Annotated in this window: 56 protein-coding genes (1 of these 56 cut by a window edge); 18 read left to right on the top strand and 38 right to left on the bottom strand. The window is 62.5% G+C overall.

The genetic code is table 11. From position 1 onward, the window contains the following. Positions 1-73 precede the first annotated feature (73 nt). The 5 genes from IP85_RS06465 to IP85_RS06445 all read right to left on the bottom strand — a co-directional run bounded on the left by IP85_RS06465 (position 74) and on the right by IP85_RS06445 (position 3,555). Complete coding sequence (locus tag IP85_RS06465; protein WP_054148849.1) at positions 74-1,213, bottom strand: PAS domain-containing sensor histidine kinase; 1,140 nt, start codon at positions 1,211-1,213, stop codon at positions 74-76. Positions 1,214-1,322: 109 nt separating this feature from the next. Beyond that, positions 1,323-1,517: a hypothetical protein gene (locus IP85_RS06460; RefSeq protein WP_054148848.1), complete on the bottom strand. Its 195-nt coding sequence runs from the start codon at positions 1,515-1,517 to the stop codon at positions 1,323-1,325. A 36-nt stretch (positions 1,518-1,553) separates the two neighbouring features. After that, positions 1,554-2,417, bottom strand: coding sequence for a S49 family peptidase (locus tag IP85_RS06455; protein WP_054148847.1), 864 nt, complete (start codon positions 2,415-2,417; stop codon positions 1,554-1,556). 93 nt (positions 2,418-2,510) lie between these two features. Beyond that, positions 2,511-3,317: a methyltransferase gene (locus IP85_RS06450; protein WP_054148846.1), complete on the bottom strand. Its 807-nt coding sequence runs from the start codon at positions 3,315-3,317 to the stop codon at positions 2,511-2,513. A 7-nt stretch (positions 3,318-3,324) separates the two neighbouring features. Then, positions 3,325-3,555, bottom strand: coding sequence for a DUF2007 domain-containing protein (locus IP85_RS06445; protein ID WP_054148845.1), 231 nt, complete (start codon positions 3,553-3,555; stop codon positions 3,325-3,327). 125 nt (positions 3,556-3,680) lie between these two features. Here IP85_RS06445 and IP85_RS06440 point away from each other — a divergent pair, with 125 nt between their 5' ends. The 4 genes from IP85_RS06440 (at position 3,681) to moaB (ending at position 8,079) form a co-directional block, all read left to right on the top strand. Next, entirely contained in the window at positions 3,681-4,697 is a 1,017-nt protein-coding gene (locus IP85_RS06440) for a polyprenyl synthetase family protein (RefSeq protein ID WP_054148844.1), read from the top strand. A gap of 120 nt (positions 4,698-4,817) precedes the next feature. Next, complete coding sequence (locus IP85_RS06435) at positions 4,818-6,629, top strand: tetratricopeptide repeat protein (protein ID WP_054148843.1); 1,812 nt, start codon at positions 4,818-4,820, stop codon at positions 6,627-6,629. 5 nt (positions 6,630-6,634) lie between these two features. Next, positions 6,635-7,534 carry a 4-(cytidine 5'-diphospho)-2-C-methyl-D-erythritol kinase gene (locus IP85_RS06430; protein ID WP_054148842.1) on the top strand — a complete coding sequence of 300 codons (900 nt, stop codon included), beginning with the start codon at positions 6,635-6,637 and terminating at the stop codon, positions 7,532-7,534. Next, positions 7,531-8,079 (top strand): molybdenum cofactor biosynthesis protein B, encoded by a 549-nt coding sequence (moaB, locus tag IP85_RS06425; RefSeq protein ID WP_054148841.1) that lies wholly within the window; start codon positions 7,531-7,533, stop codon positions 8,077-8,079. The genes IP85_RS06430 and moaB overlap by 4 nt, the downstream gene beginning before the upstream one ends. On the opposite strand, the gene IP85_RS06420 is transcribed toward moaB, so the two are convergent. Beyond that, positions 8,080-8,601, bottom strand: coding sequence for a glycosyl transferase (locus IP85_RS06420; RefSeq protein ID WP_054148840.1), 522 nt, complete (start codon positions 8,599-8,601; stop codon positions 8,080-8,082). A 131-nt stretch (positions 8,602-8,732) separates the two neighbouring features. Between IP85_RS06420 and IP85_RS06415 the strand changes: the two genes are divergently transcribed. Further along, the gene (locus IP85_RS06415; RefSeq protein WP_054148839.1) at positions 8,733-9,890 is read left to right on the top strand and encodes a PA0069 family radical SAM protein; all 1,158 of its coding nucleotides are present in this window, start codon (positions 8,733-8,735) and stop codon (positions 9,888-9,890) included. 141 nt (positions 9,891-10,031) lie between these two features. After that, positions 10,032-10,709, top strand: coding sequence for a ribonuclease HII (locus IP85_RS06410; RefSeq protein ID WP_054148838.1), 678 nt, complete (start codon positions 10,032-10,034; stop codon positions 10,707-10,709). 174 nt (positions 10,710-10,883) lie between these two features. On the opposite strand, the gene IP85_RS06405 is transcribed toward IP85_RS06410, so the two are convergent. The 5 genes from IP85_RS06405 to IP85_RS06385 all read right to left on the bottom strand — a co-directional run bounded on the left by IP85_RS06405 (position 10,884) and on the right by IP85_RS06385 (position 13,510). Next, positions 10,884-11,363 carry a F0F1 ATP synthase subunit B gene (locus tag IP85_RS06405; protein ID WP_054148837.1) on the bottom strand — a complete coding sequence of 160 codons (480 nt, stop codon included), beginning with the start codon at positions 11,361-11,363 and terminating at the stop codon, positions 10,884-10,886. Between the two features lie 5 nt (positions 11,364-11,368). Continuing rightward, positions 11,369-11,959 carry a F0F1 ATP synthase subunit B gene (locus IP85_RS06400; RefSeq protein ID WP_054148836.1) on the bottom strand — a complete coding sequence of 197 codons (591 nt, stop codon included), beginning with the start codon at positions 11,957-11,959 and terminating at the stop codon, positions 11,369-11,371. Positions 11,960-12,040: 81 nt separating this feature from the next. Further along, positions 12,041-12,268 (bottom strand): F0F1 ATP synthase subunit C, encoded by a 228-nt coding sequence (locus IP85_RS06395; RefSeq protein WP_006726635.1) that lies wholly within the window; start codon positions 12,266-12,268, stop codon positions 12,041-12,043. Positions 12,269-12,340: 72 nt separating this feature from the next. After that, positions 12,341-13,090 (bottom strand): F0F1 ATP synthase subunit A, encoded by a 750-nt coding sequence (locus IP85_RS06390; protein WP_054148980.1) that lies wholly within the window; start codon positions 13,088-13,090, stop codon positions 12,341-12,343. A 57-nt stretch (positions 13,091-13,147) separates the two neighbouring features. Beyond that, positions 13,148-13,510 carry an AtpZ/AtpI family protein gene (locus IP85_RS06385; protein ID WP_054148835.1) on the bottom strand — a complete coding sequence of 121 codons (363 nt, stop codon included), beginning with the start codon at positions 13,508-13,510 and terminating at the stop codon, positions 13,148-13,150. A 382-nt stretch (positions 13,511-13,892) separates the two neighbouring features. On the opposite strand from IP85_RS06385, the gene IP85_RS06380 reads away from it, so the two are divergent. Beyond that, positions 13,893-14,087: a hypothetical protein gene (locus tag IP85_RS06380; protein WP_054148834.1), complete on the top strand. Its 195-nt coding sequence runs from the start codon at positions 13,893-13,895 to the stop codon at positions 14,085-14,087. A gap of 5 nt (positions 14,088-14,092) precedes the next feature. Here the strand turns inward: IP85_RS06380 and IP85_RS06375 are convergent, their stop codons facing one another. From IP85_RS06375 to IP85_RS06355, 5 genes are all read right to left on the bottom strand, one after another. Continuing rightward, a complete protein-coding gene (locus tag IP85_RS06375) occupies positions 14,093-15,268 on the bottom strand; it encodes a cell wall hydrolase (protein WP_054148833.1) in 1,176 nt (391 codons plus the stop codon). Between the two features lie 192 nt (positions 15,269-15,460). After that, the gene (locus IP85_RS06370) at positions 15,461-17,362 is read right to left on the bottom strand and encodes a potassium transporter Kup (protein WP_054148832.1); all 1,902 of its coding nucleotides are present in this window, start codon (positions 17,360-17,362) and stop codon (positions 15,461-15,463) included. Between the two features lie 15 nt (positions 17,363-17,377). Further along, positions 17,378-18,319 (bottom strand): magnesium transporter CorA family protein, encoded by a 942-nt coding sequence (locus IP85_RS06365; RefSeq protein ID WP_280949602.1) that lies wholly within the window; start codon positions 18,317-18,319, stop codon positions 17,378-17,380. Between the two features lie 191 nt (positions 18,320-18,510). After that, the gene (gene apbC, locus IP85_RS06360; protein ID WP_054148830.1) at positions 18,511-19,671 is read right to left on the bottom strand and encodes an iron-sulfur cluster carrier protein ApbC; all 1,161 of its coding nucleotides are present in this window, start codon (positions 19,669-19,671) and stop codon (positions 18,511-18,513) included. Positions 19,672-20,015: 344 nt separating this feature from the next. Beyond that, on the bottom strand, positions 20,016-20,753 hold the full coding sequence (locus IP85_RS06355) for an autoinducer binding domain-containing protein (RefSeq protein ID WP_082347605.1): 738 nt from the start codon (positions 20,751-20,753) through the stop codon (positions 20,016-20,018). Positions 20,754-21,148: 395 nt separating this feature from the next. On the opposite strand from IP85_RS06355, the gene IP85_RS06350 reads away from it, so the two are divergent. Together IP85_RS06350 and IP85_RS06345 are read left to right on the top strand one after the other, a co-directional pair. After that, positions 21,149-21,985 carry an SMP-30/gluconolactonase/LRE family protein gene (locus tag IP85_RS06350; RefSeq protein ID WP_054148978.1) on the top strand — a complete coding sequence of 279 codons (837 nt, stop codon included), beginning with the start codon at positions 21,149-21,151 and terminating at the stop codon, positions 21,983-21,985. 208 nt (positions 21,986-22,193) lie between these two features. Beyond that, a complete protein-coding gene (locus tag IP85_RS06345; protein WP_054148829.1) occupies positions 22,194-22,871 on the top strand; it encodes a PRC-barrel domain-containing protein in 678 nt (225 codons plus the stop codon). 65 nt (positions 22,872-22,936) lie between these two features. On the opposite strand, the gene IP85_RS06340 is transcribed toward IP85_RS06345, so the two are convergent. Next, on the bottom strand, positions 22,937-24,982 hold the full coding sequence (locus tag IP85_RS06340) for an NADH:flavin oxidoreductase (protein ID WP_054148828.1): 2,046 nt from the start codon (positions 24,980-24,982) through the stop codon (positions 22,937-22,939). A 181-nt stretch (positions 24,983-25,163) separates the two neighbouring features. Then, the gene (locus IP85_RS06335; RefSeq protein WP_054148827.1) at positions 25,164-26,705 is read right to left on the bottom strand and encodes a trimethylamine methyltransferase family protein; all 1,542 of its coding nucleotides are present in this window, start codon (positions 26,703-26,705) and stop codon (positions 25,164-25,166) included. An 88-nt stretch (positions 26,706-26,793) separates the two neighbouring features. Here IP85_RS06335 and IP85_RS06330 point away from each other — a divergent pair, with 88 nt between their 5' ends. Continuing rightward, positions 26,794-27,696 (top strand): LysR substrate-binding domain-containing protein, encoded by a 903-nt coding sequence (locus tag IP85_RS06330; protein WP_054148826.1) that lies wholly within the window; start codon positions 26,794-26,796, stop codon positions 27,694-27,696. Positions 27,697-27,708: 12 nt separating this feature from the next. On the opposite strand, the gene IP85_RS06325 is transcribed toward IP85_RS06330, so the two are convergent. Further along, positions 27,709-29,070, bottom strand: a complete 1,362-nt coding sequence (locus tag IP85_RS06325; protein ID WP_054148825.1) for an EAL domain-containing protein — start codon at positions 29,068-29,070, stop codon at positions 27,709-27,711. Between the two features lie 116 nt (positions 29,071-29,186). After that, the gene (locus tag IP85_RS06320; RefSeq protein WP_054148824.1) at positions 29,187-30,932 is read right to left on the bottom strand and encodes a response regulator; all 1,746 of its coding nucleotides are present in this window, start codon (positions 30,930-30,932) and stop codon (positions 29,187-29,189) included. 279 nt (positions 30,933-31,211) lie between these two features. Between IP85_RS06320 and mutL the strand changes: the two genes are divergently transcribed. Further along, positions 31,212-33,062 carry a DNA mismatch repair endonuclease MutL gene (gene mutL / locus IP85_RS06315; RefSeq protein WP_054148823.1) on the top strand — a complete coding sequence of 617 codons (1,851 nt, stop codon included), beginning with the start codon at positions 31,212-31,214 and terminating at the stop codon, positions 33,060-33,062. A gap of 96 nt (positions 33,063-33,158) precedes the next feature. After that, on the top strand, positions 33,159-33,389 hold the full coding sequence (locus tag IP85_RS06310; RefSeq protein WP_054148822.1) for a DUF2093 domain-containing protein: 231 nt from the start codon (positions 33,159-33,161) through the stop codon (positions 33,387-33,389). A gap of 3 nt (positions 33,390-33,392) precedes the next feature. Here the strand turns inward: IP85_RS06310 and lpxK are convergent, their stop codons facing one another. The 6 genes from lpxK to IP85_RS06280 form a co-directional block, all read right to left on the bottom strand. Further along, entirely contained in the window at positions 33,393-34,427 is a 1,035-nt protein-coding gene (lpxK, locus tag IP85_RS06305; RefSeq protein ID WP_054148821.1) for a tetraacyldisaccharide 4'-kinase, read from the bottom strand. A gap of 113 nt (positions 34,428-34,540) precedes the next feature. Continuing rightward, positions 34,541-35,248: an HAD family hydrolase gene (locus IP85_RS06300; protein WP_054148820.1), complete on the bottom strand. Its 708-nt coding sequence runs from the start codon at positions 35,246-35,248 to the stop codon at positions 34,541-34,543. Between the two features lie 22 nt (positions 35,249-35,270). Further along, entirely contained in the window at positions 35,271-36,590 is a 1,320-nt protein-coding gene (waaA, locus tag IP85_RS06295; protein ID WP_054148977.1) for a lipid IV(A) 3-deoxy-D-manno-octulosonic acid transferase, read from the bottom strand. A gap of 155 nt (positions 36,591-36,745) precedes the next feature. After that, positions 36,746-36,982, bottom strand: a complete 237-nt coding sequence (locus tag IP85_RS06290; RefSeq protein ID WP_006726614.1) for a DUF4170 domain-containing protein — start codon at positions 36,980-36,982, stop codon at positions 36,746-36,748. A 63-nt stretch (positions 36,983-37,045) separates the two neighbouring features. Then, positions 37,046-37,846, bottom strand: a complete 801-nt coding sequence (locus IP85_RS06285) for a 3'(2'),5'-bisphosphate nucleotidase CysQ (protein WP_054148819.1) — start codon at positions 37,844-37,846, stop codon at positions 37,046-37,048. 16 nt (positions 37,847-37,862) lie between these two features. Then, the gene (locus IP85_RS06280) at positions 37,863-39,209 is read right to left on the bottom strand and encodes a TldD/PmbA family protein (RefSeq protein ID WP_054148818.1); all 1,347 of its coding nucleotides are present in this window, start codon (positions 39,207-39,209) and stop codon (positions 37,863-37,865) included. 137 nt (positions 39,210-39,346) lie between these two features. Here IP85_RS06280 and IP85_RS06275 point away from each other — a divergent pair, with 137 nt between their 5' ends. Continuing rightward, positions 39,347-41,155, top strand: a complete 1,809-nt coding sequence (locus IP85_RS06275; protein WP_054148817.1) for a monovalent cation:proton antiporter-2 (CPA2) family protein — start codon at positions 39,347-39,349, stop codon at positions 41,153-41,155. A 3-nt stretch (positions 41,156-41,158) separates the two neighbouring features. Here IP85_RS06275 and IP85_RS06270 read toward each other — a convergent pair whose 3' ends face one another. The 3 genes from IP85_RS06270 to IP85_RS06260 are packed head-to-tail and all read right to left on the bottom strand — an operon-like array spanning position 41,159 to position 44,665. Next, entirely contained in the window at positions 41,159-42,034 is an 876-nt protein-coding gene (locus IP85_RS06270; protein WP_054148816.1) for a patatin-like phospholipase family protein, read from the bottom strand. Positions 42,035-42,061: 27 nt separating this feature from the next. Then, entirely contained in the window at positions 42,062-42,622 is a 561-nt protein-coding gene (gene rsmD / locus IP85_RS06265; protein ID WP_054148815.1) for a 16S rRNA (guanine(966)-N(2))-methyltransferase RsmD, read from the bottom strand. A gap of 6 nt (positions 42,623-42,628) precedes the next feature. Continuing rightward, positions 42,629-44,665, bottom strand: a complete 2,037-nt coding sequence (locus IP85_RS06260; protein ID WP_054148814.1) for a pseudouridine synthase — start codon at positions 44,663-44,665, stop codon at positions 42,629-42,631. 69 nt (positions 44,666-44,734) lie between these two features. Here IP85_RS06260 and IP85_RS06255 point away from each other — a divergent pair, with 69 nt between their 5' ends. Further along, complete coding sequence (locus tag IP85_RS06255; RefSeq protein ID WP_054148813.1) at positions 44,735-45,187, top strand: nucleoside deaminase; 453 nt, start codon at positions 44,735-44,737, stop codon at positions 45,185-45,187. Continuing rightward, positions 45,187-45,507, top strand: a complete 321-nt coding sequence (locus IP85_RS06250) for a hypothetical protein (protein ID WP_054148812.1) — start codon at positions 45,187-45,189, stop codon at positions 45,505-45,507. Before IP85_RS06255 ends, IP85_RS06250 begins: the two co-directional genes overlap by 1 nt. Positions 45,508-45,514: 7 nt before the next feature. Here IP85_RS06250 and IP85_RS06245 read toward each other — a convergent pair whose 3' ends face one another. The 3 genes from IP85_RS06245 to ileS all read right to left on the bottom strand — a co-directional run bounded on the left by IP85_RS06245 (position 45,515) and on the right by ileS (position 49,767). Next, positions 45,515-45,997 carry a GNAT family N-acetyltransferase gene (locus tag IP85_RS06245; protein WP_054148811.1) on the bottom strand — a complete coding sequence of 161 codons (483 nt, stop codon included), beginning with the start codon at positions 45,995-45,997 and terminating at the stop codon, positions 45,515-45,517. A 68-nt stretch (positions 45,998-46,065) separates the two neighbouring features. Further along, positions 46,066-46,698: a hypothetical protein gene (locus tag IP85_RS06240; RefSeq protein ID WP_054148810.1), complete on the bottom strand. Its 633-nt coding sequence runs from the start codon at positions 46,696-46,698 to the stop codon at positions 46,066-46,068. Between the two features lie 147 nt (positions 46,699-46,845). Then, positions 46,846-49,767, bottom strand: a complete 2,922-nt coding sequence (gene ileS / locus IP85_RS06235; protein ID WP_054148809.1) for an isoleucine--tRNA ligase — start codon at positions 49,765-49,767, stop codon at positions 46,846-46,848. 315 nt (positions 49,768-50,082) lie between these two features. On the opposite strand from ileS, the gene IP85_RS06230 reads away from it, so the two are divergent. Then, positions 50,083-50,367, top strand: coding sequence for a hypothetical protein (locus IP85_RS06230; RefSeq protein ID WP_054148808.1), 285 nt, complete (start codon positions 50,083-50,085; stop codon positions 50,365-50,367). After that, positions 50,364-50,576 (top strand): type II toxin-antitoxin system RelE/ParE family toxin, encoded by a 213-nt coding sequence (locus IP85_RS06225; protein ID WP_245280815.1) that lies wholly within the window; start codon positions 50,364-50,366, stop codon positions 50,574-50,576. Before IP85_RS06230 ends, IP85_RS06225 begins: the two co-directional genes overlap by 4 nt. A gap of 91 nt (positions 50,577-50,667) precedes the next feature. On the opposite strand, the gene IP85_RS06220 is transcribed toward IP85_RS06225, so the two are convergent. From IP85_RS06220 to chrA, 6 genes are all read right to left on the bottom strand, one after another. Continuing rightward, positions 50,668-50,907 (bottom strand): BrnA antitoxin family protein, encoded by a 240-nt coding sequence (locus IP85_RS06220; RefSeq protein WP_054148807.1) that lies wholly within the window; start codon positions 50,905-50,907, stop codon positions 50,668-50,670. Between the two features lie 103 nt (positions 50,908-51,010). After that, positions 51,011-51,454, bottom strand: coding sequence for a DUF6691 family protein (locus tag IP85_RS06215; protein ID WP_054148806.1), 444 nt, complete (start codon positions 51,452-51,454; stop codon positions 51,011-51,013). Continuing rightward, positions 51,454-51,882, bottom strand: a complete 429-nt coding sequence (locus IP85_RS06210; protein ID WP_054148976.1) for a hypothetical protein — start codon at positions 51,880-51,882, stop codon at positions 51,454-51,456. Before IP85_RS06210 ends, IP85_RS06215 begins: the two co-directional genes overlap by 1 nt. 106 nt (positions 51,883-51,988) lie before the next feature. After that, positions 51,989-52,969: a bifunctional riboflavin kinase/FAD synthetase gene (locus IP85_RS06205; RefSeq protein WP_054148805.1), complete on the bottom strand. Its 981-nt coding sequence runs from the start codon at positions 52,967-52,969 to the stop codon at positions 51,989-51,991. Between the two features lie 13 nt (positions 52,970-52,982). Then, the gene (locus IP85_RS06200; protein WP_054148804.1) at positions 52,983-53,831 is read right to left on the bottom strand and encodes a TIGR01459 family HAD-type hydrolase; all 849 of its coding nucleotides are present in this window, start codon (positions 53,829-53,831) and stop codon (positions 52,983-52,985) included. A 109-nt stretch (positions 53,832-53,940) separates the two neighbouring features. After that, positions 53,941-55,296 (bottom strand): chromate efflux transporter, encoded by a 1,356-nt coding sequence (chrA, locus tag IP85_RS06195; protein WP_054148803.1) that lies wholly within the window; start codon positions 55,294-55,296, stop codon positions 53,941-53,943. Between the two features lie 151 nt (positions 55,297-55,447). Between chrA and groES the strand changes: the two genes are divergently transcribed. After that, positions 55,448-55,542 carry the beginning of a co-chaperone GroES gene (groES, locus tag IP85_RS06190; protein WP_054148802.1) on the top strand. Its footprint extends 202 nt past the window's final position, so only the first 95 of its 297 coding nucleotides appear in the window; it begins with the start codon at positions 55,448-55,450; its stop codon lies off the right edge, out of view.

The following is a 55,542-nucleotide window of genomic DNA, read 5'->3' as shown; positions in this document are numbered from 1 at the left end:
GCGGCCCGTCTGGTGCCATGAGCGGGCGGAAGGGTCAAGCGTCTCGGCTCTCGGCTTGGCAAGCCCGGATGGATCAGTTGTCGAGATCATCCGCATCGTGCAGCTTGCCGATCAGGGAAAAGGACACGCCCGTGGGCTCGAAGCGGATAGCGGCCTGCCCCTGGAAGAGATCGGAGACGACACGTTCAGTGAGCCGCGAGCCGAAACCGCGACGGGTCGGCTCCGTCACCGGCGGGCCGCCGCTTTCCTGCCAGTCGAAGGTGAAACGGTTGTACTCGCCCTTGCTCCAGCGGACGCTGATGCGGCCTTCCGGTCGCGAAAGGGCGCCGTATTTTGTGGCGTTGGTGGCAAGCTCGTGGATCGCGAGCGATAGACCAAGAGCCTGCTGGGCGGAGAGATAGACCTCAGGCCCGACGATCGAGATCCGATCGTCGCCATCGATATGGGGCGCGACAGCCGTTCGCGTGATTGCGGTAATCTCGGCGGCGGTGACACTCATCCCGGTGAGCACGTCCTGCGCCTTGGCGAGCGTCTGGATGCGTCCGCCGATCGTCGCAGCCGCTTCCGGGATCGAGGTTGCGCCGCGCAGGCTCTGGCTGACGATCGACTGGACCATGGCGAGCGTATTCTTCATCCGGTGCGCAAGTTCGCGGTTCAACAGCTTGAGTTCGTCCTCATACTGTTCTCGCTCGTCGAGGTGCTTTTGCGCTTCGAGATAGGCCTCTTCAAGCGCCTGACGGTCTAAAACCGCGCTCGTGGTCTCGGTGACAACGTTCAAGAGGCCAGCAATCTTTCCTTGGTCGTCGTAGAGAGGACTGTAGGAGAAGGTCCAGAAGCTGTCCTGCATGATCCCGTTGCGCAAAATTCGCAAGGGAAGGTTCTCGATCCAAGTGCCCTCGCCCGCCTGCGCACGCAGCACGAAAGGCTCGATGCCGTCCCAGACATCGGCCCAATACTCCCGAAACGGCTGACCGAGCGCGCTTTTCTCCCGACCGGCGAGCATCGGCAGATAGGCGTCGTTGTAGAGCTGGAGAAGATCGTCTCCCCACCAGAAGCACGTGGGTTGGCGGGTGGCGAGAACCTGCCGAAGCGTCGTCACCAAGGCGGGCGGCCAGTATTCCGCGCCCCCAAGTGATGTGCTGCTCCAGTCGAATGCACTGATTTCGTCTGCCACCTGTCCCGGCATACCGAGAAAATGCATTGTCTGGCTCATGGGACTCCGGGACTGGGCGATACGCGAAGTGGGTCTCAAAACGCCCGGAACGCCGCTTGTTTCCTTAGGTATCGTCTCGACGTGCCGTACTCAAGCCACGGCATGCCGATTAGTCATCATCCTCGCGGCGAGGGCGATACTCACCCGTTTCCGGATCCTGAATGAGCGTCCCGATTGCCTGGTTCTCGCGTTCTTTTTCCTCAGCACGCGATTTTGCCACCAGTTTCTCCGCATCCGCGACGAAGCGGCGATAGAGCAGCCAGGCGCCCCCCACCAGGATCGTCAGAAATATCAGCTGCGCCATGTCCCCTCGCCGTTAAGCCCTTCTTCGTCATTCCGGTCAAAGACCGTAGCGACCCCATAGTGCCTTTTCTTCGAGTGTCTCGGCAAGGCCGGCGACTGCCTGAACCGCGATCTGGTCAGGCGCAGCAAAAGCACCGACACCTGCCGCGCGGCGGCCGAAAAGGCCCTTATGGGCACCGATCAGTTCGAGGCGCGCATCCTTGCCGTAGCGGGTCTTGATTTCTTCACGCAGGCCGCCGAGGCGATCGACGAGGCCGAGTTCCAGGCCTTTGCGGCCCGTCCAGAACAGACCGGAGAAGATTGCCGGATCGTCTGCAAGCACCGTGCTGCGGCGCGCCTTGACCATGTCGATGAAGATTTCGTGGATCTCAAGCTGCAGGGTCTTCAGGTATTCGATGTCGCTTTCCTTCTCCGGCTGGAAAGGATCGAGGATCACCTTGTTCTCACCCGCCGTGTAGACACGGCGTTCGACGCCGATCTTCTTCAGGAGTTCGGGGAAGCCGAAACCGCCAGAGACGACACCGATCGAGCCGACAATCGAGGTCGCATCGGCGATGATCTCGTCGCCGGCGATCGCGATCATGTAGCCGCCGGAGGCTGCGACATCCTCGACGAAGACGAGCACACGCTTGTTCTTTTCTTCGGCCAGCGCCCGGATGCGATCATAGATCATGCGCGACTGGACGGGGGAACCGCCCGGCGAGTTGATCGACAGGGCCACGGCGGGGCTATCCTTCATGCCGAATGCCTTTTCCAGCTGGCCGGCAACCGAGGAGAGGTTCAAGGCAGGGCGAAAGCGCGAGCCGCCGCTCATGATCGGTCCGTGCAGCCTGACGACCGGAATGACGACGCCCTTTTTCTGGAAGCGCTTGGGAACCAGCCGTTTCAGAAAGTCTGCCATGGTCGCGTTTCAACTCCTCAGGATCATCACTCTGAGCGGAGATGTAAGGAGCCGGAGAGCGAACACAATGGTTCTGCTAAAAAATCAGTGTTTTCAACGCAGGCGCCGATAGCCCACGCGGCCGTTGTTCAGGTCGTCGACCAAGGGGGCGAAGGCATGGCTTTCGACCCGATCGTGCATCAGGAGAGGCGCGCGCAGCTGTAGCTTCGCCCGCGAGCCCTTGATTGCGGTCACCAGGATGCGGGTTGCGTTTTCGCCCGGCCTTGGGTGGATCGCCGTGATCTCCAGGCCGCCGAAGCGCCTGCCGCAAGCGGCGATGATCTCGGCGATCGACTGTGGTCTGGCAATCAGGGAGAGTTGACCGCCGGGCATCACGATCGCGCCTGCCGTGCGGATCCAGCTCTCGAACAGGTTCTCTGTCATCGCATGGGCTTCCGCCTTCAGGGCATCCGGCGTCTTGCGGTCGCCGGGATCGTTGAAGGGCGGGTTCATGATGACGTGGTGGAAGCTGTCGTCAGGGAGGCCCGCTGCGAAGCGCGCCTTGCCGGTCAAGGTGACATCGGCCTCGATAACCTCGGCGCGCTGCGCGAACTTAGCGTTTTCCGGCAGTGCGAGGCTCTTGCGGGCAAAGGCGGCCATATCGCTCGAGCGCTCGACAAGCACGACGGCAGCATCGGGAAGGCGGGTGGCAACGGCCAGACCGGCGGCTCCTGCTCCAGCACCGAGATCGGCAACCCGGATCGGGCGATCGTCCACAACGAGAGAGGCGAGCAGCATGGCATCCATGCCGGCGCGATGGCCGCGTCCCACCGGCTGCACGAGATGAAAGCGGCCACGATGAAAGGCGTCGACCGTTTCGGCCAAGGGCTTGTCGACGAGGGGCTCTAGTCTTGTGACCATCGCGCCCTCACGCTTCGCGGTCGCGCAGTTCTGCCCCAAGGCCGGCATCGGTCAGGATGCGGCGGGCCTGGTCGACACAGTCCGAATCGACCAACAGGCGGCGCTGCAGCATGCCGAGCGAACCCTCGAGGATGCTCATGGACTGGTCTGCGATCATCGAAGCGATCCCGGCGTCGCGCATCAGGCTTTCGGCAAAGGAGAGCAGGACGACGTCGTTGCTGCGAATGATCTCATGCATCGATTTCAGAACTCACTGTTAACAGCTAAACCGGCTTTCAGGCCCAGACCGAGGCAATTCGCCCCTTGCCGTGGCCTTCCGGGCTTTTTATGGTCGGCGACCAAACTGAACAGGAGTCCGGTGCGTTGGGCGTAGTCATACCGCTTGAGGAAAGCAAAAACAAACAGGCATCCGTCAAGCCTCTGGTGGACCTGACCAAAAGCGGCATGGAGCGCGTCAATCAGCTGATCCTGTCGAAGGCAGGCTCTGACGTTCAGATGATCCCGGAGGTGGCAAACCACCTGATCTCATCGGGCGGCAAGCGACTACGCCCGATGCTCACGCTCGCGACAGCCGCCATGTTCGGCTACGAGGGCGACCATCACATCAAGCTCGCGACCTCCGTTGAGTTCATGCACACGGCGACGCTGCTGCATGACGACGTGGTGGACGAGAGCGATCTTCGCCGTGGCAAAAACACAGCCCGCACCATCTGGGGCAACCAGGCGAGCGTGCTGGTCGGCGACTTCCTGCTCGGTCAGGCGTTTCGCATGATGGTCGAAGTCGGCTCGCTCGAGGCGCTCGACGTGCTCTCGACCGCGGCCTGCGTGATCGCCGAGGGTGAGGTGCTGCAGCTCTCCGTCGCCAAAAACATGGAGACGACGGAAGACGATTATCTCGCTGTCATCCGCGCCAAGACGGCAGCGCTGTTTGCGGCTGCCGCCGAAGTCGGCCCGATTGTCGCCGGCACTGACAAGGCGACCCGCAGCGCCTTGAAATCCTATGGCATGAATCTCGGCCTTGCCTTCCAGCTGGTCGACGACGTGCTCGACTACGGCGGCAAGGCTGCCGAGACCGGCAAGAATGTCGGAGATGATTTCCGCGAGGGCAAGATTACCCTGCCGGTCATCCTCTCCTATCGCCGTGGCACGGCTGCCGAGCGGGAGTTCTGGAAGGAATCGATCGAAGGCGGGCTGAACGATGATGTGCGGCTCGAAAGGGCGCTCGGCCTGATCGGCAAGTATGGCGCGCTCACCGACACAATCCAGCGGGCACAGCATTACGGCACCATCGCACGCGATGCACTGGCCCCGCTGCCCGAGACGCCGTGGAAGAGCGCCCTCAACGACGTGATCGACTTCTGCATCTCCCGCGTGAATTGACGCAGATCCCGTGATTGCCTTGCGGGGCTGCTTCAAAAAAGCCATTCTATTCGTGAATCATCGCCAATTGCCCGCGCGCGGGCGACCTGCGCTTGCTCTCGGTTCTTGAAAGGCTCGTCCATGCGGCAAAGCTTTGCCCTTCGCACTCTCGCCGGCACCGCGCTCGCGCTGCTGCTCAGCGTCTCGCAGGCGCCGCTGGCGCTTGCTGCTGCCACTGCCCAGTCCACAGAGGCCGAGAGCTTCGATATCGGTAGCGTCGAATCCTTTGCGGGCGCCTTCCTGGCAGCCCGGACTGCGGAAACGGATCGCGATTATCCGAGCGCGGTGAAGTTCTACAAGAAGGCCCTGGAATTCACGCCGAACGAGCTGGAGCTTCAGCAGCGTCTTATGATCGCGCTCATCATGAACGGTGAGTTCGACGAGGGCGCGGATCTCGCCAAGGTTCTGGAAAACGATCCGGCCGTGGAGCGCGTCACCTCCGTAGCCCTCGGCTTTCGAGCCATGCGAGACGGCGACTATGCGCAAGCCCTCAAGCATTTCAAATATCAGGGGCCGAACGATCTCGACCGGCTGATGAACCAGCTGCTGATCGCCTGGACCAAGGTCGGCGAGGGCAAGGGCGAGGAAGCCCTGAAGCTCGTGCAGGATCTCGATGGTCCGAGCTGGTACGGCATTTTCCGCAACTACAATGCCGGCGTGATGGCCGCCATGATCGGCGACGTCGATGCCGCGCGCAGCGCGCTGACCGACACGGTGACCGATCGCAATGGCGGAGCGACGGCGCCCGATACCTTTGCCCGTTCGGTGATCGCGCTTGCGACACTTGAGGCGCAGGCCGGCAACAAGCAGAAGGCACTCGATGCTCTCGCGGCCGGCGACGAACTGATCACCAACTTCGCCCCCTTCAAGGCGCTCCGCACCGAGATCGAATCCGGCAGCCAGCCGAAACCGGTTGTCACAACGGCGGCGCAGGGGGCGGCCGGTGTTCTCTTCTCGATCGGAGGCGCGCTGAACCGTGAAGGCGCCGAAGACACTGTCATGCTGTATCTCCAGCTTTCCCATGCGCTGGACAAGGATGCCGCCGACACGCTGATCCTGCTCGGTGGGATCGCCGAGAATGCAAAGCAGCCGGAAAAGGCGATCGCGTTTTACCGGCAGGTGCCCGAGAGCTCGCCGATGCGCCGCATTTCCGAGCTCCAGCTCGGCCTGACGCTCGCCGAAACCGGAAAAGTTCAGGAAGCGCGCGAACATCTGCTCGCCCTCATCGCCTCCGATCCGCAGGATATCAGAAGCTACCTCGCCTATGGCAGCGTGCTGTCCGATGCCAAGGATTATGCGGCCATGGCGGAGAATTACGACAAGGCGATCGAGATCATCGGTCCGAACCCGGCGCGGAACCACTGGTCGGTCTTCTTCCAGCGTGGCATCGCCTATGAGCGGCTGAAGAAGTGGGACACGGCGGAGCCAAACTTCCACAAGGCGCTGGAGCTCAACCCCGATCAGCCGCAGGTGCTGAATTATCTCGGCTATTCCTGGGTCGACATGAACCGCAATCTCCAGGAAGGTCTGGAGATGATCAAGAAGGCGGTCGAGCTTCGGCCGGACGACGGCTACATCGTCGATTCGCTCGGCTGGGCCTATTATCGCCTTGGTCGCTTCGAAGAGGCGGTGGTCGAACTGGAACGCGCTGTCGAGCTGCGTGCCGGTGACCCGACGATCAACGACCATCTGGGCGATGCCTACTGGCGCGTCGGGCGCAAGCTGGAAGCCAAGTATCAGTGGAAGCGGGCGCTGGCCTCCGAGCCGGAAGAGGTCGAAGTTCCGAAGATCCAGGCAAAGATCGACAAGGGCCTTCCGGCGATCGAGTCTGATGCCGCCAAGGTCGAGACCAAACCGGTCGAAGAGCCCAAGAAAGACGACAAGAAGACCTGAGCCGAATGAAAGACATTGCAGAGCGCCGGCCGGAGCGGATCGTCGAGACGGCTCCGGCCAAGATCAACCTTGCTTTGCACGTCACAGGTCGGCGGGACGACGGCTATCATCTTCTCGACAGTCTCGTGACCTTTGCCGAGGACGGCGACGAACTCGCCTTCGAGACGGCAGACACAGACAGTTTCCGTATCGTCGGGCGCTTCGGGGCTGCGCTTTCAGGCGATGACAATCTGGTTCTGAAGGCGCGCGATCTGCTTCGGGCCGCCCTCGATGAATGCGGCCAGCCACACGGCGCTGTTTCCATTCTTCTCGACAAGAGCCTGCCGATCGCGTCGGGGATCGGCGGTGGTTCGGCGGATGCCGCAGCGACATTGCGCGGTCTCCTCAGGCTCTGGAAGGCGGAGCTGCCGGCGGAGACGTTGCAGCAGATCGCAGTGCAGCTCGGCGCCGATGTGCCGATGTGCCTTGCCTCGACGCCGCTGCGCGCGCGCGGGATCGGCGAGACGATCGAGACAGTTGCCATGCCCTCCGTACCGCTGGTGCTGGTCAATCCGCTGAAGCCCGTTTCCACGCCGGAGATCTTTCGCAGCCTTCAGCGCCGCGACAATGATCCGATCGGCGAGATGGACCAATCTTCCAGTCTCTCTGCGTGGATGCAGTCGCTCTCCGCCCTGCGCAACGACCTGCAGCCGCCGGCAGAAGCGCTGGTGCCCGAGATTGCCGAGGCCTGCGATCTGCTGCGGCAGAGCCTGGCAGGTTTTGTGCGCATGTCTGGCTCTGGCGCCACCTGTTTCGGGCTCTACGAGACCGAGGCTGCGGCGATGAAGGCGGCCTTGGCGCTTTCGGCCTATCGGCCGAACTGGTATGTGCTCCTCACACGTACCGTTCAGGGAGAGAGCCGATGAGCCGCATCGACGAAAGCCGCCCCTTCATTCCCGTTGGCATTGCGGTGCTCACCGTTTCCGACACCCGCAGCCTTTCCGACGACAAATCCGGGGACACGCTGGTCGCGCGCATCGAAGAGGCTGGTCACCGGCTTGTTGCCCGGGCGATTGTCAAGGACGACAAGACGACGATCCGGGACCAGGTCGAGACCTGGACGAAGACGCCCGAGATCGATGTCGTCATCACCACCGGTGGCACGGGCTTTACCGGGCGGGATGTCACGCCCGAGGCCTTGGAGCCGCTGTTCGAAAAGCGCATGGACGGCTTTTCCGAAGTCTTCCACCGCATCTCCTATGACAAGATCGGCACCTCGACGATCCAGTCCCGCGCGACGGGTGGCGTTGCCAACGCCACATTCATCTTCGTGCTGCCGGGCTCGCCCGGCGCCTGCAAGGATGCGTGGGACGGTATCATCAAGCCGCAGCTCGACTATCGGCACATGCCCTGCAATTTCGTGGAAATCATGCCCAGGCTCGACGAGCATCTGAAGCGCAGCCAAGGCTGATCAGCGGCGCGCCTCGCGGGCGACCCAGGACGGAATGATCTCGGAGGCGAGACGGCGCGGCTTGTGCCCGCGCGCCAGCTGAAGCAGTTCCCTGCCCTCGCCAGCCAGCCCCTGTGCCTGACGTTTCGGGATCAGCAGACCATTCTCGAGCAGCGGCGTCGAGCGGGTCAGCCGGCGATAGAAGGGCTGCCGGTAAAGCCGCGATTCGGAGAAACGGGCGGGCGCCTTGTTGAGCGCGACATACTCCGCAACCTCATCCACCCAGCCCTGGCCGAGCCGCGCACCGGGTTCGATGAGCAGCAGCCATTCGCCCCGCGCCGTCGCCAGCACGTCCTTCATGTCCCATTGCTGATAAAAGCGGCATCCGGCAGCATCGGCAACCAAGGACGAACCATCGGTCGAGCCGTGGTCAAGCACGATGACATCGCTGACCAGACCCTCGACAGCGCCGGCCACCAGCACGGACAAGGTCTGTGCGAGCTCGGGTTCCTGGTCGTGGCATTCCATGATCACTGTCAGCATTGCCTATATCTATCGCATTGCACAAAGTTTTGCCACAGACAGTTTTCCGAAGTTTGTTCTTGCATTGTTCTCTTTTTGCCGCTAGGAATAAAGTCATTGAGCGAGGCTTGAACGCCCGCGAGGAGCCAAACATGACCGAGCTGTCTCTTGTGAGCCAGGCTGCCTTTCAGCCCGGCAATACGGCAGATATTGCCGATGCGCTGATGAACGCGTCCGGCATGCGGATCGAGATCGATCGGCGGCGCGGACGTGCGGCCGGGATCAATCCGGCCGGCCGGTTCGAGAGCCAGGAGCGCGTCGCCTTCGATGACGGCTGGCATACGCTCGAGGACATGCCGCCCTTCAGGACCGAAGTTCAGGTCGAGAAGCCGCGCACGGTCATCACCCGCAACGATTCACCCGACATTCCCTTCGACCGTTCGATCAATCCCTATCGCGGCTGCGAGCATGGCTGCATCTACTGCTTCGCCCGACCGACGCATAGCTATATGGGCCTGTCGGCAGGCCTCGACTTCGAGGCCAAGCTGTTTGCCAAGCCGGATGCGCCACGCCTGCTGGAACGGGAACTGTCGAAGCCGGGCTACAAGGTGAAACCGATCGCGATCGGCACCAATACCGATCCCTATCAGCCGATCGAACGGGAATGGCGCATCATGCGACAGATCCTGGAAGTCCTGGACAAGGCGAACCATCCGGTTGTGATCGTGACGAAGTCCGCGCTCATCCTGCGTGATATCGACATCCTGACGTCGATGGCAGAGCGCGGGCTGGTGAAAGTCGGCATCTCGGTGACGACGCTGGATCGCAAACTGGCACGGACGATGGAGCCCCGTGCCTCGACACCGGCCAAACGGCTGGAGGCGATCAAGACGCTTTCAGAGGCCGGCATTCCTGTGGCCGTTATGATGGCGCCGATCATTCCCGCTCTCAACGATCACGAGATCGAACGGATTCTCGACAGCGGCAGGGCCGCAGGGGCGACAGAGGCAAGTTATGTGCTTTTGCGCCTGCCGCTCGAAGTGAGCCCGCTGTTTCGCGACTGGCTACTGCAGAACTATCCGGACCGCTATCGTCACGTGATGTCACTGGTTCGCTCGATGCGCGACGGCAAGGATTATGATGCCGAATTCGGCAAGCGGATGAAAGGGGCCGGTCCCTATGCCTGGCAGATCAGCCGTCGCTTCGAGATGGCGACCAAGCGGCTCGGCCTGATGCGCCGCAGCCTGCATCTCAGGGAAGACCTGTTCATCTCGCCCGACAGCGACGGAGTGCAGCTCTCGCTGCTCTGACTTGGGTTTGTTTTCGTATTCCGGTGCTGTTGTCCGCCGCCTCGCACCGGATGTAGTCCCTGGTAAGCCGCCCCTTTCGCCATGATCGCGATTGGGACCGGGGACTTGCAGGAGGTCGGGTGCGCGTGCGATTTCTGCCGCATGAAACGACGCACGCCACCCGATTCTCCTGGCCTCTTTCCAGACTTGCCCCTCGTCCCGGATTTCTCACTTGAGAGCCGCGCCAAGCGCCAGGGCCTTTGGCCGGTGGCCGGGACCGACGAAGCAGGACGCGGGCCTCTGGCAGGCCCGGTGGTCGCCGCAGCCGTGATCCTCGATCCGAAGCGGATCCCCGACGGGCTGAACGACTCCAAGAAGCTTTCCGCCGCCCAGCGTGAGGTCCTCTATGAGCATATCCTGGCCGAAGCGACCGTTTCGATTGCGTCCTCCTCGCCCAAGCGCATCGATCTCATCGACATCCGCAAGGCGAGCCTCGATGCCATGCGCCGGGCCGTGGCCGGCCTCGATCAGGAGGCCCGGCATGTGCTCGCCGACGGTCGCGACGTGCCGATCGGTCTTTTGTGCTCGGGTGAAGCCGTGGTCAAGGGCGACGCCCGATCTGTCTCGATCGCTGCCGCCTCGATCGTCGCCAAAGTGATGCGGGACCGGATGATGGTGAGAGCTGGCCTCGTCTATCCCGATTACGGCTTTGAGGTCCATGCGGGCTACGGCACGGACCGCCACCGCAGCGCGATCGTGACCCACGGCCCCTGCCCGTTGCACCGGATGAGTTTCCGACCGTTGAAGATCACCGCCACGCAAGCGGACGCAGACCTCTAGCCCTCACATCTGCGCGTACCTGCAACCACAACCGGGCATACACGGCACCGAGCACTGACGTGCCATGCGTCGCGCTTCATCCATCTCGACAGGCTACACATCGAAAAAGAAAACGCCCCGACCGGAGACCGGTCGGGGCGTCACAATCAGCAACTTGTCCGCGGTCGGCCGAACTCAATTCAGGCGCGACTTCACTTCACCGACGGAGGCCTTGAACAGCGACTGCTGCACGGCTTCGTCGGACTTCTTGGCCAGGACCTTCTCGGCAGCTGCGATCGCAAGGTCGACGGCTGCAGCGCGAACGGCGTTCACGGCTTCGGTCTCGGCCTGCTTGATCTTCTGCTCGGAGAGTGCGTTGCGGCGTGCAACAAACTCTTCGGTCTTCTGCTTGGCTTCCGCGGTCAGGGCAGCGGCCTCGCGCTCGGCGGCGGCCACGATGGCTGCAGCCTCGGCTTCGGCTTCCTTGCGCTTGCGCTGGTATTCGGCCAGCAGGTGCTGAGCCTCTTCGCGCAGGCGCTTGGCTTCGGCCAGCTCGTCGCGGATCTTGTCGGCGCGCTCATCCAGAGCCTTCGCCATCATGCCCGGTACCTTCAGGTAGGCGAGCAGGAGGAAGAAGAGGACGAGGGCAACGAGCGCGAAAAATGAAGAGTCCATGATGCTTAGGCCCCCTGCTTTGCGACGCCGGAGACGGCGGCCTTGATGTCGGCCGCGGTCGACTTGGCGCCGATCAGTTCTTCGACGATTGCGCCGACGGTGTCGATCGCGATCGTGTCGACTTCGGCGAAAGCGCGCGCCTTGATGTCGGCGATGCGGCTTTCGGCAGCGGCGATCTTGGCGGACAGTTCCGTCTCGATCGCAGCACGCTCCGCATCGGCCTTGGCCTTGGATGCATCACGAGCGGCAGAAGCGATCTGGCCGGCTTTCGCCTTGGCAGCCGTCAATTCGCGCTCGTAGGTTTCGATGGCAGCATCGGCTTCGGACTTCAGACGAGAAGCCTCGTCGAGATCCTGGGCGATGCGGTCGTGGCGGTTCTCAAGAATGCCGCCGACGCGCGGGACGATGACCTTCTGCATGAGCATGTAGAACACGCCGAACGTGATCACCAGCCACAGAAGCTGCGACGGATAGGTCGAAAAATCGAACGGCGGGAACACGCCGCCGCCATGAGCCTCGTCGTGGGCCACGCCGGTCTCTGTGTGAAGCTGGCCTTCTGCCGGGGTTTCCTGGGCAAAGGCGGGGGTCACAAACATGCTCACCTCCAGGTGTATGCTCAAATGCGCGAGATCACGGCTGCCTTGTCGGCGCGCCGTGATCTCAAACTCCAGCCGTTATCAGACGGCGAACAGGAGAAGGAGAGCGATGAGCAGCGAGAAGATGCCCAGAGCTTCCGTAACGGCGAAGCCGAATACCAGACGGCCGAACTGGCTGTCAGCAGCAGACGGGTTGCGCAGTGCGCCGGTCAGGTAGTCACCGAAGATACGGCCGAGAGCGAGGGACGTACCAGCCATGCCGAGGCATGCGAGACCCGCGCCGATGTACTTTGCTGCTTCCGCTTCCATATGGATACTCCTTCGAATGGGTTGTTGCGGCTGTTTTTGACACCCGGGAAACCGGGGCCAGCGACTTTATTCTCAGTGACCACCATGCACGGCGTCGTTCAGGTACATGCAAGTCAGTACCGCGAAGACGTAAGCCTGCAGGAAGGCAACGAGAAATTCGAGAGCGGTCATGGCGACCGTCATGATGAGGGGCAGGATGGAGCCTGCGACGCCGACGGCACCGGCAGCGCTCATCGATACGACGAAGCCCGCGAAGACCTTCAGCGTGATGTGACCGGCCAGCATGTTGGCGAAGAGACGAACCGAAAGGCTGATCGGGCGCGACAGGAAGGACACGACCTCAATCGTCGACACGAGCGGCAGAAGCGCGCCCGGAACGCCGGATGGCGCAAAGATCGAGAGGAAGTGCAGACCGTGCTTGTAGAAGCCGTAGATCAGGACCGTCAGGATCACGAACAGCGCCAGGGCAAAGGTGACGATGATCTGGCTGGTGATCGTGAAGAAGTAGGGGAACATGCCGAGCAGGTTCGCCGTCAGGACGAACATGAACAGCGAGAAGACCATCGGGAAGAAGTGCATGCCCTTGGAGCCCGCGCCTTCGCGCAGCATGGAGGCAATGAACTCGTAGGCCATTTCGGCGACCGACTGCATGCGCGTCGGGATGAGACCGCGATTGGCGGTCGAGAAGTAGAGGAAGCCCGAGGCGGCAGCCACGGTTGCCACCATGAACAGGGAGGCGTTGGTGAACGAAAAATCAATCCCGCCGATTTCGATCGGTACAATCGGCTTCACAAGGAACTGGGAAGTGGGATCGTTTGCCACGTTCTGCTCTTTCGCTTTCGCCGCCGAAGCGGTCATTCTCGTTTCCGGGCCGGCGCGTCAGCGACCGTTGCCCTTGTCGTCCAAGTCCAGTCTGCGATCCGCCGGATGTGGCGATGCCACGATCCCGACGACGCGCATGACGTTCAACACGCCGGCGCAGAAACCGATGAGAAGCATGACGATCATGCCCCATGGCCCCGTGCCCACAAAGTAGTCGAAAAGATAACCCAGGATGGCACCAACAATGATGGCGGAGATGAATTCGCTCGAGATCTTCATTGCCATACCATATCCCTTGCGGGTCTGGTCGGCATTGATCTCGGCTCGCTCCTCGTCCTTGACCTTGGCATCCCGCTCAGCGAGTTCCGTGGTCAGCCGTCTGCGGCGCTCTTCCAGATCTTCTTCCCGGTGGTCCGTCATGGCTTTCTCCGACCGTCGCCTGTCTCATGGGCCGTTTATGCGCCCGAATTGAATGCAGAAACGGCGAGATAGAAACCCTTCTGGCCCGCTTTGAAGTCGGCCGCACCATAATTTTGAGCCCCTGCATAGTCAAGGCGTGACAGCACCAAGTTTCACCACAAATTAACCCCGAAAAATCATAGACTTAAGTCCAAGATGCAGAATCGTCGCAGATGACGGACGACAAATCCGGTCAATCCGTCGCAAGCATGGGCCAGAATCTGCCACATTCACGGAGTCGTGTGACTTGCGTCATCGTCGGCCCGCATGGGCCATGCTGGGAAGATTGCGGAACGGGGACAGACATGGGAGGCTCCAGGGAGAAGTCCTGCCCGGGGGAACCATGACACGCTTCATTGTCCGCATTCTAACCAGCCTTGCCCTTGGCTGGACGATCGGCGTGCAGGCGGCATTCGCGTTTGGCCCGGAGGGCAATCTGACGCCGATGCTTTACATCTTCGTCACGGTGCCACTCACCTATGCGGCATCCTTCCTAATCGTGCCGCTGCTGTCGAACTGGCTCTACCGGCTGCGCTGATCGGATCAGCTCCAGCCGCCGCCATAGGTGCGGTAGAAGATATGCTTACCGATCTTTTCTACGCGCTTCATCGTCGGGCCCCAGGCCGGGCTGACATAGGTCGCGTGGTAATGGGTGGCGGAACCGACATCCTTGAACCAGATCTTACCGGCGGTGACAGCCATGGCAATTTCCTTGGCGATCTTCCAATGGCGTGGCGACGTGACGATGTCGGGAATGCGATCGCAGGCGAAGGAGAACTGGCAACGGTTGCGCCAGTTTTCGTTCTGATAGACCACGCCGCAAATCGTATCGGGATAATGCGGATTGCGCACGCGGTTGAGGATGACCTGGGCGACCGCGGCTTGACCCTTCACCGATTCGCCCCGGGCTTCGAAGTAGATGCCTTCCGCCAGGCACTTCTGTTCCTTGTCGGAAAATACGGCTGCCGGCAGCGGCGTCGCGGCCCAGGCGTGATCCTTCGGGTCGATATCGGGGATGAAACGGCCCTGGTCTTCCTGCTGGTCGGTCAGGATGCTGTCGAAGGGCGAAACGCTCGCGTAGTCCGGGGCCGGCGGCGCATAGGCGGTCGCCAGCACGTCAGGCACGGAATTGGTCACAAGATCAGCAATCATAGGCGGCAGAGAGGGATCGGCGGCCGGCTTTTCGCGCTTGAAATAGAAGCTTGCGAGCTCGACGGGCTTGGACTTGTCTTCCTCGTGGGCAAAGACGGATGGTGCTCCAAGCTCGGGCTCCATCAGCGAGCTCGTCCGCTGCAGGATAGATCCGGCCGAAAAGGCGCGCGGCGGCAGCATGGGCTCGACGGCCATGACCCGGCCCTTCTTCTGGTCGCGGGTGACACGCATTTCGTCCGGCAACGAATCAGGGGCGGCCTTGCCGCCGTCGAAGGCGATGCGGCGGCCGTCGGGCAGGATCAAGCCAGCGCCACCGGACAGCGCCTCGGACGCCTCCCCTTCCGAGAAGGCAAGATTGGCTTCGTGGATCGAGCCGGCCGGGGTTGATGTCATCACCATGCGCCAGTTGCTGGCACCACGGTCGAGACCGGTCAGAAGGCCCGCCATATCGGCCTGGGCGGCAACGGAGGGGAAAATCAGCCAGGACGCGAGGCCGAAGACCAGGGGAGAGGTCCAGTTCTCCAGTCGGGAGAGGACCTTCTTCGAAGGACGAAACTTGGGACGCAAGGCCACACTCCAACACACGCTGACACGGGCCCGATGCTTCGAACCCAAACAGGATTACATTAGAGGAATATCTCTCGTTAACCTTGATGCTTGGTTAATGCGCGATCACAGCTTTGGGAGCATCCGGACAAATGCGGCAGGACCGCCGGGCGTGCCGACGGTCCTGAAGCTCACGGAGGAACGTTGGGCCGGTCAGATGATGACGTGTGACCCGAGTTCGATCACCCGGTTGGCCGGCAAGCGGAAATAGTCGGACGGGTCTGCTGCGGCTTCCGCAAGCGCGATGTAGAGCCGATCCTGCCAGTGGGGCATGCCCATGCCCTGCCCTGCCACCAGCTTGCGACGGCCGAGATAGAAGGAGGTCGACATGATGTCGAACTTCAACCCGCCGCGGCGCAGGCTGGCCAGCGTCTTGGAGACGTTCTGGGTTTCCATGAAGCCGAAGCGGATTTCGACGCGCGAGAAGCGTTCCGACAATTCCTCGACCTCGAACCGATCCTCCTCGGCAATGCGAGGGCGTCCCAGCGTGCGGATGGTCAGGATGATATTGCGCTCATGGATGACGTGGTTGTGCTTCAGATTGTGCATCAAGGCGGCCGGCGCGCGGGTCGGGTCGCTGGTCAGGAAGATTGCCGTGCCGGGCACGCAGGCCGGGCTGTGCTCGCCCTTCTTCTCGATCATGGCGACAAAGGCTTCGAGCGGGACATCGTCGCGGCGGGTCTTCTGGAAGAGGATTGCCGTGCCGCGACGCCAGGTCCACATGACCACCGTGAAGGCTGCGGCGAAAAGAACCGGTATGTAGCCGCCATCATGGATCTTCAAAAGGTTCGCGCCGAGGAAGACCAGTTCGAGCAGAAGGAGCGGGGTCAGGACTGCTGCAGCAAGCGCCAGGCTCCAGTTCCATTTCTTGCGGACGAATTCGAAAGCCATGATGGTCGTCACCACCATGGCGCCGGTCACCGAGATGCCGTAGGCCGTGGCCAGCGCTTCCGAGCTTTCAAAGAGAAGAACCAGCGAGAGAACGCCGACGAGCAGAAGCGTGTTGACCGAGGGCAGGTAGATTTGGCCGCTCTGGGTTTCGGACGTGAACAGGATCTGCATGCGCGGCAGGAAGCCGAGGTGGATCGCCTGGCGAACCAGCGAAAACGCACCCGTGATCACCGCCTGGCTGGCAATGATGGTGGCGCAGGTCGCGAGGATGACAATAGGCAGCAGCGCCCAGGATGGAAACATCAGGAAGAATGGATCCGAGGCCGTAGAGGGATCGCTGAGGACCAGCGCCCCCTGCCCCAGATAATTCAGCACGAGTGCCGGAAAGACGAGCGCGAACCAGGCGAGCTGGATCGGCTTGCGGCCGAAATGTCCAAGGTCGGCATAGAGCGCTTCCGCACCCGTGACGGTGAGGAACACGGCGCCGAGGACAACAATGCCGAGGAAGCCTTCGTGCAGCAGGAAGCTTGCCGCATACCATGGATTGAAGGCGGCAAAGATGCCGACGTCGTCGAAGATATGGATAATGCCGCCAGCTGCCATGACGATGAACCAGAGCACCGTGATCGGCCCGAAGAAGCGGGCCACCGCCCCCGTTCCTCGTGACTGGACCGCGAAGAGGCCGATCAGGATCGCAAGCGAGATCGGCACGATGTAATCGGACATGTCCGGCGCGACGAGTTTCAATCCCTCGACGGCCGACAAGACCGAGAGCGCCGGCGTGATCATGGAATCGCCGAGGAAGAGTGCCGCGCCGATCAGGCCCAGCACCATCAGGACCGGACCGTGACCGTTTGCCGACTTCGAGAGCAGCGCCAGAAGCGACAGGGTGCCGCCTTCGCCGTCATTGTCGGCACGCAGCAGGAAGAGGACATATTTGAGCGTCACGATGATCGTCAGCGACCAGATCATCAGCGAGATGAGGCCAATGATTTCGACGCGGGTGATGCCGTCGACACCAATCGGCTTCAGCGCCTCGCGGAAGGCATAAAGCGGGCTGGTGCCGATGTCGCCATAGACGACACCGACAGAACCGAGCGCGAGAAGAAAAAGACTGCGTGCATCCTTCGGACCAGCCGAGGGCTGGTGATCGAGTTGTGGCATGGGATACCAGGCTCTTTAGAGCCAGCCTTTCCAACGGAAAAACAAGAAGGGGATGATGGCGGAGAGCAGCATGGCAAAAAGTGCCATGGGGTATCCGAAGTTCCATCCGAGTTCCGGCATGAACTGAAAATTCATGCCGTAGATCGACGCGACAAGGGTCGGTGGCAGGAAGACAACCGAGGCGATCGAGAAGATCTTGATGATGGCATTCTGCTCGACATTGATGAGGCCGAGCGAGGCATCGAGCATGAAGGTGATGTTGTTGGCGACAAAAGCCGCGTGCTCGCCAAGCGATTGAAGGTCGCGGACAACCAGGCCGCAGAGTTCGGCGGCTTCTTCCTCCCGGCGCACCGCCGGCTGCGACTGGAGGAAAAGAACCAGGCGAGACAAGGAGACGAGGCTGTCACGCACCTTCCCCACGAGCTGATGATGGCTGGCGATATCGAGCAGCTTGTCTTCCAGGAAGCGCGGCGGACGACGCTTGGCGGCCTTGCGATTGACAAAGACCGTGATCGAGAGCGCATCGAGGCGTGCGGCCAGCGTTTCCAGGATCTCGGCGGTCCGGTCGACAATCGTCTCCAAGAGATGGCCGAGAAGTTTCGCGCCGGTGTCGCACTGTCCGTTCAGGCGCAGGAGACTCGCACTGAAGAGTTCGAAGGCCTTGGGCTCGGCATAGCGGATGGTGATGAGGCGCCCGCGATGGAGAATGAAGGCGACGTCGGTGAGCAGCGGATAGCTGGAATCGGCTCTGTAGAGCAGCGAGGCCGTCATGTAGATCGCATCGTGCTCGACATAGAGCCGGCTGGACGGTTCGATGTCCTTCAGCTCATCCCGGGTCGGCAACGGAATGCCGATCCGGCTCTCGACGAAGTGTTCCTCGTCGCGGCTCGGCTTGATCAAGTCGATCCAGATGATGTCATCGGGGAAATTGCTGGCTTGAGGCTCGATGCCGATGATTTCGGCACTTCCGTCTCGTCGATAGGCCCTTATCAAGGACTGGTCACCTTCATGGCACGCCGCGCGGTTAAGCTCCGGAGACAATCATAGTCCCGAATGGAATGCCAAAGCAATTGTTGCAGCACAGCAATGCAGCCGACGCACGCCTCGACGGGGCAACGCAATGGCTGGTCGAGGCCGCTGCTCAGCGATTATTCGAAGACGATCGCCGGCGCTGCGCGACCCGATCGAGCCTTGACCTGTTCCCAGGCCTTGGTCGCGATGTCGCGGTAGATCTTCGCCTGCGGCCCGTCCGGTTCGCTCACTACGACCGGAGTTCCCGCATCCGAGGTCTCGCGGATCGAGATGGTGAGCGGCACTTCGCCGAGGAAGGGCACGCCGATCTTCTCGGCCTCGGCTCTCGCGCCACCATGGCCGAAGATATCGTAGCGGTTTCCGGTGTCGGGCGCGATGAAATAGCTCATATTCTCGACGATGCCGAGCACGGGTACTTCGACCTTGTTGAACATGTTCAGGCCCTTGCGCGCGTCGATGAGGGCAAGGTCCTGCGGGGTGGAGACGATGACCGCCCCCGACAGCGGCACCTGCTGGGCCATGGTCAGCTGCGCATCACCGGTGCCCGGCGGCATGTCGACGACCAGCACGTCGAGATCGCCCCAGGCGACTTCGCGCAGCATCTGCATGAGGGCCGACTGGACCATCGGGCCGCGCCAGATCATCGCGGTCCCTTCATCGACGAGGAAGCCCATCGACATGACCTTGATGCCGTAATTTTCCATCGGCACGATGATGCGGTTCTCGATCTGCTGCGGGCGTCCGGTAATGCCGAGAAGGCGCGGCATGGAAGGGCCGTAGACATCGGCGTCGAGAATGCCGACCCGCAGGCCGTTCGCCTTCATCGCCAGGGCCAGATTGACCGCCGTGGTCGACTTGCCGACGCCACCTTTGCCGGAAGCAACCGCGATGATGGCTTCGATGCCGGGGACGCCGGCCTTTGTCCGCTGAGTTCCGCTCTGCGCCGGGCCATGACTGTGGCCGTGGCTGTGGCTGTGGGCGGGCGCTGCAGGCTGCGGGCGTGGTGGCGGCGGCGTGGAGCCCTGCTTGCGCTCGGCGGTCAGGCTGACGACCGCACCGTTCACTCCGGGCAAGGCCTTCACCGTCCGCTCTGCCGCCTGGCGCAGCGGTTCCAGTTCCTGGGCACGCTCGGCCGGCACATTGATGGAGAAGTAGACCTTGCCGTCGGAGATGAAGACATCCGAGACCATGCCGAGGTCAACAATGTTGCCATCGAGATCCGGTCCGCGGATCCCCTTCAGCGCCTCAATCACCCGATCACGCGACAGTTCGGCCATTTCAATCTTCTTTCCGCTTACGTCTCTTACGTCTGGGAAATCAGATAATGGAGCATGAGACATTCGCCAACAGCAAATACGGCTGGGGCTGCGACCTTTGTGGCAGAAACAGACAAGCCGCCTGCGGAGAGCACCCCCCGCGGCGGCTTGTCAGGCTGCACCCTTTGACGGGTGTCGTGCAACGTCCCCTCTGGACTGACACTAACAATGCAGAAAGCGTGCCAGTCTCGAAAAGGCAGGAAATCAGGCCGCGAAGCGTGCCGCGTGCGTCACCACATCGAAATTGTGCCGGGAAACTAGGCTTGCATGATGCCGGGCGCACAAAAATGCACCAGCGTTTACCCTTACTTGATCAAGCCGAGCCGGAGGGCCTTGGCGACGGCCTGAGTGCGGTTGACCGCATCCAGCTTCTTCGTCGCACGGTTCAGGTAGTGGTTGATCGTATGTTCGGAGAGGGTCAGGATTTCCGCGATCTCGACGCTGGTCTTACCGGCCGCCGTCCAGTTGAGGCAGTCGAGCTCCCGTTCGGTCAGCATGTCGCTGTTGCGGCTGTCCATCTCGCGGATTTCAGCGAGGCGGTTGAACACATGCGTCGCGATATAGGCGAGTTCCATCATCTCGAGCGTGTTGAAGGGTTCGCGGTCGCCAATGAAGGAGACAGCCCCTCGGGCACCCGTTGCATCATGGACCGGGAAATAGGACCCGCGGTTCATGCGGAAGCGGGTAAAGAGCGCCTTGGAGATTTCGCCGGAGCGGCTGTCCCGCTGCTGCGCCACGTCATCGATGTCGAAACGCAAGGGGATCGATGAGCGACGCAGATGGGCCAGCACAGGGCTGCCCGACAACAGGGAAATTTGATCGAACTCGGTCAGGAGATCGGAAGGCCAGTTGGTGATGATCGAGCTGCTGCCGAGTTCCTGTGCCGTAGCACCCGGCATGTTCAGCACCATGAAGGCACGGGCGCCGTAGAGCTCCGTCACCCGCTTCATGAAGCGGAAGACGTCGAACTGGGTCTTGAACCCCTTCACGTCCGTGATCAGACCCTCGACACGCTCCGCGGCTGCCATGTCCTGGTTCGTCATCACACACCCGTCCATACCGGGTCACCGGTCGTGATTATCGAGGAGATTGTCCAAGACGTATACGTCAACTGCTACAATACCTGCCATTGGCTGCGGATCGAAGGCGTGGGTAACCTGGCTGCAGCCGGTCCTTTATCTCGCCTGCTCCCGTGTCACAGAACTTGCGATCGGAATGCTTGAAGGAACACCCAAAGGCGACATCAAAGCCGAATCTGTTCCCCTGAGTTGGCGAAGCATAGACTTGTAAAGCGCCGAGGGTCCAGATACCCCATAAATTTTACCGTAAACCCCTGTTTGCGACCTTAGTCGCACGGCAGATTTAGAAGAAATCGACAAGGAGGAAGAGCGTGATCGCGACAGAGAGCTTTACCGGCAGGACGCTAACCGAAGAGCGCATGGAACTGGGAGAGGGCCCGACCTATGACCCGACGACTGGTGCGCTGTTCTGGTTCGACATCCTCGGCAAGACGCTGTGCGAGCTCGATGTTGCCGGCGGCCGTCTGAAGAGACACGCCCTGCCCTTCCTCGGCAGCGTGCTCGCTATCGTCGACGAGAAGCGGCAACTGATCGCCTCCGACCAGGGGCTCTTCCTGCGCGATGCTACAAGCGGCACCCTCTCGCCCTATGGAAAAATCGAGGACAAGCCGCAGAACCGCTCGAATGACGGCCGCGTGCATCCGAGCGGCGCCCTGTGGATCGGGACGATGAGCCGGACTGCCGAAACCGGCGCCGGCGCCATCTACCATGTCGCGGGAACGACCGTGACCAAGCTCTTTGACGCCATCAGCATTCCGAACGGCATCTGCTTCTCGCCGGATGGCAGCGTCGGCTACTTCAACGATTCGAAGATCAACCACATGATGCGGGTCGAACTCGATGCAGCGAATGGCCTTCCCACTGGCGCTCCGACGGTGTTCATCGATCAGTCTCAGCGTCAGGGCGTCATAGACGGATCGGTCGTCGATCTCGAAGGCACGATCTGGAACGCCAACTGGGACGGCGGCGCAGTGGATCGCTATGCGCCCGACGGTCGGCATATCGCCCGCTACGCAGCCCCAATGCGCCGGCCGACCTGCCCGGCATTCTATGGCGTCAATCTCGATCGCCTCGCAGTGACCTCCTGCTGGGAGGGGCTGAGCGACGCAGAACGGGCCGAAGACAGGCTTGCAGGCATGACCTTCGATCTCGGCGTGAGCGTCAAGGGCAAGGCAGAACCGCGGTTCAAACTCTGAGTAAAACGGATTGACGACGCGGGGCCAAAAGCGGCCCCGCAAACTGCTTTCATTGCATTTTGTTCCTGCAACCCCCTCAAAATATTCAGGACTTCGCCAGCGGAACGATCCAGGCCGCCGGACATTTTCCTCTCGAACCGACGCCGCCCAGCACTTCAGCAAGGGCAGTGTCAGTCGCAGACCATCTCAGAGGAAAGGTAGGTCCACCATGAACAAGTCTCTCAAGACCCTCGCCGCAGCCATGCTGCTCGGTTCCACCGCCATGGCCCCGTTTGCCGTCGCTCAGGACGCAACTCCGGGCACAACGACCACGCCGCCGGCTGCTACGGACGGCACCACCACGATGCCTGCTCCGGCCACCCCGGATGCTTCGATGGATGGCACGTCGGGCTCGATGGGCACCACGGCCCAGGCTCCGGCTGACGCCGCCGGCTCGGCCACTTACCTGACGGAACAGGCTGAAAGCCAGATCTCGGTCAGCGATTTCATGGGCCAGGCGATCTATACTGCCGACAACCAGTCGATCGGTGACATCAACGACCTGCTCGTAGAGAAAGACGGTGGCATTGTTGCTGCAGTCGTCGGCGTTGGTGGCTTCCTCGGCATCGGCGAAAAGGATGTCGCCATCCCGTTCGACAAGATCACCATCACCCGCGAAATGGATGATGCAGCAATGACCGGTACGGGCGATGCTGCCACGACGACGACCACCACCACCACCGAGGCCGTCGCTGACGCAGAAGTCCGCCTGACGACCACGGAAACGGCTGACAGCCTGCGCAACGCTCCGGAGTTCCGTACTCTGGATGACCAGGCTGCAGATGCTGGCACCACCGGCACAATGGCTCCGACCGACGGCACCACCACCTCGTCGACGGATAACTAATCCCGGAACGTGGGACGTGTTAAGGTCCTAAGGGGCGGCGCTTCGGCGCCGCCTTTTGCTATGCGCTAAAGCAGGCTGCAAAAGCGCAGGGCATCGTAGACGGCAGCGTGGATGTTGCGGCTTTCGACCGCATCCCCGATGCGTACAAGGTCGAAGCTGGCGGCCTCATCCTTGAGCGGCAGCGGCCCGCGTCTCGCGATCAGCGCGGCATAGTCGACAGCGCCGCGATTGCGTGAAAGCGGCTTGAGTTCGAGATAGAGATCCGCATTGGCCATGGTGCCGTGCTCCACCACCACCTGCGCGACGCGCCGCTCCACCCTCACATCTGAAAAGTCGGAGCCGAGTGTCGCGAGCAGAGCATTACCATCGCGGCGGACGCCAACCAGCTTGGTGTTGATCGTGACGCGGACATTCTTTTCGGCAAAGGTCTTGGCATAGGGCACATGGTTCATGCCGCCCATCTCCGGCGCGAAAAAGCGTTCCGGCGAGACCACTTCGAGTTCGACGCCTGCATTGGCGATGACCTCTGCGGCACTCATGCCGGGATGCCCGCCATTGTCGTCGTAGAGCAGAACCGGCCCCTCGGGCTTCACGCTGCCGGCGAGGATGTCCCAGCTCGAGGTGACGAGATCATCGCCCGTCTCCAGTTCCGGCGACTGGGCGATGCCGCCGGTCGCGATGACCACCAGATCGGGATTGAAGGCGAGCACGTCGTCGGCACCGGCATAGGTGTCATAGTAAATGGTCACGCCGAGGCGTTCGAGTTCCGCCAGACGCCAGTCGATGATGCCGACCATTTCCTTGCGGCGCGGATTGCGGGTGAGCAGGTTCACCTGACCGCCGGCGCGGCTCGATGCCTCCAGCACCTCGACATGGTGTCCGCGTTCGGCAAGCACGCGCGCGGCTTCCAGGCCCGCCGGCCCTGCCCCAACCACGACCGCCTTGCGAGGTTTGTCTGCCTTGAGCAGATCATGCGGGATCAGGGCCTCGCGGCTGGTGGCCGCATTGTGGATGCAGAGCGCCTCGCCGCCTTCATAGATGCGGTCGAGACAGTAGGTCGCGCCAACGCAGGGGCGGATCTGGTGCTCGCGGCCCTCGATGATCTTTCTCACGATATGCGGATCGGCGATATGGGCGCGGGTCATACCGACCATGTCGAGCTTGCCCTCGGCAATCGCATGACGGGCTGTCGCGACATCGGCGATGCGGGCGGCATGGAAAACCGGGAATCTGGTCGTCGCCCTGATATCACCGGCGAAATCGAGATGGGGTGAGGCGGCCATGCCCTGGATCGGGATCACGTTGTTGAGTGCCGCGTCGTGCTCGATATGTCCCCGGATGATATTGAGGAAGTCGATCTTGCCGCCGGCGGCAAAACGGCGGGCGATCTCGACACCCTCGTCGCGGCTCAAGCCCTTGTCCCAATCCTCATCGGCAACCATGCGGATGCCGACAATGAATTCAGGGCCGACAGCCTTTCTGACGGCTGATATCACCAGGTTCGAAAAGCGCATCCGGTTGTCGAGCGAGCCGCCGAATTCATCCTCGCGCCGGTTGGTGGCCGGCGACCAGAAGCTGTCCATCAGATGGCCGTAGGCCTCGAACTCGATGCCATCAAGGCCAGCTTCCTGCATGCGCGCGGCGGCCGTCGCATAGTCAGCAACGATGCGCTCGATGTCCCAGTCCTCGATCTCCTTGGGGAAATGCCGGTGGGCCGGCTCGCGGATCGGAGAGGGGCTAAGCACCGGCAGCCAGTCACCCTTGTTCCAGTTGGTGCGGCGGCCGAGATGGGTGAGCTGGATCATCACGGCGCAGCCATGCTCGTGACAGTCGTCGGTCAGGCGCTTCAGATGCGGGACGATCTCGTCTTTCCAGGCCAAGAGGTTGCCAAAGGCCGGAGGGCTGTCGCGGCTGACACTGGCCGAGCCCGCCGTCATGGTGAGCGCGATGCCGCCCCTGGCCTTTTCGACATGATAGAGCCGGTAGCGCTCGGTCGGCATGCCCGCTTCCGAATAGGCCGGCTCATGCGCCGTCGACATGATGCGGTTCTTCAGCGTCAGGTGCTTCAGCTGGAAGGGCTGAAGGAGTGGGTCCTTGGGACGGTCAAGCATTGTGGATACCCCCCTCTGCCCTGCCGGGCATCTCCCCCTCAAGGGCAGGGCCATCGCATAGGGGGCACACCCCCCTCTGGCGTTGGACAGGGATCGGCAAACGCGGCGCTCCGCTCTCCCCCCTTGTGGGGGAGATGTCACGCAGTGACAGAGGGGGGTGCAGCATCGGCATCTCGTCCGTTCAATACCAGGCGTCCGGCTTGGCGCGCTTCGTTCTCTCGACATAGTCTAGAAGCGCCTCGTCGATGGCGACATCCAAAGGCGGCGCTTCGTATTCGGCGAGCGTCTTCTTCCAGCGGGCATTGGCACGCGTCGCCATGTCGGTTGAACCGGCTTCTGACCACTTCTCGAAAGGCTCGTTGTCGGAAAGGCCTGAATCCCAGAAGGCGGTCTGGTAGTTGCTCATAGTGTGGGCGGAGCCCAAGAAATGGCTGCCGGGACCAACCTCTTCGAAGGCATCCATGGCGAGCGTGTTGTCATCCACCACGACGCCGGCGAGATAGGAATGCAGGGCGCCGCAGAAATCTGTGTCCATGACGAACTTCTCGTAGGACATGGCGAGCAGTCCATCGACGAAACCGGCCGAATGCAGGATGAAATTGGCGCCACAATGCACTGCCGACATCATCGACATGACGCCCTCCTGCATGGCCTGGGCATCGGGCAGCTTGGAATTGGAGAAGTTTCCAGCACAGCGCAGCGGCAGTTTCAGTCGCCGGGCGAGCTGGCCGATGACCATGGAGCCGATCGCAGGTTCCGGCGTGCCGAAGGTCGGCGAACCCGAGCGCAGGGACATCGAGGAGAGGAAGTTGCCGAAGATGACGGGCGCACCGCGGCGTTCCAGCTGGGTGAGCGCGCAGCCGGCCATGGTTTCGGCCAGCGACTGGGCAATGGCGCCAGCATTGGTGACCGGGCCCATGGCACCGCCCAGGATGAAGGGCACGATGACGGCCGCCTGGTTGGCGCGGGCATAGGCGCGCAGCGCCCGCGTCATGGTGCCGTCCCAGACGAGCGGCGAGTTGACGTTGACATTGCCGAGAATGATGCAGTTCCGGTCGACAAAGTCGGCTCCGAACAGAATGCGCGCCATCTCGATCGATTCCTCGGCGCGCTCTTCTGCCGTCACCGAGCCCATGAACGGGCGGTCGGAGTATTTGATGTGGCTGTAGACCATGTCGAGGTGGCGCTTGTTGACGGGTACATCGACCGGTTCGCAGATCGTGCCGCCGGAATGGTGCAGCCAGGGCGAGGACTGGGCAAGCTTGATCAGATTGCGGAAGTCCTCGATCGTCCCGTAGCGGCGACCCTTGTCGAGGTCCATGACGAAGGGCGAGCCATAGGCCGGCGAGAAGACGACGGCATTGCCGCCGATCTCGACGTTGTTTGCGGGGTTGCGGGCATGCTGGGTGAAGGTTGCAGGCGCCGAGCTCAGGATTTCGCGCAGCATGCCCTTCGGGAACCGCACCCGTAGCCCATCCATCTCGGCGCCCGACTTGCGCCAGAGTTCAAGCGCTGCCGGATCGTCACGGAACTCGATGCCGATCTCGGCGAGGATGCGATCGGCCACCGCTTCGATCCGCTCGAGGTTTTCTTCCGACAGGATGTCGTAGGTCGGGATGTTGCGTCGGATGTACGGAACCACCAGAGGCGAGACCAAGGCTCCCCCTCGTCGAGCCGATCGCTGCCTGCGCGTGCCCGTGTTTTCCGCAAGTGCCTGGTCCATGACGCTTCCCCTCGTTTTGTCGCAGGGTAGTTCAAGGCAAATTGGCTGTGACGCTGGAAAATTGCTGGAGATGCAATAAGCTCGGCTTATGACACCATTTCGCAGCCTCATCCCCTCTGCTAATGCCCTTGTGATTTTCGAAGCGGCCGGGCGACACGAGAACTTCACCCGGGCGGCGGAAGAACTCGGCATGTCGCAGGTGGCGGTCTCCTATGCCATCCGTGGGCTTGAACAGCAGCTCGGCACACAGCTCTTCGAGCGGCAGCATCGGGCAGCCCGCCTGACGGAGGTCGGCGAGCGGTTTCATGCCGATGTCTCAGCCGGGCTCTCACGGATTGGCCGGGCGGCGGAGGAAATCCGGATGAAGGGCCGTGAGGTGAATGTGACGCTTGCCGCCTCGACTGCCTTTGCTTCGATGTGGATGCTGCCGCGTCTTTCCGCCCTCAGGGACGACCTGCCCGATATCGATCTCAGAATCCAGACCAGCGTGCGGGATCTCGACCTCGACGAGGAGGATATCCCGCTCGGGGTGCGCGGTGGTAATCCGCAGGACTGGCCGCATTATCATTCAGCTGAGCTTGCGCCGGAGATTGTCACCGCCGTGGCGAGCCCCGCCTTCGTCGAGGCGAACGGCTTGCCGGACAGTCCCGAAGCCATCGCCCGGCACCGGCTGATCTGGCTCGAAGAGCCGGTGCGGCAGGCCTGTAGCTGGCCGGAATGGTTTGCCTCGGCCGGCATCGACTATCGGCCGACCGGGCGGCGGCTGGCGATCAACGATTATGTTCTGGTCATCCAGGCGGTACTCGCCGGCCAGGGCATTTCGCTTGGCTGGCGGCATCTGGTCGAGCGGCTGATCGAGCAAGGGCAACTCGTCGAAGTGGGTGGCCATGCGCTCCGGACCGGCCAGGCCTTCCATGTCGTCTGGCCGAGGTCACGAGACCTCAGTGCGGCGGCCACGCGGGTGCGCGACTGGTTGCTGAAGCAGACCTGAGGGAACAGAGGATCAGGCGGAGGCGCGGTCGACGAGCGCGAAGTCGTGGTGGTTCTCGGCGAGGTAGCGCAGGGTGGCGGCAGCATCGACCGGCTTGCCGAAATAATAGCCCTGCCCCATGCCACAGCCGAGTTCGCGGAGCTTCTGGGCTTCTGCTTCCGTCTCGATGCCTTCGGCGACCACTTCGAGATCAAGGCCCTCGCACATGCTGACGATCGCCTTGATGATGTGCTCGGAGGTGCGGTCCGTGGTGATGGCCGAGACGAAGGCGCGGTCGATCTTCACCTTGTCGAAGGTGAATTCGCGCAGACGGCCAAGGCTCGACTGGCCCGTGCCGAAATCGTCGAGCGAAATGCGTATGCCGGCGTCCTTCAATTCCTTGATGATGCGCCGTGCCGTATCGGCCGAGGACATCACCGCCGTCTCGGTGATTTCCATCTCAAGGCGGCGCGGGTCAAAGCCGACGCTGTTCAGGATCGAGAGCGTATTGAACGAGGTCCTAAGGTCCATCAGCTGGACCGAGGAGAGATTGAAGGACAGGAAGAGATCACGCGGCCAGGCGAGCGTCGCTTCGGCTGCCTTGCGCAAAAGCGTCTCGGACAGCGTGTCGATGAAACCGCGCTCTTCGGCGAGCGGCACGAAGACGGCAGGCGAGACGAAGCCGAGATCGGGATCGATCCAGCGGGCCAGCGCCTCGAAGCCGACGATGCGGTTGTCGCGCAGCCGCACGATCGGCTGGAAGTGGACGTCCACCGTATCGTTGATGATGGCATTGCGCAGCGCCTGTTCGAGCTGCGTCGCCTGTTTCATCTCCTGAGCGATCTCGCGGGAATAGACGGTGATCTGGCCACGGCCACGACGCTTGGAGCGGTAAAGCGCCGTCTCGGCACTCTTCATCAGCTCTTCGAAATCCTCGCCTGCAAAAGGATAGACGGCAAATCCGAGGGAGGCGGAGAGGCGCACATTGCGGTCACCGAGATCGTAAGGCGCGGACAGCACATCCTTGATCAACTGGCCGGCGCGCTCCGCACCAATGCGCTCGAAGACCAGCGGCAGGACGATGGCAAACTCATCGCCATCGTGACGGGTTACCGTCGCACCGTCGGGCACGCAGGCCTTCAGGCGATGAGCGACCTGACAGAGGATCTCGTCGCCGGCAGCCTGGCCGAAGAGGTCGTTGATCGGTTTGAAGCCGTCGAGATTGACGATGCCGACGGTGAAAGGGGCAGGGTCGGACGCGCGGTCGGCTGCAAGCTGGCGCACCTTGTCGCCCAGCCGATGGCGATTGCCAAGGCCGGTCAAGCGGTCGCTGTAGCCTGTCGTCTTGTGGTCGCTCTGGCCCATGGGGTCAGAGACGATTCCGGCGGCACCCATTCATGCTTCCTGGTACGGTTCTTTCACACGTCCCAGAATGGGTCCAAAACATTAAAATTATCATATCGATGCATGTAAAGCGGCGGCCGCAGGCACCCCAAAAATCGGGTATCGGGTCAGGCTGTGGACGCCAGTCTTGCGATATCGGGAACGAGGCGGCGAATGGCCTGATCGACGACATCAGGGCTTAGCGGCTTCAGGATGACCTCGTTCATGCCCGATGCGAAGCAGGCTTCGCGGTCCCTGTCGAAGGCCTGGGCGAGAACACCGATGATCGGCGTCGGAAGCGATGTGTCCCCCGGGGACTGGCGGATGCGGCGGGCCGCCTCGAAGCCGTTCAGACCCGGCAGCGTCACATCCATGAGCACGATGGCCGGCTTCAGTTCAGAGCAGAGGTTTACCGCCGCTTCGCCGTCGGCGCAGATGCGATAGGCATAGCCCAGACCTTCGAGGATCTGCGAAAAGACGATCTGGTTGATCTCGTTGTCTTCGGCCACGAGCACTAGAGAGGGCTGGCGTGGTGGTGAGACCTTCACCGGAGCTGGCGTAGCCATCGTCTGCGGCGGGATTGCCGAGGGGAACTCCGGTGGTGCGGGACCGTCCTCAGTGGTGATTTCCCAGTCGTCCGCTGGAGATGGTCGCGCCTGCAAGGCGGTCATGCGATCGAGGACGGTAAAGGCCAGATCCGTGGCGATTTCGTTTTCCGCCAGCGTCAGATAATCGATATCGACGGCCTGAAGCAGCTCCAGGCACTGCATGTCGAGGTCGACATCGACGATGGCAAGGTCGATGACCACACCCACCGAGCGGGCCACGGACAGAAAGGCATCGAGTTCTTCATCATTGCGCACACAGCAACTGTCGAGGCCGAGGAGTTGCAGGATCTCCAGCGCGCGCGCCTCAAATTCGCGATCGCCGGTGATGAGCAATGCCTTGCGCCCGTTCAACCGTCCGTCAAGCGCGGCGTATCCACCATCCTCATATTCGCGCGTCTCAGGCATTTCGGCCGGGTATGACTGCAGGTCAGCGCCACTGCCGACTTCGCCAAGGCTCGAGACAATCAGGTAGCGGCCGGGCGTCCCGACCCGCTGGACATGCAGGAGGATCGGCCGCGGTAGATCTCCGTAGAGACGCATGGGCAGGGTCAGCGAGGATGTGAGACCGGTTTCAAGCACTTGACGAGAAACCGTTGCGAGGCGCGCGGCGACCTCTGCCTCGAACAAGGACGCGATCGTGCCGCCCAGCGCGTTGTCGGCGCCGACGGAGATAGCCGAACAGAAGACCTTGTTGACCGCTACCAGCTGAAGGTTGCGGTCCTGAACGAAGACAGGATGGGCAAGATTGTCGAGGATTTCTTCGGTGAGCTGGACGCGCTCGATATCAGCGCGCCACTGCTCTTCCCGACGCTTCTGCTCGGTGATGTCGCTCATGACGCAGAAGCCGAAACCGGAGGGCAGACGACGCTTGGAGAACCGGGTCCAGCGCTTGCTGTCGTCGCAGGACTGAATTTCGTAGCGTTCCTTCCAGTGGGCGGCGATCTGGCGGGTCAGCCATTCCTCGCGACTGAGAATCGCCTCCGACTGGCCGCTCGCCGCCTGGCGCAGGCCGAGGTCATAGGCGGCGCCGAGAATGTCTCTCAGGCGCGTGCCGGGCTCGAAGAAGGAGGCCGGAAGCGGCAGGAACTGACGGGCGCTGCGGCTGGCAAAGATCAGATGATCGTTGCGATCATAGACAATGAAGGCGGAGGAGAAGGCCTCGGACACCGCATCCAACAGGGCAGCATCGAGCGCAGCTTCAGCCGACGGATTGTCGTGCCCCTGCCGTCTCTTGTCCTGGTCGGGGGCCGGTGGAAACTCGCTCACACTGCTGCCTCTTGGAACCTCGTTGCTGAACGCAACGAGACTTTTGTGGGGCTGATGCCATAACGGAGACATGCCGAACCATGCTTCTGGCGGGAACCCACACGAGAGACACCGCGGCTGTGTCCTCATTCCGCTGCCAGCGGACCTGCGCTCAGAGACATTGCAAGTCATTGTTCAGATTAGAGACATTCCGTTAAGGCCCGCTTAATGATGGACATCGTCCGCACGCACTTACGATTTCGTCTTTCGTCGCAGCCAAGAATCCGCGAAAATGGGTTCATGATCATCAAGCAGCTCTCCGAAACGCTCATCAACCAGATCGCCGCCGGCGAGGTCATCGAAAGACCGGCCAGTGCGGCGAAGGAATTGATCGAGAATGCGATTGACGCAGGCGCCACCCGGATCGAGGTGGCAACGGCTGGCGGCGGCAAGACGCTGCTGCGCGTCATCGACAATGGCTGCGGCATGGGGCCTGAGGATCTTGCGCTTGCGATCCGGCGGCACTGCACGTCGAAGCTCAACGAAACCTTGTTCGACATCCGCTCGCTCGGCTTCCGGGGCGAGGCCCTGCCCTCGATCGGCTCGGTCGCCAAGCTGACGATCACCAGCCGTCCCGCCGGCGCCGACAGCGGCGCCGAGATCGCCGTGGTCGGCGGCAAGGTGGGGGACGTGCGCCCGGCAGCCGCCAATCCCGGCACGACGGTCGAGGTGCGTGATCTGTTCTTCGCGACACCGGCGCGGCTGAAATTCATGAAGACGGAAAAGGCGGAAGCCGGCGCGATCACCGAGATCGTCAAGCGCATGGCGATTGCCTTTCCGGCGATCCGCTTCGTGCTCTCGGGAACGGACCGATCAACGCTCGAATTTCCCGGCACCGGCGACGATCATCTGGCGCGCATCGCCCAGATACTGGGTGCCGATTTCAAGGACAATGCGATCGAGCTCGATGCCGAGCGGGAGGATGTGCTGCTCACAGGCTTTGCCGGCGTGCCGACCTTCAATCGGGGCAACTCCGCCCATCAATATGCATTCGTCAACGGCCGCCCCGTGCAGGACAAGCAGATCCTGTCGGCCATTCGCGGCGCCTATGCCGAGACGATCCCGCAGGGACGTTATCCGGTGGCGGTGCTCTCATTGACGCTGGACCCGGCGCTGGTCGACGTCAACGTGCATCCGGCGAAGTCGGATGTGCGTTTCCGTGACCCGGCCCTGGTGCGCGGCCTGATCGTCGGGGCCATCCGGCAATCCCTGCAGCGCGAAGGCGACCGGGCGGCAACAACGGGTGCCGGCGGCATGCTGCGCGCCTTCCGGCCCGGGTTCTCGCCGCAGCCGGCACAGGCGTGGTCTCCAGCCAGTTCCCCGTCTCGGCCTCTTTATGGCGGTGCGCCAAGCTATGGCAGCGGGCTTGCGGCTGCGGCCGCACCGGCTGCGCGCGGTTTTGGCGAGGCGGCGCAGGCAGCATTCGACAGCCTGTCCGTGCCGACCGCCCGCAGCGAACCGGTCGTGACCGCCCCTGCCCCCGCAAGCGCTTCTGTCGAGGCAATCTCGAACTATCCGCTGGGTGCAGCGCGGGCACAGGTGCATGCCAACTATATCGTCGCTCAGACGGAGGACGGGCTGGTCATCGTCGACCAGCATGCCGCTCATGAACGCCTGGTCTTCGAGCAGATGCGCAAGGCGTTGACGGGCCGACGACTCCCCTCGCAGGGTCTGCTCATCCCTGAGATCGTCGACCTGCCGGAAGAAGACTGCGACCGGCTGATGACCCATGCGGAAAGCCTGGAAAAGCTGGGGCTTGCCATCGAACGCTTCGGCCCGGGCGCAATCGCGGTGCGTGAGACACCGGCGATGCTCGGCGAAATGGACGCGACACAGCTGGTACGCGATCTCGCCGACGAAATCGCCGAATGGGATACGGCCGACCGGCTGTCGGCCAAGCTCGAACATGTCGCGGCGACCATGGCCTGCCATGGTTCGGTGCGATCAGGCCGGCGGCTTCGGGTCGAGGAAATGAACGCGCTTCTGCGCCAGATGGAGCAGACGCCGGGCTCCGGCCAGTGCAATCATGGACGACCCACCTATGTGGAACTCAAGCTCTCTGATATCGAACGGCTGTTCGGACGTAGCTGAGCCGCCGCAGATGGTGGGTTTTGCGGCGAGCCATCTTTCAATCGCCCGGAGGGCGCTGTATTGCAGATCCGTGACACGCGGCGCAGGAGAAGAGTGATGAACCGTTTCGAAGGCGGCGGAAACCGCGAGGCCAAGATCCGCTATCTCGATGCCGATTTCCAGATCCTGACACCGGGGACCTTCGTCACCTGCGCGATCACCGGACGGCCCGTGCTGGTCGATGAACTACGCTACTGGAGCGTCGTCCGGCAGGAGCCTTACGCGGATGCAGCGGCATCACTCGAAGCCGAGAAGCGCGCGGGCGCGCTGCCCAACCAGCGGCGCTGAGCCTCAGGCCTTCTTGCCGAGACGCCTGCGTCTGCAGGCTTCGATTGCCCGGTCGATGATCAGGTCCGGCGCCTTCGGGTCGTCGAAGAGCATGTCGACATCGACGACCCTCGATTTTTCCCGAAGCTCCTCCGAACGTCCATGACCGCCTGACAGGCGGACGCTGTCCTTGGCCGTTGTGACGAGTTGCAGGCCCTGTCTTTCGGCGCGAGCGATAAGATCCGATATCTCGTCCTCGGCGAGGTGATGGTGATCGGGGAAATCCTGACGATCGGCGATGACGGCGCCGAGCTCGCCCAAGGTCCGATAGAACTTGTTGGGGTCGGCGATGCCGGCATAGGCAAGCACGGATAAACCGACGAGTTCGCGGCCGGTGCTCGGCACGACATTGGCGACCAGGACCGGCTTGCCGCTGCGGGATGCCTTGCGGACGAACTGGTCGGCGGCATCGCCCTTGCCGACCTTCAGGATCGCATCAAGGTGGCGCATCTGGATGCCGATCGGGGCCCGCACAGGGCCCGACGGGACGACCCAGCCATTGCCGATGCCACGCTGGCTGTCGATGACAATCAGGGCGTAGTCGACCATGAGGCGCGCACTCTGGAAGCCGTCATCCATGATGATGATATCGGCACCCTCGGCTACCAGCTTCTCGGCCCCGGCAACCCGCCGGCGGGAGATGACCGTCAGCGCCTCGCGGGCGAGCAGCAAGGGCTCGTCACCAACGGCCGTCGAACGATGATGATGCGGGTCGACGACCGTCGTTACATCGAGAGAGCCACCGTAACCACGGCTGAGAAAACCGGGCTTCAGTCCACGCGCCTTCGCGGCCCTGGCGATCGCGATCGCGGTCGGCGTCTTGCCGGCGCCGCCGACGGTAAAGTTGCCCACGCAGATAACGGGGACGGATAAGACATGCCGGCGGCGATGGCGCATGACGGCACCGGAAATGCGGCCATAGGCGAAGGAGAGCGGATAGAGGCAGATTGCCTGCCAGCCGGTCTTTGTCCACCAGAAGGGCGGTGCCTCGGATACCATTCTTGTCCCTGTCGTGACCTCAGCGCCCCGCGGACGCCTCCTTACCGGCGGAACAAGAACCATTGCAACGCTTGATGGTCAAGCGCGAGCGTGCCGAAATGGCACGGCGTGTCTCAGGCAAAAAGCGCTTCGAGCCCCGAGATATCGCCCAAGATCATGTCAGAGTGAAGGGTCAGCGTTTCTCGCGAGCCGGTTCCTGAGAGGACACCGATCTTCAAGCCGGCACCGGCATTCAGCCCCATGTGCAGATCGTGATTGTTGTCGCCGACGACGGCGACTTCCGACGGGGCAAGACCCGTTGCCGCGCAAAAGCCGAGCACCATGCCGGCCTCCGGCTTCTTGCCGTGGCCGCTGTCATAACCGGCGATGTAGTCGACGAAGGGCATGATGCCGAACCGTTCGGCAGCAACCCGGATCGAGCGTTCGTTGTCGCTGGAGGCAATTCCCAGGCGAAGGCCCTTGCCATGCAGACGGGCGAAAAGCGGTTGAAGCTCGGTCACTGGCACGGAGAACTCTGCGGCCTTGGCGAAGCACGCGTCGATCTTCGGCACCAGAACGTCGAGCGCAATCGGCGAACCCGCCGCAATCATGCCTTCGGCGATCTCGACCGTATTGCCGGCCGCAAACAGGCTGTCCGGTACGATGTCGCCGGACACCGGATCCATGCCGCAAGCCAGAAGCAACGCATCGGCAAGTGCTTGATCACCATCCGCCGCCATCAGGGCCACTTCCCGGTTGACCGGTCCCCAGCTCGCGTCAAAATCGAGCAGCGTCCCGTCCTTGTCGAACAGGATGCCGGCAATCCGGGGTTTGTCGTTCATGAAAGAGGTCCTGAGGTGAGTGTCAGCTCTGGCCCGCAGCGCGCGGCTCGAGCTTGGCCTTGACGGAGAGAGGGCTGATATAGGGCTCGAGCCCCTTGAGGGTCGTCGTCAGCGCACCGCGCATTTCCTGCATGCTCTCGAGGCCGGCGTCGATCATCTTCGCGCGGGCGACTTCATTGTTGAGCAGGAAATGGACGGCCTTTGCCAGCATTTCGGCATCACGGACAATGCGGGCCGAGCCCTTGCGCACGAGGCGCTGGTAGCTTTCGCGGAAATTGCTGACCTGCGGGCCCGACAGCACGGCGCAGCCGAGCATGGCCGGCTCCAGCGGGTTCTGACCACCTTCGGCCGAAAGCGAACGGCCGACGAATGCGACCTCCGTCAGGCGCAGATAAAGCCCCATCTCGCCGATGGTGTCGCCGAGGAACACATCGGTCTCGGGCGTGATGACATCGCCGCGCGTGCGGCGCGCGACCACCAGACCCTTTTCGACCAGCATGGCCTCGATCTCATCGCAGCGATCGGGATGGCGCGGCACCAGAACGGTCAGCATGCCGGTATGGGCCTTGAGTGCCCGGTGGACCATGGAGGCGATCTTCTCTTCGCCCTCGAAGGTCGAGATCGCCGCCCAGGTCTTGCGGTCGCCGATCTGCTGACGATAGCGCTGCAGCACCTGCTCATCGCATGGCGGCGCGTCGCTGTCGACCTTGATATTGCCCGACACGCTGACCGGCCAGGCGGCCAGATCACGGAAGCGTTCCGCATCGAGGTCGGACTGGGCAATCACCAGCGCCAGTTTGCCAAACAGAGTTTCGGCGATCGAGGGATGGCGCTTCCAGCGATCGAAGGACCGATCGGACATGCGGGCATTGACCAGGATCTGCGGGATATGCCGCCGATGCAGTTCGGCAAGCGTTGTCGGCCAGATCTCGGATTCGACACCGATCGCGACATCCGGCTGCCAGTAGTCGAGGAAACGACGGATGCAGGGGAGAAGGTCGAGCGGTACATACTGATGCAGCACCATGTCGCCGAGGCGGTTCCTGGCGACTTCGGCGGAGGTGACGGTCCCCGTCGTCAGCAGCACATGGATGTCGCGGCGGCGCAGTTCCCGCATCAGGGCGACGACGGCGGTGGTTTCGCCGACACTTGCCGCATGGATCCAGACGAGGGGACCGGCGGGTCGGGCAAGGCTGGCGTGGCCGAAGCGTTCGCTGCGGCGGGCGCGGTCTTCCTTGCCCTTGGCGGCACGATAGGCAAGCAGGGGGCGTGACAGCGGGTAGGCGGCGAGACCCAGCCAGCCATAGGACGTCAGAGCGAGGGATGCGAGACCGTCGCTCAGTGCCATCGATCAAACCTGCTCATCTTCATCGACAATGCCGTTCTTCCCGTTCAGGAGGCGTCGCTACGCAACAAGAGAGATGCAAGAAGACTGAGTTGAAACCGTGACCATTGGAGGTCGAATCCGGAGGCGGCCCGGTGGCCGCCGACCAGTCCTTACTTCTCTGAAGGATTGAGCAGCCGGTGCATGTGGACGATGAAGTAACGCATATGGGCGTTGTCGACCGTCTCCTGTGCCTTCGCCTTCCAGGCGACAAGCGCGCTGGCATAGTCCGGGAAAATGCCGACGATATCGAGCTTGGTCAGATCACGGAACTGCACCTGTTCAAGGTTTGACAATTCACCGCCAAAAACGAGATGGAGAAGCTGCTTGTTTTCGTTGGATTCCGTCATGTTTGCGGCCTTTTTCTCATTCCTAGTCTGTTGGGAACCATCTGCGCGATTTCGCCCCAAAGGTCAACTCCGGGGAATTCGGGAGATGTTCTTGAGCAAGGCTGGAAGTAGCTCTCGCGATGCTGCGCAGAGCACCGGATGCGTCACCTCTTGCCTGTTGTATACGAGCGCTTCGCCGTCGAGATCGGTGATCGCCCCGCCGGCACGCGCAAGGATCAGATCGGCAGCGGCAAGATCCCAGTCATGGCTGCTCTTCTTCACCAGCGTCGCATCGATGCGGCCGTCCGCCACCAGCGCCAGCCGGTAGGCGAGCGAGGGTATGTGATCGACTCGCTCGATGCGGGGTCTGATCGCCGAACTGAAACTTGCGACCATGTCCTGCGCCGAGGCGAACTTCAGGCTGCCCTCGATGCCGGCCGTCGAGACCGAAACGTCCTGGCCGTTGCGGCGCGCGGGGCCCTCGATCGTTGCGGTAAACTCTTCGCCCAGGGACGGCGCGACCAGAATACCGGCGACGGGCGCTCCCTTGTGGACGACGGCCACCGAGACGCACCAGGTATCCTTGCCTGCGAGGAAAGCCCGGGTGCCATCGATCGGGTCGATGACGAAAAGCGTGTCGCAGGAGAGCCGTGCCGGATCGTCGTCCGTTTCTTCCGACAGCCAGCCGTAATTCGGCCGCGCCTGACGGAGGATCTCCTCCAGGATGCGGTTCGCGGCATAGTCGGCTGCGCTGACCGGCGAGCGACCCTCGTTCTTCCACCAGACCTCCGGCGACTGGCCGAAATGCGCCATTGCCACCTTGCCGGCCTCGCGAGCAGCGTCCGTGATCAGCGCAAGGTCCGCCTGCCAGTCGAAGTGTGGCATGGCCTCGGGCTTTAGATCAGGTTCCGGCAAGGGTCATGCCTTCGATGGCAAGTGTTGGTGCTGCAACACCGAACTTGCGGTCGATGTCATTGGCCACCGTGATCCGCATGAACATGTCCTTCAGGTTGGACGCGATCGTGATCTCGGAGACCGGATAGGTGAGTTCACCGTTTTCGATCCAGAAGCCACTCGCACCACGGCTGTATTCACCGGTGATCATATCGACGCCACTGCCGATCATATCGGTGATGTAGAGACCCGTGCCGACGCTGCGGATCAGTTCATCAGGCGAAATGTCACCCGGCTCCAGGGCGAGATTGGTTGAAGACGGCGAGACCGAAGTGCCGCCGCGTACGCCACGGCCATTGGTCTTGAGGCCAAGCTCCCGAGCGGCAGACGAGGACAGGAACCAGTGTTTCAGCACACCGTCCTCGATCATCGTTAGCGGCTTGCCCGAGATGCCCTCACCATCGAAGGGGCGCGACGATGATCCGCGGACCTTCAGCGGATCATCGGTGATGTTGAGGCCAGCCTTCAAAACCTGCTGTCCCATCTTGTCGCGCAGGAAGGAGGTCTTGCGGGCGACCGACGCACCATTGATGGCGCCGGCGATCGTGCCCGCGAAGCCTCTGGCGACGCGCGGGTCGAAGACGACGGTGAGGTTGGAGGCAGTCGGCACCTGGCGCGGGTTCAGCCGCCGGATCGCGCGCTCGGCGGCGCGGCGACCGATTTCTTCCGGGCTGTGGAGATCGGCGAAATAGAGTCGGCTGTCGAAATCGTGGTCGCGCTCCATCTTGGTCCCCTCGCCGGCGATGACGCCAACCGATCGGGAGAAGCGCGAACCGGCATAGCTGCCGGAAAAGCCATGTGAGGTGACGAGCACGAGGCCACCCATGCCGGCCGAGGCTCCGGCGCCCAGAGAATTGCTGACGCCGCTGACCGAACGGGCCGCTTCTTCCATGGCGAGTGCGCTTTCGCGCAACTGGTCGCCAGAGACTTCCGTCTCATCAAAGAGCTGCAGGTCGGGAATGTCACGGGCGAGATCGCTCTCGTCGGCGAGACCGGCAAAGGGATCTTCGGGCGAGACCTTGGCCATCGCGACGGCGCGTTCGGCGAGCGCCTTGAGGTCGAAGCCCGGATTGGCCGACACGCTTGCCACCTGGCGACCGATGAAGACGCGCAGCGAAAAGTCGTCACTCTCGGATGCTTCGGTCGACTCGACCTTGCCGAGCCGGACACTGACCCCCTTGGAACGAGAGCGCACGACGACCGCATCTGCCTTGTCGGCCCCTGCCTTGACGGCGAGGTCGACGAGTTGCTCGGCGCGTTCGAGGAGGTTGGCGGAATCGATTTGATTGGGCATAGGTTGGCCTTTCCTTCAAGCTCCATTTATTGTGCCTGTGAAGGGGCATCAAGGGTGGATCTGGCTTTTCCGTTCACGAGCCCGGCATAGGTCCATTTCAGGTCAGCCAGATCCGGCAAAACGAGGAGAAAGAACTCTTGGCCAGCGCAACCGAAGCACTGTTCGCCCAACCCCTGCTTCTCCTTGGAGGGGCTGTCATTGCAGCCCCGATCTTCCGCAAGCTCGGGCTTGGAACCGTGCTCGGCTATCTCGCCGCCGGCGTGGTGATCGGCCCGGTCCTGCACCTGATCGGAGGCTCGGGGGAAATCCTGGCCGTCGCCGAACTCGGTGTCGTGCTGCTGCTCTTCATCATCGGACTGGAACTGAAGCCCAGCCGATTGTGGCACATGCGACGCGACATTTTCGGGCTTGGGACCAGCCAGGTCGTGCTCACGGGCCTTCTGCTGACGGCGCTGGTCTATGCGGCAGGCCTGCTTGACTGGCGCGGCGCGTTGGTTGCCGGCTTCGGGCTTGCGCTGTCGTCGACCGCCTTTGCGCTGCAATTGCTCGAAGACTATGGCGACATGAACAGCCGCTACGGACAGCGCTCCTTCTCCATCCTGCTCTTCCAGGACCTCGCCATCGTGCCACTGCTGGCCATGGTGACGGTTCTGAGCTCCCAGGGTGGCGAAGCGCAGCAATCTCCGCTGATCGAAATCGGGATCGCGATCGGCGCGGTGATCGGCATGATCCTGGCCGGGCGCTACCTGCTCACCCCGATGTTCCAGATCATCGCGCGGACGGGTGCGCGCGAGGTGATGATCGCGGCAGCCCTCTTCGTTGTTCTCGGATCGGCCTATTTGATGCAGGTGGCTGGCCTTTCGATGGCCATGGGCGCCTTCCTCGCCGGCGTGATGCTGGCCGAGTCTTCCTATCGCCACGAACTGGAGGCCGATATCGAGCCCTTCCGCGGGCTGCTGCTGGCGCTCTTCTTCATCGCTGTCGGCCTGTCGATGGAGTTGCAGGTCATCGTCGACAATCTGGTCCTGATTGCCATTGCGGTACCGGTGCTGATGGCGGTGAAGGCGCTCGTGATCTACGCGATCTGCCGCGCTTCGGGCTCGTCGCGCAACGATGCGATCCGTATCGGCATGTTGTTGCCGCAAGGTGGCGAGTTCGGTTTCGTGCTCTTCACCACGGCTGCGGCCGCCGGCCTCTTTTCGGGCGCGCAGTCATCCCTGCTCATTTCCATCGTCACCCTGTCCATGGCCCTCACACCGTTGACGGCGCTCATCGGCCAGCGCCTGCTGGCGCGCGAGACGTCAGACAAGGAGGAGATGGACGAGGATTTCGAAGGTGCCGGATCGGATGTGCTGATGGTCGGCTTCTCCCGCTTCGGTCAGATCGCCGCGCAAATCCTGCTCGCGAGCGGGCGGGACGTGACCATTCTCGACGACAGTCCGGATCGGGTGCGCCAGGCGGCAACCTTCGGCTTCCGGATCTATTTCGGCGACGGCACGCGGCTGGACATGCTGCGGGCGGCCGGGATCGAAAAGGCGAAGATTGTCGCCGTTTGTACCCACAGGAAGGATATCACCGACAAGATCGTCGATCTCATCCGCTCCGAATATCCCGATGTGCGCCTTTTTGTACGGTCCTATGACCGCATCCACAGCCTGGAACTGCGGGCCCGAGACGTGGAATACGAGCTGCGTGAAACCTTCGAGTCCGGTCTGCTCTTCGGGCGCCGGACACTGCAAGGTCTCGGCGCCACGGAAGACGAGGCCTATGAGATCGGCGAGGACATCCGACGCCGCGACGAGGAGCGCTTAAGGCTTCAGGCGCAGGAAGGCATCCTCGCGGGCCGGGAACTCATGCACAAACGACCGGTCAAGCCGGAGCCGCTGATCAAGCCGAAGAAGCAGATCCACGCCGTCGAAGACGAAGAAAAGTCCCCGGCTGCCTGATCCTCACCGGCGGACAAAATCCTCGATGCGGGCGGAAAGATCTCGCTTCAGCGGCTCCTTCATGCGGTCGCAGATTTCAAGGATCTGCCGGGCCTTGAAGAAATCGAGGACCTTGTAGCTGTTGACCTCCGGCCGGATATAGATGTCCGGCTGGCAGATCTTCATCTTCAGCGCGATATGCGACTGCATCATCAGCTGCGATGCCCCAAAGAGACTGTCGATACGGTTCGGCATCAGCGAACCATCGCCTTCCGGCGCGCCGATCACATCAATAGCGACCATGATGTCGACCTTGCCGACGAGGTGGTCGTAAGGCACCGGATTGAAGATGCCGCCGTCGATCATCAGGCGGCCACCGATAGTGACGGGAGCAAAGAGCGCCGGAATGGCGGCCGAGGCAGATAGCGCCTCGTGAAGATCGCCCTCGGTTCGGACCAGTTCGCACTGGCCGTAATAATCGGTGGCGATGACGGTCAGCGGTAGCCGCAGCTCCGCAAAGTTCTCGGGGATCTCAGGCGGCAGGAAGGCGCGCAAAAGCCGCGGCAGGTTGAACTGCCCGAGGCGGACGCCACCGAGCGCCCGAATGCTTGCCGGGCGCATGCCCCAGAAGCGGTTGAGCACAAGGCCCCTGTTGTCGGCAAGTTCGAGCGTATAGTCCCTGATGTCGCGGCCGCTCATGCCGGCGGCATAACCGGCGCCGAGGATTGCGCCCATGGAGGAGCCGGCGATCAGCGTTGGCTTAATGCCGAGTTCGTCGAAGACTTCGAGCACCGGGATATGGGCAAAGCCGCGCGCGCCCCCTGCCCCGAGTGCCAGACCGATGGTCGGGTCGGCCTTGACAGCTTCGGAGGGAATGGGCGTTTCGGCGACGAGATCCATGGGCTGAGCCTTTTTCCGCTGAGGGGATCAGGACTGCCTATAGGAAAAGAAGTACATTTTCGTGTCACCGAAGGTCCGCTCCTCGATGAAGGCGAAAACCGGGTCGACAGAAACCTGAACATCGGCGCGCTCTTCGAGGATGACGAGAGCATCTTTCGCCAGCCAGCCGCCCAGATGGGCCGATAGCAGCGCCTTCTCACCCAGGCCTTTGCCATAGGGTGGATCAGCAAATACCAGTTCGAAGGGTTCGATGTTGTTGGATGGGCCGAGGTCGGTGGCGTCGCGTCTCAACATGCGGGCGCGGCCATGCAGGCCGAACGCATCGATATTCTCCCAGAGCAGGCTGCGACCCTCGACGCTGTTTTCGACGAAAAGCGCCGACTTGCAGCCGCGCGACAGCGCCTCAATGCCGACAGCACCGGTGCCGGCAAAGAGATCGAGGATGCGGGTGCCATCGAGCACGCCCGGATGGGCATGCGCGAGGATGTTGAACAGGCTTTCCCGCGTCCGATCGACGGTCGGCCGGATGTCATTCGACTTCGGCGTGGCCAGGTTACGGCCACGAAACTCACCGCCGACGATGCGCATGACGGCTTACCTCTTGCCCTTGGGGGCGCCCGTGCGGGGACCGGAGGGCTTGCCACCCGGGCCGCCTGCGCGTGGGCCACCTGCAGGGCGTCCGCCCGGCTTGCCGCCGAAGCTTTTGCCGCCACCAGGCTTGCCGCCAAATGACTTGCCAGCAGGTTTGCCAGCCGGCTTGCCGAAGGACTTGCCAGCGGGCCGATCACCAAAGGGACGATCGCCCGCAGGTCTCGCGCCGCGCGGCTTGTCACTAAAAGGCCTGTCGCCGGCCGGACGCTCGCCCCGGGGGCGATCATCACGGGGACGGTCATCACGCGGTCTGGCGTCACGAGGGCGGTCATCACGGGCGCGGTCTGGCGTGAACCGTTCCGTACGCGGACGATCCGGTTTGTCGCCGAAAGGTTTGCGAGGACCACGATCGCCAAAATCCTTGCGAGGTCCGCGGTCGCCGAAGTCCTTGCGCGGACCTCGATCTGCACCCTCGCGACGTGGACCGCCGGGCGCGCCTTCGCGGCGAGGGCCGCGGTCTTCGCCTTCACGACGCGGTGCGCGCTCGGCGCGATCGCCGAAATCGCGCTTGGGGCCGCGATCCGCCCCCTCACGACGAGGTGCACGATCATCACCGTCGCGGCGGGGCGCACGCGCGCCAAAACCACCGGGCTTTGCACCACGATCACCACCGCGACCGCCGGGCTTCTGATCCGGGCCGTCGGCGCGGATCCAATCGCCCTCCTCGTCCCGGGCGCGGGTAATCTGAACAGTGGACGTCGGACGATCGTCGAAGCGTTCGGCAGGCTTTGCGCCGCGCGGATCGGGCTTGCGACGGGCAGCCGCTGCTGCCGCCTTCTCGCCGAGCGGACGAGCGCCAGGCGCCATCCAGACATTGGCGGTGCGGCCCTTGGTGTTGCCTGCCGGGCGCTTCGGCTTGTCGGAGAACTTGTCGCCTGTTTTCGCACCCTCGTCGCGGCGGGTGTCGAGGCGTCCGAGTACCTTCTCGCGGCGGTCGCCCTTGTCGGACCAGTCTTTCGGCGCGCGCTTCTTTTCGGCCGGACGCTCGTCGCGGCCCCAGTCGGGCTTCGCTTCGCGCGCAGGCTTTCTAGCAGGAGCTTCTTCCTCGTCCGTCTCAACGCCGTGGGCATAGATCGGAGCGTCGAAATTGGCCTTGGATTCTTCGATCAGGCGCGGGCCCAGCTGGTCGCGCAACATGCGGCCGCGGACTTCGAGCACCTTGCCTTCCGGGAGGTCGCCAAGCTGGAAGGGGCCATAGGAGATGCGGATCAGGCGGTTGACCTCGAGACCGAGTGCGCCGAGCACGTTCTTGATCTCGCGGTTCTTGCCTTCGCGCAGACCCATGGTGATCCAGACATTGTGGCCCTGCTTCCGGTCAAGCGTGGCATCGATCGCGCCGTAGAGCACGCCATCGACGGCAATGCCTTCCTTCAGCGCATCCAATGCCGGCTGGTCGACCTCACCATAGGCGCGCACGCGGTAACGGCGCAGCCAGCCGGTGGTCGGAAGTTCGAGCACGCGGGCAAGGCCCCCGTCATTGGTCAGAAGCAGCAGGCCCTCTGTGTTGATATCGAGGCGGCCGATCGACATGACGCGCGGCAGCTCTTCCGGCAGGTTCTCGAAGACTGTCGGGCGGCCTTCCGGATCGGAATTGGTGGTCACCAGGCCGGCTGGCTTGTGATAGAGCCAGAGGCGCGTGCGCTCGATGCCGCGGATCGGCTGGCCATCGACCTCGATCGTGTCGGCAAGCGTGGCGTTGTGGACCGGGGTCTCCAGCACCTTGCCGTTCACGGAAACGCGGCCTTCCATGATCATGCGCTCAATATCACGGCGCGACGCGACGCCGGCGCGGGCGAGCAGCTTGGAAATGCGTTCGGGTTTCATCGTCTCTTCGCCGGCGGGCGCATCGGCGCGCGGCGCGCGGGCGGGCTTGTCTGCGGCGGCTGCGGACGGCTTGGCGGACGGTTTTCTGGTTTGCGGCTTGCCGCTGCGGTCGGAGGACTGTGCCCCCGGACGCCTGGACTTGTCTTTGAATGTCATTTGTTGTTTGCCTGTGGTTTGGGCTGTCGTATCAGGTCGCGCGGCTCTGGTTAAGTGGAAAGTTCGTGCATGGGGAAGACAAACGGCTTCATGGAGGCGGCCTTCGAGGAGGCGCGTGCGGCCGGCGCGCGCGGCGAGGTTCCAATCGGCGCAGTGGTGGTGCGCGACGGCGAGATCCTCGGGCGGGCGGGCAATGAGACCCGGGCGCTTAACGACGTGACCGCTCACGCCGAAATCCTCGCCATTCGCCGCGCGGCGGCAGCCGTCGGCGACGAGCGTCTCATCGATGCCGATCTCTACGTCACGCTCGAGCCCTGCACGATGTGTGCGGCCGCGATCTCCTTTGCCCGAATTCGCCGACTCTATTATGCTGCGCAGGATATCAAGGGCGGCGGTGTCGAGAACGGCGTGCGCTTTTACCAGCAGCCGACATGCCACCATGTTCCGGAGGTCTATTCCGGCATTCGCGAAAGCGAGGCCGCGGACCTGTTGCGCAGCTTCTTTCAGGACAGAAGAGATTGATGATCTATGTCGTGCTTCCCGTGTCGATTGCGGCCATGGCTGGTATCGCGATCTGGGCCTATCGCAACGTCGCTCCCGATGCCGAGCGGCTGCCGATGCAGTGGTCTGTGCGCGGCGAGATCAACTGGCGGGCGCCGCGCCTGATTGCGATCGCGGTAACCCCGCTGCTGATGCTGACACTGATCGTCGCGATTTTCATCTTCTCGCGCCATGATCATGCCGAGCGGAACCTGGCACTCCTGTGGATCTCCTTCCTGGGGCCGGCGCTTCAGGCCCTGCACATGGCATTGGTGGCGCGGACGGCCGAGAACGGGGAGTGAGCCAACCTCACTCGGCGCCGGCAAAGGCTTTCAGCTTGTCGCCGGCCAGGCGGTAGCGGATCCATTCGTTCTGCGGCTCGGCACCGACAGCGTCGTAGACGCGAATGGCAGGTTCGTTCCAGTCGAGCACGCTCCATTCGAAGCGGCCGCAGCCTTTCGCCACCGCAACCTTTGCCAAATACCGGAGCAGAAGCTTGCCGGCGCCTGATCCGCGGTGATCGGGCGAAACATAGAGATCCTCAAGATAAAGGCCGTTTTTCGCCTGCCAGGTGGAATAGCTGTAGAACCAGACGGCAAAACCCGCCGGGCGTCCATCATGCTCCAGGATCACCGCTTCGGTGACCGAGCGCTCGCCGAAGATCGAGGCGCGGATCGTTTCCTCCGTCGCCTCCACCTCGTGCCCCGCCTTTTCATAGACGGCAAGTTCGGTGATGAAGCCGAGAATGATCGCGGCATCGTCTGGAGTTGCTGGACGGATGGTAAAGGACATGGGTCTACCTCAAGCAAAAGGGCAGGTCGTTTCCGCCCTGCCCTGAAATTCACGATGTCGGAGAAAACTTACTGGAAGGGCATCCACCAGGAGCTGCCCTGACGCGCTGCCTTGGCTTCGGCCTTGCGGCGCTTTTCCTTCTTCAGTTCCGGCTCGCCCAGATCGCTCAGAGCCACGTCCTGGGTCTGACGATATTCGGTCGGCGGATCGGAGAGAAGACGACGCTGGTCGATATAGGCGCCCTTCTGCAGCGCGCGCGCATCACGGAAGGCCTGCCATTTCTGGGTCTCGGTCATCGTGCCGGCCGTGCCGTAACCGGCAAGCAACGGCGAGCGATAACGCGGGTTGTCGGCATTGGCATCCGCCTCGGCAACGAGACGTTCGCGGGCCTCTTCCGGCGATTCAACCCATTCAGGATTATTCTCGCGGCTGGCAACCGACTGCTGCGGCGCGACGAGCCCGGCCGTCTGCGCACCACCCGGCGGCAGCACGAGATCCGGACGCGGATTGTACTTGGTGCCCTTGTTGGCGGGCTCGCGCGGCGCGAGCGACACGGCCGAGCCGACGTCGTCCACCAGCTGCTCCATCGCCGTCTTGTCGGTGCCATAGGTCGGGCTGCCGACGCAGCCGGACAAGCCTGCCGTGACGCCGAAGAGGCCAGCCAGACCGAGGCCAACTCTGAACAGATATGCCGAATTCATGAATGCCTACCAGCCTCGCCGCAGTTTCATCAGTCATGCCGAATGCTAGCGACCAGCCCTGCCGGTCGATTTCGGCCAATTTCAGGCAGTTTTACCGGATGACCCGCAAAAGCGCAAATCATCCGGTCACATTTCCTCAACCTGCCCTTACCCGGCCGTCTGAGCGAGTTCGCGCAGCGCCTGAGCATCACGGGCCGAGACGTCAGGATAGTCAGGATCGGAACCGACATCCCTAGTGATCTTCCAGGAGCGGGCGCACTTGGTGCCTTCGGCAAGCTTCGGCTCAACAGCGACCTTGGTGCCATCGTCCAGACGGAAGGCTTGATCAGGGCCTTCACCCGAGACAACCTGGATATCCGAGGTGATGCAGATCTCGGCGAAGTCGAGACCGTCGAGCGCCTTCAGGAGCTCGGCATCCGCCACATGGACGACCGGGGCTGCTTCCAGCGAGGAGCCGATGCGCTTTTCCTTGCGCTCGATTTCCAGGGCACCGGTGACGGCACGGCGCACGGTGCGCACGCCCTTCCACTTTTCGGCGACCGCCTCGTTCGACCAATCGGCTGGAACCGTCGGGAACTGCTCGAGATGCACTGATACGGCCTTGGGATCACGGCTGAGCCAGGCCTCTTCCGTCGTGAACGGCATCATCGGGGCAAACCAGAGGACCAGGCAATCAAAGAGCTTGCGGATGACGAAGAGCGCAGAGCGGCGCTTCAGGCTCGACGGGGCGTCGCAGTAAAGCGTGTCCTTGCGGATGTCGAAGTAAAAGGCAGAGAGCTCGACATTGGCGAAGTCCGACAAAGCGCGGACGATGCGCTTGAAGTCGAATTCGTCGTAACCCTTGCGGACGATCTGATCGAGCTCGGACAGGCGATGCAGCATCAGCTTTTCGAGTTCCGGCAGGTCTGCATAGGCGATCTCGTCGCCATGGTCATGGGCGAGCGTGCCGAGCATCCAACGAACCGTGTTGCGGATCTTGCGGTAGCTGTCGATATTGGTCTGGATGATCGTCTTGCCGAGGCGCTGATCTTCCCAGTAGTCGGTGTTCATGACCCAGAGACGCAGGATATCGGCGCCGGATTCCTTCATCACATCCTGCGGCGTCACGGTGTTGCCGAGCGACTTCGACATCTTGCGGCCGTCTTCCGCCATCGTAAACCCGTGGGTGACGACAGCATTGTAGGGCGCGCGGCCACGGGTGGCGCAGCTTTCGAGAAGCGACGAATGGAACCAGCCGCGATGCTGGTCGGAGCCTTCCAGATAGACGTCGGCCGGCCATTTCAGGTCCGGGCGATCTTCCAGCGTGAAGGTGTGGGTCGAGCCCGAGTCGAACCAGACGTCGAGGATGTCAGTGACCATCTGCCACTTTTCGCCGTCATGCTCGCCGGCCAGGAAACGGTCCTTGGCGCCTTCGGCGAACCAGGCATCGGCACCTTCGACTTCGAAGGCTTCGAGGATGCGGGCGTTGACCTTTTCGTCCTGCAGCACATTGCCTTCCGCATCGGCAAAGACGCAGATCGGCACGCCCCATGCTCTTTGACGAGAAAGAACCCAGTCCGGGCGCTGCTCGATCATGGCGCGCAGACGGTTCTGGCCACCAGCGGGGACGAAACGGGTCTGGTCGATGGCCGAGAGCGCGCGGCTGCGCAGCGTCGTGCCGTCGCCTAGTTCCTTGTCCATGTAGACGAACCACTGCGGCGTGTTGCGGAAGATGACCGGCTTCTTGGAGCGCCAGGAATGGGGATATTCGTGCTTGATGCGGCCACGGGCAAACAGGTTGTTCGCCTTGATCAGCGCGTCCATGACGCGCTTGTTGGCGTCGCCCTTCTTGCCGTTATCGTCGAGCACGCGGGCGGCTCCACCTTCGGCCGAGGGGCCGAAACCGGGGGCGTCTTCGGTGTAGAAGCCGGCGTCATCTACGGTGAAGGGAATCTTGGTGTCAACGCCCTTGAAGCGAGCCTTCTCCATCCAGATGTCAAAGTCTTCGCGACCATGACCAGGCGCTGTATGTACGAAGCCAGTACCGGCATCGTCGGACACATGATCGCCGTCCAGGAGCGGAACAGTGAAGGTGTACCCTCCGCCAAATCCGTCCAACGGGTGCTTGCAGTTCACTCCATCAAGCTCCGCTGCGCTCAAATCGCGCACGAGCTTCAGCTTAACTTTTGCCTTTCCAGCGCATTCATCAGCTAGCCGCTTCGCAAAGATGAGTCTTTCACCCGGTTGGGGGCCGAAATCATTCACTGCCTCGGTGACCTCGTACAGGCCGTATTCGATCTTTGAGGAGAAGGAGATCGCGCGGTTGCCCGGAATGGTCCAAGGCGTGGTCGTCCAAATCACCACCGAAGCCCCCAACAAATCCGTCATTTGTTGACCATCTCTTACGACGAAACTGACGGGGAACTTCACCCAGATCGTGTCGCTCTCGACTTCGGCATATTCCACTTCGGCTTCCGCCAGCGCCGTGCGCTCGACGACCGACCACATGATCGGCTTGGAGCCGCGATAGAGCTGGCCGGACATGGCAATTTTCAAGAGTTCGCCGGCGATGCGGGCTTCCGAATGGAAGGCCATGGTCGTGTAGGGATTGTCGAAATCGCCCTCGATGCCGAGGCGGCGGAACTCATCCGACTGGATGTTGATCCAGCCTTGAGCGAAGTCGCGGCATTCCCGACGGAATTCGTTGACCGGGACTTCGTTCTTGTCCTTGCCCTTTTCGCGATACTTTTCCTCGATCTTCCACTCGATCGGTAGGCCGTGGCAGTCCCAGCCGGGCACGTAATTCGAGTCAAAGCCGCGCATCTGGAACGAGCGGGTGATGACGTCCTTCAGCACCTTGTTCAGCGCATGGCCGATATGGATGTTGCCGTTGGCATAGGGCGGGCCGTCATGCAGGACGAATTTCTCGCGGCCGGCGGCGGAGGCGCGCAGGCGCTTGTAGAGGTCCATCGACTTCCACTTTGCCGCCATTTCCGGCTCCTTCTGGGGAAGGCCGGCGCGCATCGGGAATTCGGTTTCGGGCAGATAGAGGGTCTTGGAGTAGTCGGGTTTTTCAGGGGTATCGGTCATGGATCAGCCATCGGATGGGGCAACCTCAAGCGGTCGCGGAATTATGTCATGGATTGGCGGCAAGCGGGCGATGGGCTTGAAACCCAGCGCCAAAAACCCGGACCTTCCCGCAGCTCTTCAAGCCGCCGGGAGGGCCGGGCCAATAATTCGAATGATCCGGGCCGCCGAAAGATACGTCATGGCCGCGTTCTTTAGGGGTTTTTCGCGCCAAAAGGAAGGGGCAAGATGGGCGAGATGGACAGGTCGACGGGACATGCCTAGACTGTGTTCATCACCCCATGTCAGCGGGCCACACAGGATCAGGGCGGAGATGGCATGACACGCAAAGCGCAGCTCCAGGTCCACCTAGACGCCAAGCTCGCCAATGATTTTGCTGCTGCGATCACAACCGCACAGACGTCGGAAAGCGAAGTTCTGCGGGAAATGGTGCAGGATTATGTCGAACGGCAGAAGGTCGACAGCAACTATCGTCAATTTTTGGAGGACAAGGTTGCGCGTGGTCGCGACGAAGTGGCAGCAGGAGAGGCCGTCGCGGTGGACGATGCCGAGCGGATGTTTGCGGAGCGCAGGGACCTGGCTCTCAAAGCGAGCCGCTCATGATCGTTCGATGGACGCGCCAGGCCATTCGTGACCGCGCTTCCATCTTCGACTACCTCGTGGCGAAGAATCCGCTGGCCGCACTGTCCATCGACCACAGCTTCGAACAGGCTGCCATCCAGCTTGGCCAATTTCCCCATGCCGGCAAAAATCGGCCTGATCCCTGGCACCCGCGAACTTCCGCCGCATCCCAGCTATCGTCTCATTTATGAGGTGACTAACGGCTAGCTGGCCATCCTCGCGATCGTCCATACCTCACGGCAATGGCCACCGACTGGCCGCGACTGACGCAAACCGCCGCTTTTACTCGCTGCCGTCTGCCTCGATGACCGCACGCAAGGCATCGTTGATGCGGTCCTGCCAGCCGGGGCCGTCCTTCTGGAAATGGGCGAGCACTGCGCTGTCGAGCTTGATCGAGACGAGTTCTTTGACGTCCGGTGCCGAGCGGCGCTCGACCACCGGGGCTGCCGGCTTTTTCACGGGTTTGAACAGGGCCTCGGCCGCATCCTTCGGGTTCACGGGTCTGCGCGGCGTCATGGCCATAGGGTGCCTTTCGGGCTGTCTGAAGTGATTTGCTGGGCCGCACTAGGCGTCAATGCGGCCAAGGCGTCAAGCGGTGTTGGCCGACCTTGCCACCGGGCACTGCTCAGCCTGACCGTGAAAGGTCGGCGAAGAAATCTGCCCTGGCGAGCCTGCGGGCGATCAGAATGCCGACGAGCAGGGCGGCCACGAAGATGGCGGCCGAGGCGTGGCCGAGGCCGAGTGCGGGGATCGAGGCGCCGGGGCAAAAGCCGGCAATGCCCCAGCCAATGCCGAAGACGGCCGAGCCGCCGATCAGCCGCGCATCGATCGCCTTTGCCTTGGGCAGGCGAAAGCTCTGGTCGAAGAGCGGCTTCTCGCGCATCCGGAAGAGGATCGCATAGCCGGGGGCGGCAACAGAGAGAGCACCGGCCATGACGAAGGCGAGGCTCGGGTCGAAGCTGCCAGCGAAGTCGAAGAAGTTCAGCACCTTGGCGGGGTTCGCCATGCCGGAAAGGGCGATGCCCGTTCCGAAGAGGGCACCGATGAGGAAGACCAGGAGCAAACGCATCAGATCGCGCCTCCAAAGACGTGACGGATGACGAAGACGGTGAGCACGGCGAATGCCATGAAGGTGGCGGTTGCTGCAATCGAGCGACGCGACAGGCGCGCCATGCCGCAAATGCCGTGGCCCGAGGTGCAGCCGGAGCCGAAGGTGACGCCGATGCCAGCAATCAGGCCGCCGATCACGAGAGCCGTGGTCGAAACCGGAACCGAATACTCGACCTCGTAACCGCCGAGCGTCAGGGCAAGCGGCGCAAGAATTGCCCCGGCGAGGAAGGCGGCCTTCCACGACCAGTCGGAACCGAGCGGCGGCAGGATGCCGCCAATGATGGCGGTCATGCCGGCAATCCGGCCCCAAGTGAGCATCAAGAGGAGCGCCGAGAGGCCGATCAGCAGACCACCGGCAAAGGACATCAGGGGGGTGAATTCGGTCAAGATAAACTCCGGAATTGCCGTTTCGAGACGGGGCATTAATCACATAGGCGCATCCATATGTGAGGCAATACCGGGCGGCAATTCAAATCGGCGAGACCGAGTTGCCTCAGAACGCGATGGCGGCGTCGAGGGCGCCAATTGGCTTGACGCCTGAGAGCAGCGCCCTCGCCTCGTCCGCATCCTTGCGGATCTGTGCCACCAGCGGATCAAGCCCATCGAACTTCCATTCGTCGCGCAGGAAGCCGAAGAGCGAGACCGAACAGATCTCACCGTAGAGATCGCCGGCGAAATCGAAGACGAAGGTTTCGAGCCAGGGGTCACCATTGCTGGTGACGGTCGGGCGATAGCCGAAGCTTGCGACGCCATCACGAATGATGCCATCGGGACGGCGGAAACGGACGGCGTAGATGCCGGGCTTGAGCGTTGCTTCCGGCGGGAGATGCATGTTGGCTGTCGGGAAGCCGAGCGTGCGGCCGAGCTGCTGGCCCTTCATGATTTCCGCCTCGACCGTATAGCGATAGCCGAGGAGACCGGCCGCCTGGGCGACATCGCCGTCGGCGATAAGGCCGCGGATGCGGCTTGAGGAAATGACCTCGGTTCCCTCGTCGCGGAAGGCATCGACTAGACAGACACCAAAGCCGTGACGACTGCCGGCCTGCATGAGATAGGCGGGGCCGCCTTCCCTGCCCTTGCCGAAATGGAAATCGAAGCCGGTCACGACTTCTTTTGCACCCAGCCAGTCGCCCAGGATCGACTGGACGAAATCCTCGGCCGAGCGCTGCGAGAACTCCCGATCAAAGGGATATTCGATGACCGAATGGAAGCCCATGGCTTCCAGGATGCGGGCGCGAAGAGGCGGCGGCGTCAGACGGAAAACCGGCTTGTCGGGGTTGAAGACAGTGCGCGGATGCGGCTCGAAGGTGAGGACCAAGGCGGGAACGCCAAGCGCTTCCGCGCGCTCCAGCGCACGGCTCAAGACTGCCTGATGACCGCGATGCACGCCATCGAAATTGCCGATTGCGACCACGCCACCGCGCAGGGCTGATGGCAGCGGTTCTTTCTTCTCATTGCGGTGAAAGACGGTCATCGCAGGTCCCGCCTCATGCCAGCCTGTGCATCCAGTATTGCGGCGCGACCTTCTCGCGGTCGAGGAAGAGCTTGAGCCGGGCCTCGTCGGTCACATTGTTCGTCGCGTAGTCGGCGGCGTGGATGCCGCCCGAGATGTAGAGAAGGTCGATGCCTGCATCCACCGCGCCCTTGACGTCGGTCGGCATGCCGTCGCCGATGGCGAGCACGCGGGACTTGTCGAACTCGCCGCGAGCTTCGCGGGCAGCCGCCAGCGTCGCGTCATAAATCGGGCTGTGGGGCTTGCCGGCAATGCGGGTCTCGCCGCCGAGTGCGGTGTAGAAGGCAGCGACTGCGCCAGCGCAAGGGATGATGCGGTGGCCACGCTCGACCACGAGATCGGGATTGGCGCAGATAAACGGCACCTTGCGGGCGACGAAGGCGGTCAGCATGTCGCGATAATCTTCCGGCGTCTCGACTTCATCGTCGAAGAAACCGGTGCAGACGACGCAATCGGCTTCTTCCTTTGACACCACCTCGACGTCGAGACCGTCGAAGAGCGGCATGTCACGCTCGGGGCCGAGCAGGAAAACCTTCTTCGGGCCGGCGGCAATCAGTGTCCGAGTCACGTCACCCGAGGTGACAATGCGGTCATAGGCGGTATCCGGCACGCCAATGGCGCGCAATTGCGGGATGACGCCGATGGCCGGTCGGGGCGAGTTGGTGATCAGCACCACCGTCAGCCCCTTTTCGCGCGCCGCCGTCAGCGCTTCGCCGGCAAGCGGAAAGGCATCGATGCCGTTGTGCAGCACGCCCCAGACATCACAGAGAATGACGTCATAGGAGCCGGTCACGTCGCCGAGGGTGGAAATGCTGCGGGTCATCGTCTGTCCTGACTGGTCAAAGTGTGACCGGTGACATGGCAAAGGACGGGCGGCAAGGCAAGGGGCAAGCGTGATGGAGATCGAAATTGCTCCGGCTTCTCGCCCCGCTTCAGAGCAGGAAACGCGCCGCAAGGCCAAGCGCTGCGGCGGCCAGAAGCGTCTTGCCGATGCCAAGGTGGAAGCGGAAGATCATCACTGCAGAGAGGACGGCGATGACCAATGCCTGCCAGTCGAGGGTCGACCACACGGGTTGGGGTACCGATAGCGTGAGTGGTCCGAAACTGGCGATCTTGGTCGGTTCCACCTGCATGAAGATCACGTGCAGCGCGAACCAGACCGCCAGGTTGAGGATGACGCCGACCACGGCAGCGGTGATGGCGGAGAGCGCTGCGCTGAGGAGCCGATTGCCGCGCAGTCGCTCGATGTAGGGGGCGCCGGCGAAGATCCAGATGAAGCTTGGGATGAAGGTGGCCCAGGCGGCGATCAGGCCGCCGAGGAGACCGCCAATCAACGGGTCGAGCCCGCCGCTTTCGCGGAAGCCGGCGAGAAAGCCGACATAGGAGAGCACGAGCACCAGCGGTCCTGGCGTCGTTTCCGCCAGCGCCAGGCCATCGAGCATTTCGCCGGGTTTCAGCCAGGCATAGTGATCGACGGCGACCTGGGCGACATAGGCGAGCACAGCATAGGCGCCGCCGAAGGTGACGAGCGCCATCTTCGAGAAGAAGGTCTGGATTTCGGGAAGTGCCGTTTCCGGCAGCAGCAGCCACAGAAGTGGCAGGGGTGCGAGCCAGACGGCGACCCAGAAGAGGAGCGTTGCGAGTTGGCTGAACAGAGGCGGACGGACGCCAATCTCTTGCGAGATCTCTTCCGCCGCAGATGACGCGCCCCGCGCATGGAGCAGGCCGATCAGAGCAGCCGCAAGCACGACGAGGGGGAACGGCACCGAGAAGAGGAAAAGGGCAAGGAATGCACCTGCGGCCAGCCATCGGTGGAAGCTTGTCTTCAGGGCCCGCTTGCCGATGCGGATGACGGCTTCCACGACGATTGCAAGCACTGCGGCCTTCAGGCCGAAGAACAGGCCGGCGACAAGGCTCGCCTCCTGATAGAGCGCATAGAGCGTCGAGAGGCCTAGGATGACGGCGAGGCCTGGCAGAACGAAAAGAAGGCCGGCAACGATGCCGCCGCGCACGCCATGCAGGAGCCACCCGATATAGGTAGCAAGCTGCTGCGCTTCTGGGCCTGGCAGCAGCATGCAGTAGTTCAGGGCATGGAGATAACGGGCCTCGTCGACCCAGCGTTTTTCCTCGACGCAGATTTTATGCATCAGCGCGATCTGCGCCGCCGGGCCGCCGAAGGACATCAGGCCGATACGGGCGAAGGCGGAGACGAGCTCTGAGAAAGAAGGCGAAAGTGGAGGATCGATGGCCGCACTGCTTGTGTGAATGTCGGTGGATTTCGCCGGCATGCAGCAGTCCCTTTTTTCACGAGCGAGCTTGACTCGTCCGCAGGCTGTTCTTATCTCAGCCTCGCTGGCACTCTCCAGGGGGGAGTGCTAACAAATTCCGATGCGATGCCCTCCAGGGATCGCGAGTGTCATTTGATCGAGGGATTAGACAATGGCAAGCACCAATTTCCGTCCGCTGCACGACCGCGTTGTAGTCAAGCGCGTCGAGTCCGAAGAAAAGACCAAGGGCGGCATCATCATTCCTGA

It is taken from the genome of Rhizobium sp. AAP116, from assembly GCF_001295785.1.
Classification (GTDB): Bacteria; Pseudomonadota; Alphaproteobacteria; order Rhizobiales; family Rhizobiaceae; genus Allorhizobium.
The sequence above is the reverse complement of the archived record's forward strand: the minus strand, read 5'-3'. Positions and strand labels throughout refer to the sequence as shown.

Excerpts from the sequence above, each read along its gene's own strand:
- IP85_RS06465 (WP_054148849.1), bottom strand. The coding sequence starts at position 1,213 with ATGAGCCAGACAATGCATTTTCTCGGTATGCCGGGACAGGTGGCAGAC.
- IP85_RS06460 (WP_054148848.1), bottom strand. The coding sequence starts at position 1,517 with ATGGCGCAGCTGATATTTCTGACGATCCTGGTGGGGGGCGCCTGGCTG.
- IP85_RS06455 (WP_054148847.1), bottom strand. The coding sequence starts at position 2,417 with ATGGCAGACTTTCTGAAACGGCTGGTTCCCAAGCGCTTCCAGAAAAAG.
- IP85_RS06450 (WP_054148846.1), bottom strand. The coding sequence starts at position 3,317 with ATGGTCACAAGACTAGAGCCCCTCGTCGACAAGCCCTTGGCCGAAACG.
- IP85_RS06445 (WP_054148845.1), bottom strand. The coding sequence starts at position 3,555 with ATGCATGAGATCATTCGCAGCAACGACGTCGTCCTGCTCTCCTTTGCC.
- IP85_RS06435 (WP_054148843.1), top strand. The coding sequence starts at position 4,818 with ATGCGGCAAAGCTTTGCCCTTCGCACTCTCGCCGGCACCGCGCTCGCG.
- IP85_RS06430 (WP_054148842.1), top strand. The coding sequence starts at position 6,635 with ATGAAAGACATTGCAGAGCGCCGGCCGGAGCGGATCGTCGAGACGGCT.
- moaB (WP_054148841.1), top strand. The coding sequence starts at position 7,531 with ATGAGCCGCATCGACGAAAGCCGCCCCTTCATTCCCGTTGGCATTGCG.
- IP85_RS06420 (WP_054148840.1), bottom strand. The coding sequence starts at position 8,601 with ATGCTGACAGTGATCATGGAATGCCACGACCAGGAACCCGAGCTCGCA.
- IP85_RS06415 (WP_054148839.1), top strand. The coding sequence starts at position 8,733 with ATGACCGAGCTGTCTCTTGTGAGCCAGGCTGCCTTTCAGCCCGGCAAT.
- IP85_RS06410 (WP_054148838.1), top strand. The coding sequence starts at position 10,032 with ATGAAACGACGCACGCCACCCGATTCTCCTGGCCTCTTTCCAGACTTG.
- IP85_RS06405 (WP_054148837.1), bottom strand. The coding sequence starts at position 11,363 with ATGGACTCTTCATTTTTCGCGCTCGTTGCCCTCGTCCTCTTCTTCCTC.
- IP85_RS06400 (WP_054148836.1), bottom strand. The coding sequence starts at position 11,959 with ATGTTTGTGACCCCCGCCTTTGCCCAGGAAACCCCGGCAGAAGGCCAG.
- IP85_RS06395 (WP_006726635.1), bottom strand. The coding sequence starts at position 12,268 with ATGGAAGCGGAAGCAGCAAAGTACATCGGCGCGGGTCTCGCATGCCTC.
- IP85_RS06385 (WP_054148835.1), bottom strand. The coding sequence starts at position 13,510 with ATGACGGACCACCGGGAAGAAGATCTGGAAGAGCGCCGCAGACGGCTG.
- IP85_RS06380 (WP_054148834.1), top strand. The coding sequence starts at position 13,893 with ATGACACGCTTCATTGTCCGCATTCTAACCAGCCTTGCCCTTGGCTGG.
- IP85_RS06370 (WP_054148832.1), bottom strand. The coding sequence starts at position 17,362 with ATGCCACAACTCGATCACCAGCCCTCGGCTGGTCCGAAGGATGCACGC.
- apbC (WP_054148830.1), bottom strand. The coding sequence starts at position 19,671 with ATGGCCGAACTGTCGCGTGATCGGGTGATTGAGGCGCTGAAGGGGATC.
- IP85_RS06355 (WP_082347605.1), bottom strand. The coding sequence starts at position 20,753 with ATGACGAACCAGGACATGGCAGCCGCGGAGCGTGTCGAGGGTCTGATC.
- IP85_RS06350 (WP_054148978.1), top strand. The coding sequence starts at position 21,149 with ATGGAACTGGGAGAGGGCCCGACCTATGACCCGACGACTGGTGCGCTG.
- IP85_RS06345 (WP_054148829.1), top strand. The coding sequence starts at position 22,194 with ATGAACAAGTCTCTCAAGACCCTCGCCGCAGCCATGCTGCTCGGTTCC.
- IP85_RS06340 (WP_054148828.1), bottom strand. The coding sequence starts at position 24,982 with ATGCTTGACCGTCCCAAGGACCCACTCCTTCAGCCCTTCCAGCTGAAG.
- IP85_RS06335 (WP_054148827.1), bottom strand. The coding sequence starts at position 26,705 with ATGGACCAGGCACTTGCGGAAAACACGGGCACGCGCAGGCAGCGATCG.
- IP85_RS06330 (WP_054148826.1), top strand. The coding sequence starts at position 26,794 with ATGACACCATTTCGCAGCCTCATCCCCTCTGCTAATGCCCTTGTGATT.
- IP85_RS06325 (WP_054148825.1), bottom strand. The coding sequence starts at position 29,070 with ATGGGTGCCGCCGGAATCGTCTCTGACCCCATGGGCCAGAGCGACCAC.
- mutL (WP_054148823.1), top strand. The coding sequence starts at position 31,212 with ATGATCATCAAGCAGCTCTCCGAAACGCTCATCAACCAGATCGCCGCC.
- IP85_RS06310 (WP_054148822.1), top strand. The coding sequence starts at position 33,159 with ATGAACCGTTTCGAAGGCGGCGGAAACCGCGAGGCCAAGATCCGCTAT.
- lpxK (WP_054148821.1), bottom strand. The coding sequence starts at position 34,427 with ATGGTATCCGAGGCACCGCCCTTCTGGTGGACAAAGACCGGCTGGCAG.
- IP85_RS06300 (WP_054148820.1), bottom strand. The coding sequence starts at position 35,248 with ATGAACGACAAACCCCGGATTGCCGGCATCCTGTTCGACAAGGACGGG.
- IP85_RS06290 (WP_006726614.1), bottom strand. The coding sequence starts at position 36,982 with ATGACGGAATCCAACGAAAACAAGCAGCTTCTCCATCTCGTTTTTGGC.
- IP85_RS06285 (WP_054148819.1), bottom strand. The coding sequence starts at position 37,846 with ATGCCACACTTCGACTGGCAGGCGGACCTTGCGCTGATCACGGACGCT.
- IP85_RS06280 (WP_054148818.1), bottom strand. The coding sequence starts at position 39,209 with ATGCCCAATCAAATCGATTCCGCCAACCTCCTCGAACGCGCCGAGCAA.
- IP85_RS06270 (WP_054148816.1), bottom strand. The coding sequence starts at position 42,034 with ATGGATCTCGTCGCCGAAACGCCCATTCCCTCCGAAGCTGTCAAGGCC.
- rsmD (WP_054148815.1), bottom strand. The coding sequence starts at position 42,622 with ATGCGCATCGTCGGCGGTGAGTTTCGTGGCCGTAACCTGGCCACGCCG.
- IP85_RS06260 (WP_054148814.1), bottom strand. The coding sequence starts at position 44,665 with ATGACATTCAAAGACAAGTCCAGGCGTCCGGGGGCACAGTCCTCCGAC.
- IP85_RS06255 (WP_054148813.1), top strand. The coding sequence starts at position 44,735 with ATGGGGAAGACAAACGGCTTCATGGAGGCGGCCTTCGAGGAGGCGCGT.
- IP85_RS06250 (WP_054148812.1), top strand. The coding sequence starts at position 45,187 with ATGATCTATGTCGTGCTTCCCGTGTCGATTGCGGCCATGGCTGGTATC.
- IP85_RS06245 (WP_054148811.1), bottom strand. The coding sequence starts at position 45,997 with ATGTCCTTTACCATCCGTCCAGCAACTCCAGACGATGCCGCGATCATT.
- IP85_RS06240 (WP_054148810.1), bottom strand. The coding sequence starts at position 46,698 with ATGAATTCGGCATATCTGTTCAGAGTTGGCCTCGGTCTGGCTGGCCTC.
- ileS (WP_054148809.1), bottom strand. The coding sequence starts at position 49,767 with ATGACCGATACCCCTGAAAAACCCGACTACTCCAAGACCCTCTATCTG.
- IP85_RS06230 (WP_054148808.1), top strand. The coding sequence starts at position 50,083 with ATGACACGCAAAGCGCAGCTCCAGGTCCACCTAGACGCCAAGCTCGCC.
- IP85_RS06225 (WP_245280815.1), top strand. The coding sequence starts at position 50,364 with ATGATCGTTCGATGGACGCGCCAGGCCATTCGTGACCGCGCTTCCATC.
- IP85_RS06220 (WP_054148807.1), bottom strand. The coding sequence starts at position 50,907 with ATGGCCATGACGCCGCGCAGACCCGTGAACCCGAAGGATGCGGCCGAG.
- IP85_RS06215 (WP_054148806.1), bottom strand. The coding sequence starts at position 51,454 with ATGCGTTTGCTCCTGGTCTTCCTCATCGGTGCCCTCTTCGGAACGGGC.
- IP85_RS06205 (WP_054148805.1), bottom strand. The coding sequence starts at position 52,969 with ATGACCGTCTTTCACCGCAATGAGAAGAAAGAACCGCTGCCATCAGCC.
- IP85_RS06200 (WP_054148804.1), bottom strand. The coding sequence starts at position 53,831 with ATGACCCGCAGCATTTCCACCCTCGGCGACGTGACCGGCTCCTATGAC.
- chrA (WP_054148803.1), bottom strand. The coding sequence starts at position 55,296 with ATGCCGGCGAAATCCACCGACATTCACACAAGCAGTGCGGCCATCGAT.